Here is a 57,671-nt window from a genome sequence, read left to right on the forward strand (position 1 = left end):
CATACAAAACAGACTTTCTCATCGTTGATGAAAGGGATGGACGAGCTGGCCGAGTCGCACAATCGTTCCCGCGATATTATGCTGTTGCTGGAGAAGGAAGCCTCCGATATCGAGGTAATTACCCAGTCTGTCAAAAACATCGCAGAGGAAACTGGGTTACTTGCCTTGAATGCTTCCATTGAGGCTGCACGAGCTGGCGAAGAGGGTTCTGGTTTTGCAGTCGTGGCGCAGCAGATCCGCAAGCTGGCAGACGAAAGTAAGGAATCGGTACACCGTATTAATGAGCTGATTAGTCGTGTGCAAGAGCGGATCAGGGAGACAGCCCAACTGTCTCATGAGCAGCATGGTCTCGTGGTTAATGAATCGGAGCGGACCGTCTCTGTGGATCAGACGTTGCATGAACTGACAGGTACAGTGGAAGTATTTATGAAGGGTGCACATGATATCGGCTCCAAGATTGCAGAACAGACCGGTCGCGTGGAGCAAACGCACGGTCATGTGAAGAAGATCCAAGGGAAAGCTGGATCGTTCTCGGATGAGGCGAGACGAATTATGGATGCCGCACACGAAGAGACAGCCATCATGGAGGAGATTTCATCCTCGGCTGAAGAACTGAGACAATTAACCGATCGGTTATTGGACAAAACCAAAGCATTCCGGATGCAGCCTTAAGCTGTGTTCGGGATTTTTTTTGTTTTTGGAGCACAGTTTTGGCATGATAATTTGCTTATTCTGGTTAAAGCCGAACGTTCTTTCGTGAAAACGAAAATTTGTAAAGATTATTTTATGAAAGATTAACAAATTCGCAACTTGCAGGCGATAAATGAAGATATAATAGGATTATCACAACAGATAAAGGAGCCCAGTATATTGAAAACTTGGACAGGTATCCTGCTGATGATTATTTTGGCGGTAGCTACGATTAGTACAACTTCGGCTGCCAGAACCATGAATGAATCGCAAAAACAGCTTAACATAGATGATCAATCCAGCCAGACCGAAGTGGTCGAGGCTTCCAATATAGATAAACTGCATGACACAACGAAGACAACACAGGAATCCATTCCTGTGAAAGAGGAATACGTTTCGGTAGCTCCAGAGAATGAGAACGTCAGATTATACCCTATGAAAGTTGAGGGTTCAGGATATATATATAACGGAATGATTTTGGAAGTGGACGGCAAAACGCGAGAATTTAGTGATTGGCAGGGAGAAGGCGGGTCTTACAAACCCGAAGTGCACGAGTTGGATCTGAATGGAGACGGCCAGAAAGAAATTATCGTTTTGTACACGGAAGGTCATGGAACAGGTATTTATTTGGGACAAGCACGTATCATTAATCCAGTAACGCTGGAAGAGATGAAGATGCAATCTCTGGATGAGATTGCGAAACAGCATGTGAAGTCAAAAGTTACGGTTAGATCAGACCGTGTGGATGTTGATGTCGCCGTTGATGGCGTTCAAGCAGAACCTTTACGGATCGAGGAAGATACGAGTGGCGGCGTATATAACGAAGAATTAGGATTCGGTGGAGTAACCTATTACAGTGTAGAGGATGGTCAGCTTGTCGTATCAGCAGCAGGATCTTACGGTGCGGCTTTGTATGCGGGTGATCTGACATTCACTTATGAGTATCAAGATGGCGAGTGGAAGGCCGTAGATTTGAAGTACAGCATGGAAGTGTATGAAGAAGAATATTATGAATCTTTTGATTGATATCATCCTGTTGATATCATAGTGCAGTGGGAATTAAAAGTTCTCGATTGTGGAGTTAAGTGAACAACTGACAAGAATATCTTCCTTTCTCCGTATACGGACAATGGGAAACAGGGCGAGGCTGAAAAAAATGGGGACATACAGCCTCGTTTTGTGCTGCCCGGAAATAGGCAATGTGTACTAAAAATGCAGTAAACAATTGACATTATCACTTTAGTCGTTTAAATGTATAAAGGACAAATCATTTTAACATTCAGGAGGGATTTTGATGAAGAAAAAAGTTGTACTGGGTTTGATGGTAGGCACACTAACGCTTGGGATCGGAACAGGTGCACTCGCAGCAACAGGGTTGGAGCAGATTAAAGCCTATCTAAACAGCAAGATTACGCTAAAAATGGATGGTGCCACGGTGACAGCCAAAGATGCCAATGGTAAAACAGTGTTGCCTATCACTTACAACGGAACGACTTATTTGCCTGTGCGTGCTGTGGGATCTTTGCTTGGGACAGAGATCACTTATGACAGTGCAACTTCATCCGTCCTGATTGGCGGAAAGAATGGATCTGCGCCCGTAACCAACGGAAAAGTAACGCTGAGTGCACTTGGAACATCCGTACTGGGATCTACCGCTTGGCACACCAAAGATCCTAAGGATACCACATATAAAGGCAAGGATTACAAGGATGTTTATCTGCATAATGATCCTACGAAACAGGGGGATGATATCCAGATTAATACGGGTAAAAAGTATTCTTCTCTGCACTTGGAACTTGCCGCGCTGAAAGGAAATCAGGAGATTCATATCTATGATCAGGATCTCGCGACACTCAAAAAGTTCAATATCACTCCAGAAAGCGGTATGATGAGTCTAGATGTGGATGTTAAAGGTACAGATGCTGTCTATGTAGAGATTGTATCTGAAGATCCGGGTTCGGCTCTGTTTGTACCGCTCACAACATCGTATCTGACGAAGTAAAACACAATCTGCAAGTTTGCGACCTTACAGAAGGGGCAAGACAAGCATAAACATAAAAAAACGATGATTCACTAGGCGATTCCTGAACCGTATCCGGTATTCAGAGTTGCCTGGTGAACATCGTTTTTTATTTTCTTTTTGTTACGAATATTAACGAATGACGGTATCCAGCGGTTTAAGATTGGCTTCAATCTCGGCGCGGCGACCTTCAAGGAATGGAGGCAAAGCAAGCGATTCACCCAGATGCTCCAATTCTTCGTCTGTATCAAATCCCGGACCATCGGTTGCAAGTTCGAACAGAATACCGTTTGCTTCACGGAAATATAGGGAGCGGAAGTAGAAGCGATCTACAAAACCGGAGTTAGGGAATTGGAAGTTACGAACCCGTTCCACCCATTGTTTCAGTTCTTCTTCGTTATCTACACGGAACGCAACGTGGTGTACGCTGCCACGTCCAGGACGCTCTTGGGCAAGGTCATTCCGTTCCTCAACATGCACCTCGGAGCCGCTGCCACCTTCACCGGATTCAAAAACGAGTACATCAGGTTGACCTGGAGTAAAGGCAGGGTAACTTCCTTTAGCTCTGAAACCGAGCAGTTCGGTAAGAACCGGAGAGGTAAGGGAAGCATCTTTTACCGTAAGATGGATAGGGCCTAGGCCTACAATGCCATACTCGGCAGGCACAGGGCTCTGATCCCATGGTTTACCACCAGCGACACCTGTATTATTTTCATCCGAGACCAGAATCAGACGTTGTCCTTCAAAGTCTGTGAACGAGAGCGTGGCACGACCACCCCGTTCAACAATCTCTCCATGTGGCACTTCGAATTCGTCAAAACGTTGCTGCCAATAAGTAAGTGCCGCATCACTTGGAACGCGCAGTGACGTTCCGGATATGCTGTTCACCCCTTCACGAGTCTGTCCGGCCATCGGAATCTCGAAGAAGGTAAGTTCGGTACCCGGATTACCTTTTTCATCGCCATAGAAGAGATGGTAGACGGACACGTCGTCCTGGTTGACTGTTTTTTTAATGAGGCGCAGACCCATGATGTTGGTGTAGAAACGATAGTTCTGATCGGCATGTGCTGTTAGAGCGGATACGTGGTGAAGTCCTTTGATTTGCATAAATAATTCCTCCTAGATGAAATGGGATAGTGTAAATGTTCAGTTGAACGTTTGTTAAGTACGGTATATTGTATTTCGATTAAGAAAGTTACTAACTTTTCGTTTGTTTTGGTTCTGAATTTATCTTAACATAAAGATATTTAAATTACAATGCTTATTTAGAATTCCAACTGGACAGTACTTTCATTCAATGGCAAAATGAAAAAGTTAACATTAAAGAGAGATAATGTTGGTGAGATCCTTGTAAAGGAGAGAAGAGATTCATGGCGTATCAACCATGGCTGGACCCGTATGATGCAGAGCCGTTTATCCTGTTCTCCCGTTCACATATCGTTTCGATTAGCGTAATTACAGCATTGATTGTACTGATGTTTTTGCTTCGACACCATCTTCGATCATGGTCAGAGAGGGCACGCCGCATACTGCGAATTGTTCTGGCTTGTATCATGTTTGCCTGTGAAATCGTGCTGCAACTCTGGTATGTGTATGGAGGGATATGGAGCCTGCAGACGTCACTGCCACTCGAACTATGCAGTCTGTCTCTGCTATTATCGGCGTTGTTACTACTGACACGCAGTCGACTGTTACATTCTGCACTGCTGTTTGCAGGTATTGCTGGAGCCCTTATGGCGATCCTGACTCCTAATCTGGGTTATGGTTATGCACATTTTCGATTTATTCAATTTTTCGTTGCTCATGCCTGTATCATTCTGGCTTTACTCTACATGACCTGGGTGGAACAGCTGCGACCTAGCTGGAGATCTGTAGCAGGTTCGATGATATTTGTGAATGTGGTAGCACTAATCGTATACATTGTAGATGTCATGCTTGACGCGAATTACATGTTTTTGAGACACAAGCCGAGTACACCCTCGGTGCTTGATATGTTGGGTCCGTATCCCATGTACATCCTTGGGGAAGAGATACTTGCGCTAGTTTTGTTCTCGCTAATGTACATTTTGCTTTTTGCCATTCCAGATCGGTTGAAGCATCGTGTGAAAAAAGGTAAAAGCTCCGCGGTATAGGGATAATCCTAGTAGTTGCGCCTGCGCCGCATTATAAACTCTTTATAAATTAAAACATCCCGCAGTAACCTGAACGGATCAGATTGCTTACGGGATGTTTTGGCGTTGTCCCTGAAAGGGGCCAACTTGTATTTATATGTTTATCCACGGAGCAGAGATTCCGCACCATCCACATAGATTCGTGTACCTGTAACATGAGAGGCTTCATCGGAAGCGAGGAACAGAACGAGGTTTGCCACTTGCTTCGACGTCCCAGGTTCGCCCTTGAGCGGATGTTCGTGACCCTCAGGGAATTCAACAGGAATCTGTACTTCTTTCAGATCATCCGACGGGTAGGTGTTATCATCAATGTTGGTATCGATGGCACCTGGGCAGACGGCATTTACACGGATCTTATAACGAGCCAGTTCCAGGGCAGCCATCTTCGTAAACGCAGTTTGTCCCGCTTTACTGGAAGCGTATGCAGAGAATCCGATTCCTGAGAAGACCCGGTTACCGTTGATGGAACTGGTGATAATGATGCTGCCGCCATGTTCTTTCAGATGGGGAATAGCATATTTGACGGTTGCGAAGGTTCCGCGCATATTAATCTCCATCGTCTGGTCCCAGTCCTCGATTTCCATCGTTTCGATCGGGGCCATCGTTCCGTTGATGCCAGCATTCGCAAATATGATATCCAGTTTACCCGCTTCAGCCGCAGCCTGATTGATTGCCTTCTGCACATTATCCGGTTTGGAGATATCACATTCGATCACATACGCTTCTCCGCCAGCCTTTTCAATCGTCTGCTTGGTTTCCTCCGCATTTTCGGGTGTGCGATCCAGCATGTACACTTTGGCCCCATGTTCGGCGAATCGAATAGCAGTAGCCTGACCAATACCCGATCCACCTCCGGTTACAATCGCCACTTTGCCTTCCAAACGTTGTTCTGTCATCTCTGATCCCTCCATGAGTTAGATTATCGTTGTACGCTCTACTTCTAACATACCCGGCTCAAGACGCGTGAATCATATGTGTATATATCAAAAAGAACAGGACCGCAACGCGGCCCTGTTCTGGAACAGATCAACTTCATCATCTGTCTGCTGTGAACTTATTTTGGCATGTGAATGGTGGGAAACTCATTCAAGTCATGTCCGATACTTACTTATGTTTCTTCCAGTCCATTGCACTGTTATTGAGCAAATATTCGAAGTCGTTATCCCGGCGCTTCTGCTCCGCTCGGCGAGCTTCTTCTGCCTTCTGACGCTCCTGTTCTTTAAGAGCCGCTTCGGCAGCCTTGGCTTCATCCGCCTGAGCTTTCAGCTTCTCCAGCACATCACTGCTAAGCAGATCCTTCAGTGTTGTGGGTTTATCCTGTGCTACTGCTGTTTTGGGAGCAGGAATGCGTTTTTTGGATTTTGCCATAGGAAAATCTCCTTTCCAAACATGAATCAGGTTCCATTTATCGTACAGTAGTCATAGTATATCAGGTTCCCGTAAAGCATTCCATGAATCTGCGGCACAAAAGAAGGAAAACGAGGGTTGCGTGACGAATGAAATCGGGTATAAAATCATATACTATTACCGATACTGCGACTATTCCCTGGAGAAAGGAGTCGTTGTTCGTGGAAGTAAACCGTGGTTTACTGAAAGGGCTTGCATGGGGCGTTGCCTTTAGCTGCCCGTTATGGATTGCGATTATCGGCTGGTTACGTTTGATGGGATGGATGTATTGAGGATGATGCCGGAAGAGGTCATTTTTTATAAAGTCATAGATGTAACCGCTATCATTAAAATCAAAAAATAAAGCTCTGCCTTGCGAGATACGCGCAGGACAGAGCTTTTGTTTGTTTAGAGTTCCTTACAAGTCATAACCATGTGATTATCATCCATTTGGCAAGGAAGTTAATTAAGGCACTTTTACCGGCTCTGGATACTCCAGACCATGGGTATCTACCGTAACTTTTTTCATAACTTGATCCTTAACGGGTTTGTCACCTTCACCTATTTCCTGAGCTGCAATGTTATCAACAACTTCCATACCTTCGGTCACTTTTCCAAAAGTAGCATAGGCATTATCCAAATGATCCGCGTCAGCTAACATGATGAAGAATTGGGAGCCTGCGGAATCCAGATCTCCATCTTTTCGTGCCATGGAAATAACTCCGCGAGTATGATTCAGGTGGTTTTTGTGACCGTTGGATGTAAATTCGCCCTTAATCGTGTATCCCGGGCCGCCCGAACCGTTACCATTTGGGTCACCACTTTGAACCATAAAGCCCGGAATGACCCGGTGAAAGATCAGGCCGTCATAGAACCCTTTATTCGCAAGGGAGATGAAATTATACACCGTGTTGGGCGCAATCTCGGGATAGAGCTCAATAACGATCTTTTGACCATTCTGCATCTCAATGGTAGCCACCGGGTTTGGACCTTCAGGTGCGGCCGGGACCGGCGCTTGCTCGGCACTGGTTGCAGGGCGTCCGCAACCACTAATGACGATAAGCAGCATCGCAAGAACGAGCGATACTGCGGTTGTTTTTTTCCACCGTAAAGACATGAAAACGTTCCTCCTTGCATCTCTGCATTATATATTTTCTCCAAATCATATTTGGATATTTACCCAACTATCATACCGTTTTTGTGGACAGGATGGCAATGTAATACATGTGTTTGTGGTGAACAAGGGATGGTCTTCGTGGAATGATGGGTGTAAAATAAGGAAAATGCTTCCGCATCGGGACGTACGGGTCTGTTCCGTCCGCTCCAATACACGGCAGTCCCGTCGTCAGTAACGGAAAGGGCGTGCGGGTATATGAACTTCTCGTGGAAGCGCAATCTGGTCATATTGTGGATTGGTGTATTTTTTTGCAGCACCGCGTATTCGATCTCGATTCCATTTCTGCCCCTGTTTCTAAGTGCTGACTTGGGGGTTCGTGATCACCTGGAGTTATGGTCAGGACTGGCATTTGGCATTACGTTTCTTGCGAGTGCACTCGTGTCTCCGTTCTGGGGATCACTGGCTGACAAATACGGACGCAAGCCCATGCTGATCCGGTCGGGATACAGCCTTGCCGTCTTGTATTTAATCAATTATTTCGTGCAGGACCCGTATTCACTGATTGTTGTTCGATTGTTTCAGGGTCTGCTTGCAGGGTTTGTTCCAGCAGCGATTGCTCTGGTAGGTACAAATACACCTGAAGAGAAGACTGGTTATGCACTTGGTATTATGTCCACTGCAGGAGCCACTGGTGGTATTATCGGACCGTTAATTGGTGGCGTGGTGAGTCATTATTATGGCAACCGGAATGCATTTTTGTTTTCGGCTATTGTTGTGTTAGTCTCAGCAATCATCGCAACCTTTTGGGTAAAAGAAGAGAACTTCAACCGGAACAAAGCTCGTTCCCACGTCATGGATGACATTCGTGAAGCGAGAGCGAATCGTTTGTTTATGACGGTGCTTGGCATGATGGGCATATGTACATTCTCCGTCATGATTCTGGAGCCACTATTGACGGTCTATGTGATGGAAATGGGCGTTCAGCCGGATCGTGCCTCACTCAGCTCGGGTATTATTTTCTCAGCGGTGGGGGTAGCAACAGTTATTATGGCGCCGCGGTGGGGCAAGATTGGTTCAAGGATTGGATACGGTAAAGTGTTGATCATTGGACTTGTTGGTGGGGCTGTAGGGAATCTTCTGCAGTTCTTTACAACAGGTTATATCGCATTCGGCATTTTACGATTTGTGTATGGTTTATTCTTTGCCGCTGTATTTCCGGCAATTAACGCCATGATTGTGCAGGCTACCGCATCAAGTTTCCGGGGCAGGGCTTTTAGTCTGAATCAATCCGCTGCCCAGATCGGGACGATGGCGGGACCGATTATTGGTGGTGTACTTGGGGGCTGGCTGCCGATACGCTGGATATTTATTATTAATGGAGTGGCATTGATCATCACTGCGATTGTAGCGAAGTGGTCAGGATTGGATCACAAACTGCCCGTGGCAAGTAAGGTTTCCGCTAAGCGATGATGCTAAATCACCAAGAGAAAGTGAACTTACAGGTAACAAAAACGATGACGCTGTGAAATTACAGACGTCATCTTTTTTAAGTCAACTACGGATCTATATAAGTTAGTCATCCGAAGAGGGCTTACGAGAAGCCTTCTCTTTGGGAATGGCATGCTCGACCGCATCACGTTGATCTTCATCCTCAAGTGCTTCGGGAAAGGAGTCCTCAGTGAACAGTCCGAAGTCCGGGTCAATATCCCGTTCGGTCACGAGATTATCCGGTTCATGCTCATGCTTTTGGCGATCTTCCTTCATCATGTATGCACCTCCTCATTCAGGATGTCATAACAGCTGTTAATGTCGTGGTGGAATGTCGTTCTCTGGTTTGGCATCTGCACCAGCACCATTAAGCAGATCGGTACCATGCAGCGCATCCGGATCGGGTGCAGCAGGATCAACCGGACTGTTCGGTTGCAGAAGATCTGCATCAGGTACAGATTCCAGCGGTGTCTCAGCCAAACGTGAATCCAATTCCGGCTCGTCCACAGCAGTTGCGGCTACGGGTGCCAGATCCGAATCTTCCGTTACAATCCGTCTGCCGGAAACTTCATCAAAGGTATCCATATCGCCTTCGGGGACTTCCGTCTCTGGCGGAATATCGCGGGACCTCTGATAACGGTCATAATAGCGGTCACTCTCTTCGTTACTAATTGGTTTGTCAGACATGAGTAACACTTCCTTTCATTGTCGGTTGTCCTAAGCTTCTTACTCCGTAGTTACCCAAAGGGCTAGTGTTGTAATCTTGCACAGGTTATTATCTCCGGGTGTTCACTACGATATGAATGCCTTAGAATTTGGGGAATACATATTTAACCAAGAAGTATAAGAATCCGAAAAAGATAATGATATATGCGGCATATTTAATAAATGTGGAAGCGACCATACTTGAATCCGATTTATGCTGAACATCCTTATGTTCTACCTCAACCGTACGATGGGGCTCATTCATTGTAATCATCTCCTTAGCGTGTTTGTTTGCTTTGAGAAACCATTACACCCGGAGCAAAGGATTGAATCGCAGCCACCGTTTTTACAGCTTTTCCTGTTTTGCCTATGTTATGATGAAGCTTGAATATGTAAGGGAGGGATTCATGTGGACTGGTATACACTGGGTAATATGATCACACGCATCCGTATCGGGCAAAAGGCGTCCACACCCGGGTTCTCCCGTACCGTCATCCGTCGTCCGGATGGTTTGTTTTGGGTAGGCGGTATATGGTCCGGGCAAGTTGTCCAATTACGGGAATTCCTTTTTTCCGACATATGGACCATCTATGATGATGAGGAGACAGAGCAGTGGCTTGAATTTCGCAGTCAAGTTGAACAGAAAGAACGGGAAATGATAGTGAACCAGTTCGAAGACCTGCGTGATTAATCGAATAACTTTAACAATAAAATGGAAATAAGACTATAAATCGACTTAAATGTGAAATTTCATTTTATCTCAAGAAGGTGACGTGACAAACGGTGGCGAATGATAAATGAGAGAATCTAAGATAGGGAAAATTAGAACTTTGAGGTGCTGTGAATGAAAAATGTGCCCAAAGCTATCGTCATCTTATGGATGAGTGTATTGATTATTCTAGGCATGCCACATGGGATAGTCTTTGCAACTACAGGAGCGGTTCAGCAACCTGTATCCATTACAGGATGGGAAGTAAAATGGGGGAACGTTGACGATCAAGGGTTCATCAGTGAGGTTAAGGGAGCAGACGAAATATGGGAAAAGCAGGGCAGCGATAAGTTAGAGTATAGCAATACGGATCGATCGAATTCTTTGTGGACTCGCCTGACCATCCCTGAGTTGAGTGAGGAAAGTTCAGCCATTCGATTTGAGAACATTAAAGGCAATCATATTGTTGTTTATCTGGAAGACCGCAAGGTCTACGAGAACTACCATTACAATTATGATAATAATGCTGTGTTGCTGCCCTTATCCAGCGAAAATTCAGGTGACACGCTCTATGTATGGTCGCAAAATGAAAAAGGCCGTCTGGGGATACAAGGTACTGTTCAGGTTGGACCTTATGCCGCGTTACAGGAGAAATATATTCATAACGGACTTATTGATGTAATTTTGGGCGCGACCTTTGTTTTCACAGCGATTACGATGCTGAGTTGTACGTTCTTCCTTGGCAAATTCCATAAGGGATTATGGATCTCGCTATGCATCGTGATGGGTTCCATCGGAACGATGATCATCACGTACTCGCAATTTTTGTATACGTTCTATCAGGTATATGGTGACCTGTATTCCGTAGTCTTTGATCTGGCGATGCTGCTGGGTATGCCAGCGCTATGTTATTTTTTTGAACAGATTATCGGGCCAGGACTGCATGGAATCTTCACCAAACTGCGAAAAATACTATTCATATATTCAGTTATCGCAGTATTCTCTCTATTTATCTATGTTACTTCAGGTGGGCAATGGGAGATCCTCTACAATCTGCTCGTACAGCGTGTGGTTGGCATTGTGCTGGTCATTCTGCTGACAATCCTGTTGGTTGGTACCATCGCCAAAGCGCTGCAACGAAATCGGGAAGCTATGCTGCTTGCGACAGGATTTGGTACATTTGCCTTGATCAGTGTGGCTGAACTGTTGTGGTATTATCAGCGGAGTGGGACGTATCATCTGTTATGGTGGAAATGGTCCATGGTTGCATTTGTGATCTCGTTGATTGCCATTCTCGGAAGTCGTTTTGCCGAAAAACATACTAAAGTTCTAGAGTATTCTAAGGAACTGGAGCTGTTCAACAATGAGTTGCAGCGATCCGAAAAGATGGAGATTATTAGTGAATTGGCAGCTTCCGTTGCGCATGAAGTACGTAATCCACTTCAGGTGACAAGAGGATTCTTGCAACTTATGACGGAACAGGAAGACAACAAAAATAAGGGGTATGTGCGAATTGCACTGGAAGAACTTGATCGGGCTTCGGGCATCATAACGGATTTTCTTACCTTTGCCAAACCTGAGTTTGACCATATTATCTCGCTCAATATCTCGGATGAGTTCAATCATATTGAAGGCATTCTTGTACCGATGGCTAACCTGGAAGGTGGAAAAATCACCACCGACATTCCGCCGGATCTATATATTCGAGGCAATTCCTCGAAGTTTAAGCAGGCTTTTATCAATATTATTAAGAACAGTATTGAAGCTCTGCAGGGACAAGGTCAGATTGATATCTGGGCGTATAAGCAGGATGGAATGATTAAGGTGCATGTCAGGGATAACGGAGAAGGAATGGACGAGGAAGCACTCTCCCGGTTAGGTGAGCCTTATTTCTCCAATAAAATCAAAGGCACAGGCCTCGGCATGATGGTGACATTCCGAATTGTTGAAGCGATGCAAGGACAGATCAGCTTTACAAGCACCAAAGGGGTAGGAACAGAAGCGGTTGTATCTTTTGTCGAGTTCGTCGATTGACGAACTCACAGAAGGATACAGCGGCTTTTTTTGTTCCTACCCCTAATTTCTTACACTACAAGATTAGCTCACCCGAATTAACTTCTCCAAGGTCCGCAATTCACATCATAATTTACTTTGGAAGGATTGGGAGGTATGACAAGTACATAGTTATTCTGCTGCTCCTCAACAGTACGTACCTGAATGTGCTCCGGAATTACGATGCCAAACGCTTCACGAAGCGCCTGCTTCGGATTGGAGTGCAATTGTTGTCTGAAGTGCTCGTCAGTCCAAGCCTTTTCAATAATATCCTCATGCAACGTTTTCTCTGATACCATCATCGTCAACATTCCCTTCATATTTAAAATTAAACTGAATCAGCTTAGTCCTTATGCTCAGAATCCCAACTGTTGCTCGCTAATCCAGTGATGAAACCCGCCTTGGAGAAGCTGTTTCTTCCGTTGTGTAATGTCCTGAACAGCTTGTACTAAAGTGCTGCATAAATAAGAATCAAACGCCTCAAGATGCGATATTCCTAAGTTAGACGATGTTAGTGTACGATTATAGTGATAAGCAATGTCTACGTAAGAGTTCATGAGTTGTGTATTGTATACATTGTCATGTATACGTTCGCTTAGAGGTTGAACTGGATAGTTGTGATTCAGTGCTGCGGATATGTGGGAGAGGTAGCTGTTGTAGTTTCCATGCACAGCATCTTGTTGCGTGTCTGTGAAGTCATCGGTCATCTGAAGTGTCATGAGTGTGATGTTGATGGCAGAACACACCGGGATGATCCGGTCGGACTGATTCAGCAGAAGCAGTGCACCAGTAGCTCCAATGAGCAGAGGGGCAGCCTTTTGCGCAATCAACAAGGGGTTCTGTTGGAAATAATCAATGGAATGTTCACCCGTAACACTCAAGGCCCAATCCACTACATATTGTCTGAAATAGACCCAGAACGTGGAGGAAGGATTGAATAATACCGAGTAAGATTGAAGTGCATCCATGTAATATAGATTACCCAGGGATAACTTCAATGTGGCATTCTCCGGTTGTTCATCCATCACGTCGTCCTGATTCAGAAAATATAACATATGGATGAGACAGGCTGTACTTAATTGGTGTGCTTTCTCTGGGGGTAGTTTATCTGAGTGTTGCATCCAAAGTGGAGTGATGTACCCGATGTAGCTGTGTCCCGAATCTCGTAACAGCGGATTAACCGAACGAAGCTGCTCTAATGCATGTCCTGACAAGGGTTCGGGATATTCCCGTACGAGTTGCTCCGCTGAAGAAAACACGACCTCCAGATCGGATCTAAACGGATCTAACCAATCTTTCCGCATTATTACATATCGTCCTTCCTGCGATAAGGTAATCCAGGACTGTTCAACTATATTAGTTGAAAATAATCATTTACACGATAACGGAGAGGACAGAAAAAACCTGAAAAAGCGAAGCGTTCGCCTAAAGCTTTCTGAAAGAAAGCTACATCGGAAGCATATGCTATCACCGGATTTTCCCTTGAAAAAGGGATCAAAAAAATCTGGGGATAACAGCGATTGGAAGGTTGTTCTGTCATCGTAGTGTCAGTGTAAATTATATGTAGTTCAACTGATATAGATCATGAAGTTATACTTAGTATAGCGGAAATAAACTGAAAAAAATAGGATTTTTTGTGATCAATTGTGAGAAAAATGATGACTTTTTGTATTTTATGGCATAAAAAAGTGGATTTTAGGCTCAAACTAGGAAGGCACAGGATTTCGACATCGGAAAGGCGGCAAAAAAATGAATTTGAAATGGAAAACATGGATGGCAGCCGGATTGGTAGCCGTAGTTATAACAGCAGCAACAGGACATGTGGCATTTGCTGATCCAGCCGTTCGTTCTGAGCAACATGACGATGCGTCAAAAGCTTCTTCCTCCGGCAAACCAGGGAAGCCATGCATGCAGGCAGGACACGGTCTGTTTATGATTGGTGAGACGGCAGACTTGCTTGGGATTGGACTTCGGGATCTGAAAGAACAGATGGAACTTGGCAAGACGTTGTCCCAGATTGCGAAAGAGCGTAAGGGACTTAGTGAGGAGCAGTTATTGCAGAAGTTGAAGCCTACATTGGCGCAACGTCTGGATCAAGCTGTAGACGAAGGTTGTCTCACCAAGGAACAAGCTGCAGCGACGAAGGCGGACATGGATACCAAGTTGAAAAAGGTCATTAATACCCCGCTGCGTGACTTGCGGCGTGAATTTGCCCACCATGGCAAACGTTCCATGGTAGATAAAGGCGAAATTGCCCGGTTTATTGGAGTCACCCCTGCTCAACTTCACGAGCAGCTTCAGGGAGGGAAATCTCTGGCTGAGATTGCTCAGGCAAAAGGCATTAGCGAAACGCAGCTGGTGGACAAGCTGAAGGAACAATTAACGGGTGATCTGAAGAGATTTGTGAATCAGAAGGGCAACGTACATCCAGCCCCGGGTCCCCAGGAACCTGTTCCTGGACGATCAACTTCGAGCGAAGTGAAATAAAGAAGAGCGTCTCCGTGAGGGGACGCTCTTCTTTATTTTTAAAACGGCTCACTCGTTCCCGGACTGCGAGTTGGGCCGGGTGACGGAGTTCGCTCAGATGAATTTCTTTTGTCCACAGCAGCTGATGAATTAGGTACAGAACGTGGTTTGCGCATTAACCCTACGGTGAAGCGGGAGCCAGGAAGCTTGGACAGCACCCAACTGATTGCAAGAGCAATACCAACGGTTACAAGGAACGATAGCAACGTTACAGGCAGATGCCACCCACTGAGTTGAAGCGGTCTGGTTACATAAGCGATCGCGTAGATCACCAGGGCATGAACGAGATATCCACCAAATGAATAGCGGCCAATCCAGGATAACAGACGCTGAAACCGTGTATCTTTGCCCTGCATCAGTACGAGGAAACCATACAACATGAGCATCTGAGCCATAATGATGAGGAATGTAGTTGGTTTCAAATAAGTAGAGATATTCAAATTCACAACATCCCCGGACCCACGCAGCACATCGTATCCAAGCCAAATGTACATCCCTATAAACAGACAGATCGTCCATGGCAGTATCTTCGTGCTCCAACTCCTCCAGCTATCCACTGACCAGGCACATACGGCACCCAGTAAAAAGTAGAACCAGTACATCACCCATGAATAGGAGCGATATTGCAGCAACGTTGACCAAGGCTCAGACATGGATTCTGTCCAGCCCCCCATATTATAGTAGGACCATTGCATAAGCAGGGCATATAGTGCTGCTGCAAAGAGAATTAGTCCGATAATGACTTGCATGGGTGTGAAGCGTGAGGTGTTCTGGATACGTCTCTGAATGGTTTTTGCTCCTGTCCAGAACAGGGGGAACAGAATATAGAACTGAAACACCATAATGACAAACCAGAGATGATATCCCGTCTGTGGGACAAACAGTTCACGAATCAGACTGCGAAAATCAGGTATGCCTGCAAGCCAGAACGCGGGGATGAAGATACGGACAGAAAGCCAGTAGATCAGTGTCCATACGACAAACGGCATATAGATATCGCCAAATCGCTTTCGAATGAAGCGAGGATAGTCCGGTTTGGTGTTACGATGATGGTAAAACAACATTACACCCGATAAAAATACAAACGTTGGCGTACCAAATCGGGTCAGATGATAAATCATGGTCAACATAATGGAATCCGGTTGTTCAATATCAGCGCGATAGATATATTCAGCTATACTATGCTGCATGACGATTGCCAGAAAGGCAATGCCCCGCAGTTCGGTCCATTCCGTTATTCGCGGTTTTTTCACATTGTAATCCTCCCTCCAGGAACCGGAGTTCATCATATAAGGGTACCTGTTAAACATTAAGACTGCATTAAATGGAGAAAATAGGTACTAAAAAAGACGGCTTTGGCCGTCTTTTCTGTTGATATATCTCATGCTTGTTTTAGTTCTGTTCCTCTGATGATGGAGTCTCTGAGGATGCGGCATCTTCTTCAAACAGTTTCTGAATGTAGGACTGGAGTTTGCTCACATCAACACCCAGTACCTGAGCTGAGCCGACCAGTTCATTGGTGAGCAATTTGTTCGGTGGAATCTGCTGCTGATCGATATCGTTCACATGGATATCGAAGCCGAGTGATGCGAGTTTTAACATCTGGGTTGGACTAAGATCCGTCTCAATGTAGGGAGCGATGGCTTCCAGGATATCCGGGATTTTGAAAAGTGACGTGGTGCTCTGCATTTTCTTGGCCAGCTCGGTCATGAAGATCCGCTGCCGTTCGGTACGGGTAAAATCCGAGGTGGCATCATGCCGGAACCGAACATATTGCAGGGCGGTTTTGCCGTCCATATGCTGCAATCCTTTTTTTAAGTCAATGTCGTACATATGTTTATCTGCTTTACTGGTGTAATACATGTCTTTCTCCACATCGATCTCAATGCCGCCTACCGCATCAACAAGTGCCATGAAACCTGTAAAGTCTGTGTAGACATAATGCTGAATGGGAATACCGAGCAGATCACTGACGGTTTGTTTGGTCAGCTCCGCACCCCCGTAGGAAAAGGCTGCATTAAGTCTGTTTTTGCCATGCCCGGGAATGGCTACATAGGTATCACGCAGTACGGAGAATAGATGGGCTTTCTTGGTGACCGGATCAATGGAAGCGACCATGACCGAGTCCGAGCGTCCTGCATCGTCGCCTCTTGAGTCTCCACCAAGGAGCAGAATGTTCACCCGTTCCTGGCCCTCCCATCGGGGAATCGTTGTCGTTGGTGTGTCTGAATCGTTGTCTGTGCCGGAAGAGGACGAGTTGGATGAAGTCCCGGAAGCCGTGGAGATGCTATTGGCAAAATGAACAATCGAATATCCGTAATATACAACGACACCTGTAATCGCAAGTGCCAGGGTCAGGGCTGTACCCCATAACCATTTTTTAAGCATAATCTTCACCTTTCTATGATTGAACTGATATGTAACCCAAACTAGTTTAACAAAAAGAAAGCAAAAAGTCCTCTTTGATTTCGTAACTTCGGTCAATTTGAGGATTGTTTGACAAATAGTTAGTGTATATTTAATATGTAAAAAATAATCATGTTTTGTGTAATGGGGGGATTAAAAGCCAGTTATGAATCAATCACTATTTAATTGGATTAATCAGTTTGCAGACCAAATACCGTTTCTGGACTGGTTTATGATCACATCATCCGAGTATGCGGTTTGGGTCATGATTGCACTGCTCGTTATCGTATGGTTTCTCGGCGATCCATCGAAACAGCGAATTGTTTTTTATGCCTGTGTGGCTTCCATTGTAGCGCTAGTTCTGGCCAAATGGGGGATATCACCAGCGGTCGGTCATCCAAGACCTTTTGTGGAAGGGACTGTGCATCAGCTGGTTGCCCATGTACCTGATCCTTCTTTTCCAAGTAAACATGCTTCCTTTGTATTTGCTCTAGCGGCTGCTTCATTTTTTATTGGACGTCGCTTCGGGTCATGGATGATGTTACTCGCTGTGTTGACAGGGGTGTCGCGTGTATATGTTGGTGTGCATTATCCAGGAGATATTCTGGGAGGATTCATTCTCGGAAGTCTGCTTAGTGTGGTTCTGATTACAACCCGCAATTATACCAAGCCGATTCCCGACTTCTTCATTAACATACACCGACGTGTTTTCCGATAGCGCTAATCGCAATGTCTAGTGAAGTTTTGGTAGTTTCGTTTAATGAAAGAAGTCTCTTATCTCTGGTTCTGCCAAAGATGGGAGACTTCTTTTGTGTTATGTTCGAAGTTACATGAAATTTATAGAAATTGAATTCTAACATCTACAATTCACGGCGATAGGTGACGATATATTATAAATATGTATTATTTTGAGGAGTGGGACACATGGAAGACACGCGGGGGAATAAGTTGGGGATATTGAAGTTAACGATTCGAGGCAAGTTACTGACTGGTTTTTTAATCGTCGTGGCTCTGCTGGTTTTTGTAAGCGTTTATGCGTTAATTCAGATCCATCAAATGTCAAACAAAGCTAATGATGTAGACCAGACCTGGATGCCGAGTGTAAGCCTGCTAGGTATGATGAATGGTGATGTTTCGGATGTAGAGCGGTTGGCGTTGGCGATTATCGTTGAACAAGACGAAGAAGAAAACGTCAAGGTGAATGAAGCGTTAAAGTTGCTCCTCACGAAGATTGAAGATGAGCGTAAACAGCTGCTAACGTTCATTGAGAGCAATGATGAAGCAATGAAGCTCTACAATGATTTCAGTACGAATTATGATGCTTATGTGGAGAAAATGCCTGCATTCATAGAATTCGGTATTGCAAATAACTATGAAGAAGCAAGTAGACTGCACACTGAAGCCTATCCATTGTGGTATACAGCTAACGACACGATTGCCAAGCTGATCGAATCTGGGAATAAAGGATCGGATGCAGCAACGAATGATTCTGTCGAGTTGGCTGAGAATACATTTAATGTGATTTTGGCAGTGACGATTTTTGCATTCCTGCTAGCTGTGTTCATTGCCTTCTTCATTGCAAGCATCATCTCACGTCCAATCAAAAAGATGAATGAAGCGGCCATGGCTATTGCCAATGGTGATCTGACGGGTGAGACGATTGTACTTAAGAACAAAGACGAATTGGGAACGCTCGCGGCTTCCTTCAATACCATGAGTGGTAATTTGCGCTCCATGATTGAATCGGTATCGATGACTTCTGAACAGGTAGCGGCTTCATCGGAAGAGCTTCTTGCAAGTGCAGAGCAAAATACTCAAGCCTCGGAACAGATTTCCGAAACCGTTGAGGAACTGGCCGTGGGCACGTCAGATCAAGTTGATATTGTGAAGCGCTCTTCACAGGCGATGAATGAGATGGCTCTCGGATCAGAGCAGATTGCCGAGCTTGCTCAGAGTGTATCCGTATCTGCTGTAGATGCGGCGAATCAATCTTCCGAAGGAAATATGATTATTCAGCAAGCGGTTGAACAGATGGGTTCTGTTCGGAATTCCATTGCTTCGCTGACTGAATTGGTTACAGGGCTGGGGGAACGTTCAGCAGAGATTGGAACCATTACCGAGGTAATCAACAACATTGCCCGGCAGACCAATCTGCTTGCACTGAATGCAGCCATTGAAGCCGCACGAGCAGGAGAGCACGGACGTGGTTTCGCCGTAGTTGCGGGAGAAGTGCGTAAGTTGGCTGAGGAATCTTCTACATCTGCGCAAAGAATTACGGATCTCGTTCAATTGATCCAGAAAGATACGGATCATGCTGTTCAGGCAGTGAAAGTGAACAGCAGTGAGACAGAAGCAGGAATCGAGATGGTTACTGCGGCAGGACAAGCGTTCGAGCAGATCTCGGATGCGGTCAACAAAGTAGCGGGTGAAATCCAGGAAGTATCTGCAGGTTCAGAGGAAATGTCGGCGAGTACAACTGAGGTTGTAGGATATGTAAGTCAAATCTCCAACATTGCTGGAGAGGCAGCGGGCGGGGTTCATAATGTATCTGCCGCAACTCAGCAGCAGTTGGCTTCGATGGAAGAGATTGCATCATCCGCGGGTTCATTATCCAAAATGGCCGAAGAACTGCAGGAGCAGATTAACAAGTTCAAAGTGTAACCAATGAGATGTTCTGATACCTAAGGTGTAGAGAAACATACTGACAGGATGGTCAGAATGCCATTCGATTTGTACTGTTGATGATAACAAGGGCGAGAAGCTGTTTCTCTAACGCGCATATGCGTTAGAGAAACAGCTTTTTTTGTCACATGACGCAGAGCAGGTCACAACAATGTTATTTCAGAAGTCACCAACGCTTATATAGCTGGTGAAACAAACGGTTATAATGGTAATTAATGGTGGAACTTACACTGAAATACACCATGGGGAGGAGCGATATAAACTTGCAGTCCAGAGTAATGCATACGGAATATTGATGAAGAGGAGATGAATAGTTGAACATGAAGGGGAGCTGGTGGAGACGAGTCGCTATGATCGCGTTATCGGCAGGACTACTGGCAGGGAGTTTATCGATGGGCACAGGAATTCGTAAGGCGGATGCGGCCGCCGGAAATCAAAACTATGCTGAAGCACTGCAAAAGGCCATTTACTTCTATGAGGCACAGCGTTCGGGTCCGTTGCCAGCCAGTAATCGGGTCGAATGGCGTGGTAATTCGGGCATGCAGGATGGAGCTGATGTAGGCGTTGATCTGACCGGAGGATGGTATGATGCCGGAGATCACGTAAAGTTTGGTTTTCCGATGGCTGCTTCCGCAACGATGCTCGCCTGGTCTGTCGTGGAATACGGCGACGGATATGAACAGGCCGGACAACTGGAGGAGATCAAGGATAATATCCGATGGGCGACCGACTACTTTATGAAAGCGCATACGAAACCAAATGAATTATGGGGACAAGTGGGGGCAGGCAATACCGACCATGCTTGGTGGGGTCCTGCAGAAGTCATGCAGATGAACCGTCCTTCGTTCAAGATAGATGCTTCATGCCCGGGCAGTGATCTGGCGGCAGAAACGGCTGCAGCGCTGGCAGCGTCATCGATTGTATTTGCAGATGATGATCCGGCATATTCGGCAAGACTGCTCCAACATGCGAAAGAGCTGTACAACTTCGCAGATACATATCGGGGGGAATACACCGATTGTATCACTGATGCTGCAGCGTTTTATAATTCGTGGACAGGATACGAAGACGAGCTGGCATGGGGTGGCGCATGGCTTTATTTAGCTACTAATGATAGCGCTTACTTGTCCAAAGCCATTGCAGCTACGGACCGGTGGTCTTCTAGCGGAGGCTCAGCCAATTGGCCCTATACCTGGACACAAGGTTGGGACAGTAAACATTATGGTGCCCAGATCCTGCTTGCCCGAATTACGTCCAGTTTGAACATGCCGGAGGCGACGAGATTTATTCAGTCGACTGAGCGCAATCTGGATTATTGGACGGTTGGAGTCAATGGGACACGAGTCAAGTATACGCCAGGAGGTCTGGCGTGGCTGGATCAGTGGGGATCGCTCCGATATGCAGCGAATGCATCCTTTATTTCTTTTGTATACTCCGACTGGGTCAGTGATCCTGTGAAAAAGTCAAGATATCAGGATTTTGCTGTCTCACAGATGAATTATATTCTGGGCGATAATCCGCGTCAGAGCAGTTATGTGGTCGGATATGGGCAAAATGCACCTCAACATCCGCATCATCGGACCGCTCACGGTTCATGGCTGAATAACGAAGATATCCCGGCTAACCATCGCCACATTCTGTATGGTGCCATGGTCGGTGGCCCGGATGCATCGGATGGATATACCGATGATATCGGGGATTACGTGAGTAATGAGGTCGCAACCGATTACAATGCTGGTTTTACCGGCGCACTGGCAAAGATGAATTTGCTATTTGGTCAGAATCATCAGCCCCTGGCGAACTTCCCTGCACCTGAGGTGAAGGGAGATGAGTTCTTTGTGGAGGCTGCGATCAAATCATCAGGTGCCAATTATACGGAAATCAGAGCACAGCTTAATAATCGTTCCGCTTGGCCTGCCCGAATGGGAGATCAACTTTCTTTTAAGTATTTCCTGGATTTGAGTGAAATGTATGCTGCCGGACGTACGGTATCGGACGTGCAAGTGACAACCTCCTATACGGAGGGGGCGACGGTATCCCAACCAGTTGTGGTGAATGCAGCCCAGCATATCTATGCCATTACGGCGAACTTCGGTAATACCAAGATCTATCCAGGTGGGGAAGGAAATTATCGTAAAGAAGTACAGTTCCGCATTACAGGCCCACAGGGTGCATGGAATGCCAGCAATGATCATTCGTTCCAGACGCTGACCACAGGCACTCCTGTGAAGAGCATATACCTTCCAGTCTATGATGCAGGGGTGAAGGTGTATGGACAGGAGCCTGGTGTTACACCAGTCACGGTTCCAGGCGCACCTGCTGGCGTGCAGGCTGTAGCGGGAAGCAGTCAGGTTAACCTGACTTGGGCCGCTGTATCCGGGGCCGAATCGTATACGGTGAAGCGTTCCGAGGTGAGTGGAGGACCATATACAACTGTTGCGACAGGGGTTAATGGATTGACCTACACAAACACGGGACTGACCAACGGGACGGCTTATTATTATGTAGTGACTGCTGTGAATTCAGCAGGGGAATCATCGGGTTCTGTACAGGTGTCGGCTACCCCGCAAGCAGCTTCGACGGTGCCGGGAGCACTGACTTTAAGTGGGACAGCTGGTAATGCGCAGTCGGTCCTGACCTGGACAGCAGCCTCGGGCGCGTCTAGCTATAAGGTACAACGTTCGGTGGCAGGCGGGACATATGCAGATGTGGCAACCGGATTGTCCGTGTTGACTTACACCGATACAACAGCGCTGAATGGCACCACGTACAATTACCGGGTTGCAGCTGTGAATGCGAACGGACAGACACTGTCCAATGTCCTGGCACTGACGCCTTCTGCACCTCCGGTGACGACCGGTACACTCGAAGTGCAGTACCGCAGCGGAGGGTCCGGGAATTCAAGTAATGCGGTGACTCCGCAGTTCAACGTGAAGAATACCGGAACACAGGCGATTGATCTCAGTACCGTGAAGATCCGATATTATTTCACCAAGGATGGTGCGGATCAAATGACCTTCTGGTGTGATTATGCCGAGATGGGCACGGCCAATGTTGAAGGTACATTTGTCGCAGTGAATCCGGCGAAGGGTACCGCAGATACGTATCTGGAGATTAGCTTTAAGCCTGGAGCAGGCAGTTTGGCCGCTGGAGCAGAGACCGGCGTGATTCAAGCACGCTTTTCCAAAAATAACTGGAGCAATTTCGATCTAAGTAATGATTATTCCTATGATGCTTCCAAGACGGCTTTTGCCGCATGGAACAAGGTAACCGGGTATCAGGGAAACACCAAAGTATGGGGCTTGGAGCCGTAACTAGCTCAAGATCATTGGCCGAATAGCAGCATGGGCAGACCAACAGCGTTTATATTCAATTTCCACTATTCCAGGGAGGTATATATTAATGTTGAAATCAGCTGCGAAAAAAAGTTTAACAGCCATGCTGGCGGGAACCGTCATGTTGACCGGATACACCGGACTCTGGGCAGGGCCGCAAACAGCACATGCCGCAGATCAGGCCATCGAGATTCAGACAGACAGCATTAATGAAGTTCGGTTTTTGCAATTATATGATCAGTTGAAAGATCCGGCGAACGGATATTTTTCGCCAGAGGGTCTGCCGTATCATTCCATTGAGACCCTGCTGAGTGAGGCACCGGATTATGGTCATATGACGACGTCCGAGGCATACAGTTACTGGCTGTGGTTGGAAACCATGTATGGCCACTACACGGGAGACTGGTCCCAACTGGAAGCAGCTTGGGACAGTATGGAGAAATACATTATCCCGGTCAATGAAGGTGACGGCAAGGAAGAGCAGCCTACGATGAGCTCATACAACCCGAACAGCCCTGCTACGTATGCAGCGGAAAAACCTTTTCCTGATCAATATCCATCGCAACTTAATGGTCAATATGCAGCGGGTAAAGACCCGATTGATGCCGAACTTAAGGCGACCTATGGTGACAATCAGACCTATCTCATGCACTGGCTGGTCGATGTGGATAACTGGTATGGATATGGCAACCTGTTGAATCCATCACATACAGCTACCTATGTGAATACGTTCCAACGTGGGGAGCAGGAGTCTGTGTGGGAAGCCATTCCGCATCCATCCCAGGATGATAAATCTTTTGGTAAGGCAAACGAAGGTTTCATGAGCTTGTTCACAAAGGAAAATCAGGTACCGTCAGCACAATGGCGTTACACAAATGCAACGGATGCCGATGCACGTGCTGTACAGGTGCTGTATTGGGCAAAGGAGATGGGATACAACAATCCGGAATATCTGGATAAAGCGAAGAAGATGGGGGACTATCTGCGCTATGGCATGTATGATAAATACTTCCAGAAAATTGGAAGTGCAAAGAGCGGTACACCAACTCCGGGTACAGGTAAGGATTCCAACATGTATCTCATGGCTTGGTATACGTCTTGGGGCGGTGGCTTGGGTCAAGGTGGGGATTGGGCTTGGCGCATTGGAGCGAGCCATACCCATCAGGCTTATCAAAACCCGGTTGCAGCGTATGCTTTGTCTGATCCGGCTGGCGGCTTGATTCCGGAATCAGCAACAGCGAAGGCAGATTGGAATGCTACGCTGAAACGTCAGTTGGAATTCTACACTTGGCTACAATCCCATGAAGGAGCTATCGGCGGGGGAGCAACGAACAGTCTGGATGGTTCATACAAAGCCTATCCGGCAGGCGTAAGCACATTCTATGACATGGCCTATCAAGAAGCACCAGTGTATCGTGATCCGGATTCCAACACCTGGTTTGGATTCCAGGCATGGCCGCTGGAGCGTGTAGCCGAGATGTACTATATTCTTGCGGAGAGCGGTGATTTGACCTCTGAGAACTTCCAGATGGCCAAGAAGGTAATCACGAAGTGGATCGACTGGAGTAAGGATTATGTATTTGTAGGTGAGCGTCCGGTGACGGATGCGCAAGGCTATTATCTGAATGCGGCTGGACAGCGCATTTTGGGTGGAACTAATGTTCAGGTAGCTACAACGCCGGCTCCGGGAGAATTCTGGATTCCGGGTGGTCAGGAATGGCAGGGTCAACCGGACAAATGGAATGGATTCAGTTCGTTTACGGAAAATCCGAACTTCCGTGTAACGACCAAAGATCCAGTGCAGGACACAGGAGTTCTGGGAAGTTACGTTAAAGCTCTGACCTTCTTCGCAGCCGGAACACAGGCAGAGAACGGTACATTTAGCGCGGAAGGCCAAGAAGCCAAGGATTTGGCTGAGGCTTTGCTGGATACAGCTTGGGATTACAATGATGGTGTGGGGATTGTTACGGAAGAAGAGCGTAAAGACTACTTCCGCTTCTTTGCCAAAGAGATCTATATCCCGGCGAACTGGTCTGGAACCTTTGGTCAAGGCAATACGATTCCAGGTACAGCAGGTGTACCTTCCGATCCGGCGAAAGGTGGCAATGGCGTATACATTGGATACTCCGATCTGCGTCCGGCCATCAAGCAAGATCCGGCATGGGCTTACCTGGATAATCTGTACAAAACGTCATATAACACAACCACGAAGCAGTGGGAAAACGGTGCACCTACCTTTACGTATCACCGGTTCTGGTCACAGGTGGATATGGCTACAGCGTATGGCGAGTATGATCGTCTCCTCGGAGATTCCGATAGTCCGGAAGTGGAAGTACCCGCTGCTCCTGCTGGCGTAACAGCAACTGGAGGAAGTGAGCAAGTGGTTCTGAATTGGAACGCAGCCGCTGGTGCAGCCTCGTATAACGTGAAACGTGCAGAAGTGAATGGTGGTCCTTATACGTCTGTAGCGACAGGGGTCACAGGATCGACATTCACGGATACAGGCTTGACCAACGGCACAACGTATTATTATGTCATCACTGCGGTGAATGCCGTAGGTGAGTCTGCACCGTCGACACAGGCATCTGCAACACCACTCGCAGGTACCGTTGTGCCAGGCGTTTTCAACCTTACTGGAACGGCTGGCAATGCCCAGGCGGTACTGACATGGACTGCATCAACTGGAGCAGCGAGTTATAAGGTACAACGTTCGGTAGGCAGCGGGGCATATGCTGATCTGGCAACAGGTTTGACCGCACTGACGTATACCGACGCTACAGCGGTGAATGGTACGGCTTATAATTATAGAGTCGTAGCCATTAATACGAGTGGTCAGACGAATTCAAATGTATTGGTGTTGACCCCATTGGTACCTCCAGTTACAACGGGAACGCTTGAAGTACAATACCGTAATGGTAGTTCAGGGGCTTCGGTCAATGCGATTACTCCGCAGTTCAATGTGAAGAATACAGGTACAACTGCTGTGGACTTGAGCAAAGTGAAGGTCCGGTATTATTTCACCAAGGATAGTGCCGCTGATCTGAGTTTCTGGTGTGATTATGCGCAGATTGGCAGTGGTAACGTGGAAGGGCATTTTGTTTCGATAGATCCGGCCAAGGGCACGGCAGATACGTATCTGGAGATTGGATTCAAAGCGGGTGCCGGCAGTTTGGCCGCGGGTGCTGAAACCGGAATCATCCAGGGACGTTTCTCGAAAAACAACTGGACGAATTTTGATCAAACGAATGATTATTCCTTTGATTCTACCCAATCGGCCTTCAGTGCCTGGACAAAAGTGACGGCTTATCAGGATGGCGCCAAGGTATGGGGAATTGAACCTTAAATGAGTTGATCGACCAATTGTAGAGTGATGTTACTCATCATACAGGTTAAGCCGGGGAGAAATCCCTGGCTTTTCTTTTTTTATGGAAAGCATAAATGAAATACAAAATAATCAAACGGACACTGCTGATAAATCGATCCGTATTGGGGCTGGAGGCAAAAATGTGAATTCGGTGAACGGTAATCGGCAAATGAATCATAGTAATGTTTACCATATTTGCGATTTTAAACATTAAAATCTAGGTCATATGGCATATGCCCTGAATGAGAAACGACCTAACTCTTTTATCGCGGTAAAATGAAGTATATCAAATAGTTACAATAATTTAACCTTTCAAAAAGAAGGGATCAGCAGTGAATTTTTCCAGTAGATTATGGACGCACCCTGATACTTAGTGCTCAAGTTCGCCTATATCAATACAGGACTTTCGACTGATGAACGTTATGGAGAGCCCGTTTACAATGGGGCAAGCCCGGGAGAACCAAGCCAGGTTAAAATTCTGTAACATCAGGGGGAACTCGACATCATGAACTGGAAAAAAACGATTATTACGGCAAGTGTCACAGCAACGATGCTGATGGGAAGTCTGACGACAGGAGCACTAACGGCACAGGTATCGGCAGCTGCTGTTAACAATTCACAAGTAAAAGTAATTTGGGGCGTAAACCTACGCACAACACCTTCTTCTTCTGCGAAGATTGTTCGCTTGGTCGCTAAAGGGGAAACGGTAACGGTGCTTCAGCAATCCGGTTCGGATTGGTATAAGATTAAGGATTCTGCTAACCGGACAGGTTACATATCTTCTTCATCCAAATACACACAAGCGATTAGTGGCGGCACAAGCGGATCGGGTTCGAATAGTGGTACATCGGTGACCGGCAATGCATCTGTAGAAAAAGTGATTGCAGCCGGAATGAAATATTTGGGAACACCTTATGAGTTCGGAGCCAGTCGTAACAGCACAGCTACTTTTGACTGTTCCAGCTTTGTACGCCAGGCCTTCATTGATGCACTGGGCATCAAGCTTCCAGCGGATTCCCGCAAACAGGGAGACTATGTAAAAGCCAAGGGTACAGTTCAGACGAACTGGAAAAACCTGAAACGCGGCGATCTGATGTATTTCATGTCGTATAAAGGCAGCTCTGCATCATCGTATTCGGGCGTGAATAAATCTAGCGCAACCATTACGCACACAGGAATTTACCTGGGCAACGGCAAGGTATTACATACGTATTCCAACGCTGGCGGTGGTGTAACAACTAGTGATATCTCCGGCAAACACTGGGAGTATCGCTTCCTGTTTGGTGGCAGTGCGCTGTAAGTTAGAACAAGAACTTTCTTAAATAATCTACGCATGTTCATATGCATACAAAACACCTCCCATTCTGCCTTTGACAGGCGACTGGGAGGTGTTTTGGTGTTATTTATTATTTTGAAGAACTCAATCGTGATAGTACAGCCGGAACAGGATATCCTGATTGTAGTTGCCGAATCCCTCGCCATATAAGGTAAGCCCGCCCACATGCTGAGCATCTTCCTCCACCGAAAGACGAAGAGTCCATTGGTTGCGTTCGACCGGGATATCTGCGAGTGTAATGTCGGATAGATGTTGTCCATCAATAAACGTACCTTCATTGGTAATTCGCAGTACCTTGAGCATGCCGTACTGATTGACACTGTCACTCCACCATTCAGGGGTGAACATGCCACGTCCGTTGCCTGAATCTCCAGGACTGGTCCATTCCCCCAATCGGATGCCATTCAGCATGAATGTAATATCCGAGGGCCAATTCGGATTCACCGAAGGTGCTTCTGATCCGATCTCAAGGGACAATTCAATCGCATTGATCTGTTGTCCGGATAAAATATAGTTTGGAATTTTGTACTCCACAAATCCACGGCCAAACCACAGAATATGCGCATGCATCCGCTCGGGGTCGAGAAAATAACGAGGGTCATCATACTGTCCGATAACATGATTGGATGTAGCCAGACCACATGTCGGATAGACGTCAAAGTGGGTGTAGTGTCCCACAGGGACGGAAACCTCGTGAAGCTTGCGGGCTGTCCCGCTTTCCTGCGGCATGGAGATGCCAATCCAGTCTACAGCAAGGCTGTTCATTTTATGTGTGCCGCCGTCTTTGCGTATCATTTTGGACTGAATAATGCCAACATCCTGAAGTTTGCGGACATGCATGGTCACGATGGCACTACTCAGACCCAGTGAAGCAGCAAGGTCTTTCACATTCATCGGAGTCTCTGCAACAAGGCGGATGATCTGTAGACGGACTTCACTGGCAAGTGCTTCATATAGGGGTAGCCATTCGGCATCGGTATTTGCTCTGATCACAGTTGTTCCTCCATTTTATCTGTATAGAATTAAGTTAAACATAAATTCAGTAAAAAGAATAACATTTTGCAAAATTCAGGTTGAAATTAAGGCTATAATCGATTTTAATATAAATATGAACGTTGATCCATAGAATATCAATTAATTTTTATATTAATCTTAAGGAGTTGAAATTCATTATGGAAAAAGCAAAAATGACGGTAGATAAAGATTTTACTATTGGTGTAGTGGATAAGCGCTTGTACGGATCATTTATTGAGCATTTGGGACGTGCCGTCTATGGCGGGATTTACGAGCCAGGGCATCCATCAGCGAACGAACAGGGTTTCCGCACGGATGTGCTGGAGATGGTCAAGGAGTTGAATGTACCGATTGTACGTTATCCTGGAGGTAATTTTGTATCCGGTTACAATTGGGAAGATTCGGTTGGACCTGTGTCAGAACGCAAACGCAGACTGGAACTGGCCTGGAGAACGATTGAGACCAATGAATTTGGCTTCAACGAATTCGTGGACTGGGCAAAACAGGCTAATTCTGAAGTGATGATGGCGGTCAATCTGGGAACACGGGGTACGGATGCAGCTCGCAACATTGTAGAGTACAGCAACCATCCGGAAGGTTCGTACTATAGTGATCTTCGCATCAAGCATGGATACAAGCAGCCACATGCGATCAAAACATGGTGTCTGGGCAACGAGATGGATGGTCCTTGGCAGATTGGTCACAAAACGGCAGATGAGTATGGACGGTTAGCCGTTGAAGCGGCAAAAGTCATGAAGTGGACGGATCCGACGATTGAGCTGGTAGCCTGCGGAAGTTCGAATCTGAATATGCCATCGTTCCCGGAATGGGAAGCAACGGTGCTGGATCATACGTATGATCACGTGGAGTATCTGTCCTTGCATCAATACTACGGCAATCAAGAGCAAGATACGCCAACGTTCCTGGCACGCTCGCTTGAAATGGATCGTTTTATCGATACCGTGAAGGCAACTTGTGATTATATCAAAGCGAAGAAACGTAGCAAAAAGACGATGTATCTGTCCTTTGATGAGTGGAATGTATGGTATCACTCCAATGAAAATGATTCGAAGATGGACCCTTGGCAGATTGCTCCGCCACAGCTGGAGGATATCTACAATCATGAGGATGCGCTGCTTGTTGGTTGTATGTTGATCAGTATGCTCAAACATGCGGATCGGGTTAAAATGGCTTGTCTGGCACAACTCGTTAACGTAATTGCACCGATCATGACAGATACGGGTGGTGGTTCATGGAGACAGACAATCTTCTATCCATTTATGCATACGTCCCTCTTCGGACGCGGAACAGCATTGGTGCCATTGATTCAGTCTCCAAAATACGATACAAAACAAATTACAGATGTTCCTTATCTGGAAGCTATTGCGGTGCATAACGAAGAGCAGGGTGAAGTGACTGTATTCGCAGTTAACCGTCATCTGGAAGAATCCCTTCCGCTCGAGGTGGATCTGCGCAGCTTCGGGAAGTGTACCGTGATCGAGCATATCGTGCTGGAGAGTGATGATCTCAAAGCATCTAATACGGCAGCACAACCAAACCGCGTTGCTCCTCATAATCGCGGGGATGCAGTTGTATCTGATACTCTGATTACGGCGAGCTTGGCAAAAGCATCATGGAACGTAATCCGTTTGAAAGTTCAGTAATGGATTAGCATAAAGGGATAGGACACGTTGGAGCGCAATGGCAGGCTTGATGCCTGAGAGGGAAGCCAGCGAACAGCGGATTAGCGTGTTCTTTCAATCAAAAAAGCTGGATGCGAGTTCATCGCATCCAGCTTTTTTCGTTGTGTTTTTTAAAATTCAAAACTTTCACCGTCACGTGGGATGAGCACCTGACCATCCATCTGCTCGGATGCCAGATAAGTCGCAAGATCCGTACGAGACATCACACAATGGTTAATCGCATCCATGTGCACAGCGATGACATGAGCAGACGGCGCATGGCGCTTCACGGCGACAACGTCAGGCCCGTCCATCGTAATGGGATCACCCTCCACGAAGCGTGCACCTCCGGCATTCACGACAATGACTTCAGGCGTATATTGGCGAATGGCCTCAGCAGGTTCTTCACACCAGATCGTATCCCCCGCAATATAGGTGACAGGTTCTCCATCTGCTTCAAGTACGAAACCGGACACGTTGCCCATACGTTCACCGATTTCACCTGTGCCATGATGCCCGGATGTACGGGCGAATCGGACAGAGTGATGCTCATGTTTTTCATCTACAGCTGTTACATTCGTGAATCCGGCACCCAGAAATACATTCTCGTCCCCAGGCTGGCAGATCAGGGGAATGTCTTTGCCAAGTTGTTTCGCCGCGGCTTCATCCCAGTGATCCACATGGGTGTGTGTCACAATCAACAGATCCGGATTCAGATAATCCGTTTCGGTTTCGGGCAGACCGACTCTCGGATTACGTAGCTCATTCGGTGTGTTCGGGAATGCAGGCATGACTTCGGCGTCCATCAGCATCGGATCAACGAGAATGTTCAGCCCTCCGTATTCCAGCCACAGTGTAGCATTGCGAATCAGTTGAATTTTCATTATATTTGCACTCCTTCGAGTTGTTTAATAGTATTACCCTATATGGTATACAACCCGTTTAACGGCGTACATAACATGATGAATGGAATTAGGCCACGCTAATTTCACCGTGAAAGGATTGCTGAAGCAACATGAATGAAATGATAGATGACACGGATATACGTATTTTGCAGATTCTGATTCAGAATGCCAAACGTTCTCACAAAGAGATCGGTGAAGAGGTTCATCTTACGGGACAGGCCGTTGGTGCAAGAGTGCGCAAGCTGCAAGATCTGGGTGTGATTGAAGGGTATACGGTAAAATGGAACCCGGAACGCCTTGGCCTCGGCCTACAGGCCTTTGTCACAGTTTTCTTGAACTCCGGCGACAGACATGCCGCCTTTCGTACATTCATTGCTGAACGTGAGGACATCGTTGAAGTCCATCGCGTCAGCGGAGAAGGCTGTTATCTGATGAGAGTGCAGACAGGCACCACAGAGCAGCTTGGCCAACTGCTTGAAGCATTACTGCCCTACGGCAATTACAAAGTCAGCCTGTCCATAGGTGTAGAGAAATCACAGTGATGAGTGGGGAGCTTGTCCTCATCCATCCCGGTACTCAACGATCCTGCTGCTGTTCCTGCAAAGTCTCCTGAAGCAAAGTCACAGCCTGGTTCAGCTCTTTTTTGCTCAGCAGATGATCTGTCTGAATATGAGACCGTGTGCCGTCCTTTAAGTACAGGACAAACATGGGAGAAGCGGACAGGAGCCACTTGCTGCGGGCAGGTGAGGCGAGTTCGACTTTGCGAATCTGGCTCCAAGCAATCTTACGTTTGCCCGTGCTTAACGCATCATCATCCCAGGATAACAACACGGCAGGGGTTTTGGTTAGTCGTGACACAAACATGAAGAATAGCGGTCCGATCAACCACATACCCAGCACGGCTGCAATGGAATAGTATATGGTCTCCAGTCTTTCGGCTTGTCCGTCCACGATGATCCATAACAGGCTCACGCACAAGAGAAGGAAAAGGAAGCATAAACTTCCCTTCCATAGAGCTGTGCTGCGTTGGTAACGAATCTGCTGATGGTCACGCTTGGGTGTTTCGGGTTGTTGCATGGATGTTCCTCCTAATCAACAATGCTGATCGATATGCCAAACGTGCCGCCTGCATAAGCAGAGCGGCATGTTCAACGTTCTGTATTTACTATAACTCAGTTTCATTACCCTGATATAGCTGAATTTTTACCTGCATCACGCGCATGGGTGTACAAGTCTGCATATACACCTTTGGCTGCGATTAGTTCTTGGTGTGGTCCTTCCTCCACAATCTCGCCATTCTCCATCACCAGAATTCGATCGGCATGCATCACTGTGGACAGGCGATGAGCAATGACAATGGTGGTGCGTCCCTGGGATACCGATTCCAGCGCCTGCTGCACAAGCTGTTCCGTGTGTGAGTCCAGATTGGCGGTTGCCTCATCCAGGATGAGCACTCGGGGCTGGAACACCACGATCCGGGCAAATGAAATCAACTGCCGCTCCCCAGCGGATAGTCCGCTTCCGCGTTCGGATAGATGTGTATCATATCCTTGTGGCAAACGTGAAATCATCGCATGTGCCCCGACAAACCGGCAGGCCTCAATCGCCTGCTCTCGCGTAATATCCTCACGAAACATCCTCACATTATCAATAATGGAACCGGAGAACAGGAAGGGTTCCTGTTGAATCAGACCCACGATCCGATGAAGCTTAGCCTGCGGCAGATGCCGGATATCGGTACCGTCAATCTCGATACTGCCCTTGTCTACATCATAGAAACGATTGAGCAGGGAGATCAGTGTACTTTTACCAGCGCCTGTTGTTCCCACGATACCTACCATTTCACCGGGAAAGAGGTGCAGGTTCATCTGTTGGATCAAGGGCCGGTCTGCCCGATAACCAAACGACACATCATTAAAATCAATCTGGCCCATCACATTTTGTGGTTCCAGCGAGGAGGCCATCCCGGGTTTGGGATCAGCAACTTCGGGCCGTGTATTCAGAATGTTCCAGATGCGATCCATCGAAACGGTAGTAGACTGGAACGTATTCCATTGCATCGTAATCTGGTTAATCGGTTGAAAGAACTGACGAATATAGCTGATAAACGCATATAATACCCCGACTTGCAGGGATTCACCAAGAACGGCGCGACCTCCAAGCCAGACCATCATGACCAGTGCTGCATTGCCAAGGATATCAAACGTTCGGTTGAAGATGACATTGGAGCGGGCTTGCGCAATATTGGCTTTCAGATGAAGCGCATTCTGTTCCGAGAAACGTTTCTTCTGTTCTTCTTCCTGGTGAAAAGCCTGAATCAAGAACATACCGGACAGGTTCTCCGCCGTAAATGCGATCAAACGGGAAAGCCGGGTACGAGCATTTTGATAAGCTTTCCGCAGTCGACTACGGAATAATACCGCAACTACCGCAATGACAGGCAGAACGATCAGGGAGTATGTCGCCAGCACAGGATCAAGTTGGAACATAAAGACGATAATGAGCACCAGCATCATACCATCCCGAATCAGACTGAGCAGTACTTGAGTGAAAAAGCTGCTGATGGTCTCCGTATCACTGGATACGTTCGTGACCAGACTGCCGATATGAAAACGGTCAAAGAAGGACATGGACATTTTGGAGATATGCTTGAACAGGTCCTTTCTGATCCGGGATACAATGTTCTGACCCACATGCTGCAACAGATTATTCTGGATATAGGTAAAAATAAAACTGATGACAGCCAGCCCAAGAAAGATGGCTGCGAGCTGAACGAGAAAGCCCACACTGGTCTGGCCCACGGCCAGATGATCATCGATGGCGATCTTCACCAGATAGGGTTGCAGCAGATCTGCCGATATGCCAAGCAGTGAGCAGAAGAAGATACCGGCAAAAGCCCATTTATGCGGTTTGGCGTATGCCATCATGGCCTTAAACGAAGTTCGTTTACTCTGATCGTCTTCTGCGTCTTTTTGAAGTTCAGGGTTAGCGTTAGACATGATGTAATCCCTCCTCCTGCAAACGGTAGGTGGCCGCATATAACCCCTTGGCAGCCATCAACTGCGCATGTGTTCCCTGTTCAGCGACTCGCCCTTCATCCAGAACGATAATATCGTCCGCATGACGGACCGCGCTGATGCGATGAGAGATGATTAATGTAGTCTTGCCCTTGCCGATCTCGCGCAAACTGCGCAGAATACCACTCTCGGTGACAGCATCAACCGCACTCATGCTGTCATCCAGAATAAGTAACTGTGCTTGTTTGATCAGTCCTCTTGCAAGGCTGGTTCGCTGACGTTGTCCACCAGACAAGGTGAGTCCACGTTCGCCAAGCAGTGTATCGAAGCGATCAGGGAAACGGACAATATTATCATAGATCATGGCTTGCCGTGCACTATGTTCCACTGTATCCAGCGATACTTCCCGGTCGCTAAATGCGATGTTATCTCGGATGGTGGTACTAAACAGGAATCCATCCTGAGGGACATAGGCGATGCGCGATCTTAGACTTTCCAGCGACAGCTGCCGAATATCGGTACTATTGATGCGAATCGTTCCTTCAGGTGGTTCATATGTACGCAGCAATAGCTTAACGAGGGTGCTTTTACCTGAGCCGGTCTTGCCTACAATACCGACCGTTCGCCCGGCACGGATATTGAGTTGAATGTTTTTGAGAGCAGGAGATGAACTGCCAGGATAGGAGAAGGTTAGATTCTCCATGGTGATATCTTGTACGGTTTGGAGAGCTGTCGCTTCAGGAAGTTCACGTACATCCGCTACTTCGCTGAGCAGGTCATTCACCCGCTCCAGTGATGCGCCTGAGCGCTGAACGGTATTAATAACATTGCCGATCTGTTGAAGCGGTCCCATAATAATGCGCAGATATAAGGTTAAGGCGACAAAACTCCCGAGTGTAATAGAATTCTGCATGGTCATAATACCTCCGACAAGCAGAGAAACGACCAATGAGATAGCTCCCAGCAGCGGGAGCAAAGCCTGAAACAACGAAGACAGACGAACCAGACGAAGCTGTTTGCTCTTGATTGCATCGACGGTAGTTCCAAAGCGTGCACGAGCACTGTCTTCGATGGCAAATGTCTTGGTTACGCGAATGCCACCCAGCTGCTCTTCCGCCGATTCCGTCATGGTTGCAAGAGCTTCCTGCACGTCGCGAGAGCGCTTGCGAATCCGCGGACCAAAAAACACGACCAGAAATGGAATCGCCAGCAATGGAACAACACTGATTAGAATGAGTGTCAACGGAATCCCGCTAAGCAGCATCATGACAATGCAGGATAACAGCAGGAAGGTGGCATTGGTCATGAGCGTCACGCCATTGGAGATCGCTTCACGTACGGAAGTAACGTCATTCATGACATAACTGAGCAGTTTTCCGTTCCCCTGTTTGGAGAAATAATGTTCGCTAAGTTCGGAAAACTTACTGAATATACGCTCACGCGTCATGAATTCAAAGCGTCGACCGAGCTTCATAATCATGAATTGCCCAGTACCGAACAGCAGATTATACCCGATGGCAATAGCCAGAAGGGACAGGCTGTACCTTACGACCGTCTGCATCTGAAGAGAGTTCTGCATCAACTGATCCGTGAAGCTGCCGAGTATGCGGGGCAGGGATGCTTGCCCGACATTGGAGGCAATAATCAGAAGAACAGCAACCAGATAAACAGGCCAGTTCGACACAACATAACCGCGAAGTAATCCTTTCTTGGACATAAGCGTTGTTCTCCTTTTGTTATAGGTGAAGTCAGTTCAGGCAGGTCGAGTCAAGAAAAGGGCCGACACCTGTTATTAGCGCGTCGTGCCCTCTTACTGTATGCGATCCAGTTCGTTGTTTATCCGTCATCCGATAGATTTCTCTATTCTTATTTTTGCGCTAATCCGATGGGATGTCAACGAAGCCAGTTAGCAAAAAGCAGGTGATCGGATTATCGACGTCGGAAAGGAGCTCTATGCAGTGTTCTCGTGTTGTATTCACCAGATGTCGAAATTACTGAAACATTTTCTAGGGATGCCCCGTCTGTAGGAATGAAGAGGTAAAAAATAGGCTTTACTAATCATATGGAGGTGCCAGGAAATGAAACATAAAAAGGGATTGGCTGCAACACTTGCGCTCTGCGTTTCTTTGACAGCAGGAGGTGCATCGGTATTTGCTTTCACAGATGTGAAGGATGAAGGTCAGAAGTCGGTTGTGGATTCATTGAAATCAAAAGGCATTGTTAACGGAGTAACAGCGGATCTGTTCCGTCCAGATCTTGCATTGTCCGAGCCACAGGGTGTTCAACTGATTGTAAATGCATTTGGTCTGAAAAATGAATTTGCGGAAGCATCCGCTCAGAATAAAATCAGTCCGGATACGTGGTATGCCGATGCGGTGCAGGCCGCTACTCAGAATGGACTGTCCATTCCGGTTGAAGTGAACCCGCAGGGCAAGATGACACGTGAACTGTTTGTCATTTTGCTGAATGAAGGGATTAACACAACCGGGAATTATCCGGTCATCATGAAGTATAATCTTGTTAAGGACGAAAATAAAATCGGTAAGGACGCCATATCTGCAGTCCAGAACCTGCTGAACATGAACATCATTGAACTGGATAAGGACGGTAACTTCCGTCCAGATCAGTCGCTTACCCGTATGGAGGCTGCAAGCATGATTTTCAATGCACTTGAATTTGTGGATAAACACGGCAATGGCGGCTCAGCAGAGCCAACTCCAACCAATCCAGGTGAAGGCCAACAAGCGATTGTACCTGAAGTAACAACGACGAAGGTTGATGACAAAACAACCAAAGTTAAACTCAGTGCTGAAATGCCGCATCCTGGTTATGGATTGAAGATTGATGATGTGAAATTGGAGAAGGATGGACGCGCTATCGTGCTCTATTCCATTATTCAACCTGATCCAGACATGATGTATCCAATGGTTATCACCAATGTGACTGCAGAAACGGATATCCCAACAGGGTATACAGCAGAAGCTCAACCTTCTGGTAAGTAAATTCACTGCAAACCTACAAACTGAACATGGTTAAAACGGATGTGTATCTTCCAAACCACTCTCCATACATGTATGGAGAGTGGTTTTTTATTTGAGTTGAAACTGTACACAGGTTTTTATATGATTATTTATATTACATGTAGTGTAATTAATCCTGTCGCTTTTTTATAAAAAAATGGATATCTACTTAGGATGTAAAGCCAGTTCGTGTTAGCGGAATGGCTTTTTTTAATGGTCTTTTCCGAAATATCTACTGTTTTCAGATTCCACACCTTGTGCAAAATCTACATACTATGATTCCATATTTCCAGTGTTTATAAGCGTTTATGTATCCTGGAGGCAAAGATAAAAACAACATATATACGAAAGAGGGAGGAGAAATATAGAATAAAGGCAAGCCATTACAGGCTTGTAGTGTGCGAGAGATGTATGATAGATAATATTACATTGTATCACATCGGTAAAAACTTGAAACCTGCAAACCTTAGAATTCAGTATGATGGCTGTAGACATCAATACCATGTCCCATGCGTATATGTGGGTTTTGACTTTAAGGTCTGTTTTCTAACCTAAGTTCGGATCTGACATCTTTCAAGTTCATGTGATGAAACTCTCAATGACAACTACAGGAGGGAAATAGGTCAAATTCTACATGTTTTATACCCCCGAAATGACAATGACAAGCTGGCAATAAAAGTGTAAACCCCTGTTGTAACAGTATATTCCGTGATTTTAGAAGTGAAGATTGAAATGGCATATTTACGGATTCGAAAATGATCCATAAACTCAGTGTGTAAGCGTTACCAATTAAGAGGGGGAACAGAGCCGCTCGTTATGGAGACGCGGTTCGGAACTCCTTCTTATATTAAAACAGGAGTGCTTCGCTCTTCCTCACAAACGGCCGGATTTTCATTAGAAAAGGAGGAAACAACTGATGCAGCTAAATGGGGAGTCTCCCTCGACGCAAAACTTATCGGTATACACCAATCCGAGCAGTAAGAAAAATAAATTATGGAGAAGGACGATTCGGAACTGGGAGTTGTATCTGTTTATTGCGCCAGCCTTTTTATACTTTCTGATATTCCATTATGGTCCGATGTACGGCATACAAATTGCATTTAAAAACTTTATCCCAACGCTTGGTGTCACAGGAAGTCCATGGGTCGGATTCGATCATTTCATCCGTTTCTTCAATTCGTATTATTTCTGGGATTTATTATGGAATACCCTTAGCATCAGCTTGTATGAGCTGGCTATAGGTTTTCCACTGCCGATTATTCTTGCGTTAGCGTTCAATGAAGTGAAAGATTCCTTTTTCAAGCGTACTGTGCAGACCGTCACGTATGCACCGCATTTCATTTCGGTCGTGGTGATGTCGGGGATGATCATTACCTTTTTATCACCCTCGTCAGGCATGATTGTCAATTTGGTACAGGCCCTTGGATTCCAGGCACCTCAATTCCTGACGGACCCTGCGTGGTTCAAGACAGTGTATGTACTGTCAGGAGTCTGGCAAAGTGCAGGCTGGGGCACCATTATATACCTTGCCGCTCTATCGGGTGTGGACCCGCAACTGCATGAAGCGGCTGTGGTGGATGGAGCGAGCCGGTTTAAACGGATTTTACATATTAACATCCCAGCGATTATTCCTACGATCACCATCTTGTTAATTCTCAATATGGGCAGTATTCTGGGCGTCGGATTCGAGAAAATCCTGCTGCTGCAAAATCCGCTGAACATGGGCTCGTCCGATGTCATCTCAACATTTGTCTATCGATCCGGTCTGGTCGATGCGCAGTACAGTTTCTCTACGGCGGTGGGATTGTTCAACTCCGTAGTGAATGCGATTCTGCTTATTACCGTGAATCAGATTGCACGCCGCACCAGTGAAAACAGCCTGTGGTAAAAGGAGGGAATACACATGTCATCCGCTGTGAAAGAAAGCAGAAGTGATAAATTGTTCTTATTGTGCAATTACATCTATCTGACGGTAGCGCTCGTCATTGTGCTGTATCCGCTGTTATACATCATCAGTGCTTCAATCAGTGATCCCAAATATGTAGCTTCCGGTGAGATGTGGCTACTTCCAAAAGGGATTACGTTTGAAGGTTACGCCCGGGTGTTTGAGAACACCAACATCTGGATTGGGTACAAAAATACGATCATCTATACCGTTGTAGGCACCGTCGTTAACCTGATTGTTACACTACCGGCAGCCTATGCGCTCAGCCGCTCGGACTTTGTGGGACGTGGATTCTTCATGGCGATGTTTATGGTAACGATGTTCTTCGGCGGAGGGCTTGTCCCAAGTTACCTGCTGGTTAAGGATCTTGGTATGGTGAACAGCATGTGGGCACTTATTCTGCCCGGGGCTGCATCCATCTGGAATATTATCGTATGCCGGACGTTCTTCCAATCGACCATTCCCAAGGAGTTACAGGAAGCGGCGCATATTGATGGGTGTACCAACACCCGGTTGTTCATCAAGATTGTGCTCCCGCTTTCGATGCCAATCATTGCAGTGATGGCGCTCTTCTATGGAGTCGGACACTGGAACAGCTATTTTAGTGCCATGATCTATCTGAATGATTCCTCCAAGTACCCGCTTCAGCTCTTTCTGCGCCAGATTCTGGTGCTTCAAGAAATGGCGGCTCAAGGGGGAGGCGCTATCGATACGTCTTCAGCCACGGCGATGAATACCAAAGCGGAGATCGCTGCGCTGGTTAAATATGCCGTCATTATTGTTGCTACCCTTCCGGTTATTGCAGTCTATCCATTCCTTCAGCGTTACTTTGTACAGGGTGTTATGATCGGTTCCGTTAAGGGATGATCTTAATCCATATACCACATTAAACAAGGGGAGTTGTTGTTATGAAAAAGCTTCGCAAGGCTTCATCCATTACACTCTGTCTCACCTTATTCGCAACATTGCTTGCAGCTTGTGGTTCAACCAATGAAGACGGAAGCACGACCTCCAAAGTAGAGGGGGTCAAAAAGGAAGGTTTCCCCATTGTAGACAAAACGCTAACGTTAAAGGTCATGTCCCAGGATGCGGGCGTAGCCGACTGGAGCACCATGCCTGTGCTGCAAGAAATGGAGAAACTGTCGGGCATCAAGCTGGAATACCAGCTCTCACCAATCGACAGCTTTGAAACGAAGAAAAATCTGGTTTTCGCGAGCGGAGACTTGCCGGATATGTTCTATGCTGCGGACCTCAAGCCAGCCGAACAGGTGACTTATGGCAGCCAGGGCATACTGATCCCATTGGAAAAATACATTGACGAAGGTTACGCCCCAAATATCAAAAAGATTCTCGACGAGAACCCGGATGTCCGCAAATCATTTACAACACCTGATGGGCATATGTATGCACTCCCATTCATTGATAAAGCGGCCGTGTGGTATAGAGGCCCAATGTGGTACAACGGGGAATTCTTGAAGGCACTTAACGTAGAAGAGCCCAAGACTACGGAAGAATTGTATACGTATCTCAAGCGTGTAAAAGAAGAAGATCCTAATGGCAATGGCCAGCAAGATGAAATTCCGCTTACTTCTGTAAAACTGGATGATCTTCGCATGTTTTTCTTCGGCTTCTGGGGAATGTACAACGAAGGCATCTATTCCGATAAAGACGGAAAGGTTCACTATCCTTATCAAGAAGAAGGATACAAAGGTTATCTGACGTTCATGAACCGCTTGTGGAAGGAAGACTTGCTGGATCATGAGACCTTCTCTCAAACAGGTGATCAGAAAAAAGCAAAAGGTGAAAGCAACAAACTTGCACTGTTCAACGATTACCATCCATACTTCACACTCGGCGGTGAGCCTAGCACGGATCATCCGCTAATGACACCCGTGAAGAGCGAGGTGGCAGACTCTCCGGTATACGGCAAGCATCCGGGCATGTCGGCTCGCGGTACCTTTGCTATTACAAGCAGCAACCCGTCACCCGAGGCAACGATGCGATGGATCGATTACTTATACAGTTATGACGGTGCGACACTGTTCAATCAAGGTCCGGAAGGTGTGCTGTGGAAATTCAAAGACAAGGAAAATCACGTGAAAGAGTGGCTCCCCGTTCCTGGCGGCGGGGATCGTGAGGAATACCGGGGTAAAATCACGCCGAACTTTGGTATCTTGACACCGGGTATTAATGATCCGGATGTAGCGAAGGGTCTTCGCACCGAATTTGATGAGTGGATTGACAAGCAAAATCAAGAGAAGTTGGTACCTATCGGAAAAGCACCATTTCCTAACGTTTATTTGACGAATGAAGAGCAAAGCGAAGCAACCGCTCTATTGTCTGACCTGGATACGTACGTTAAACAGATGGAAGCGAAGTTTGTGACCGGCCAGGAACCACTTGAGAACTGGGATAAGTACATTGCACAGATGAAAAAAATGGGCAGTGACCGTATCATCGAACTGTATCAGGGGGCATATGACCGCTGGAATTCGGGGCAATAAAGCCTATCGAGTTACATCCCATGCAGAAAGACAGCAATTAGCTTCAATATTGTTAACTGCATTAAATTTTTCGCATATAAGAATTCTCGGGGGAGATGTGGACCGTTATGCAGAAATGGTTTGAAGAAGCCAAACTGGGGATATTCATCCACTATGGCATCTATGCGGTGGAAGGGGTTGCGGAATCCTGGTCCTTCTATAATGGCAGGATATCCTATGAAGAATATATGAAACAGTTGGATGGTTTTACGGCATCGGAATTCAATGCGGAGAAGTGGGCGGACTTGATTGAGAAGTCTGGTGCCCGGTATGCCGTATTAACAACGAAGCATCATGACGGCGTTGCTCTATGGGATACGCAATATAGTGATCTCAATGTTGTCAAACAGACACCAGCGAATCGGGACATTGTGAAGGAATATGCGGAAGCGATTCGGGAAAAGGGCATTCATCTAGGGATGTATTACTCACTCATTGATTGGTCACACCCGGATTATCCTAGCGTGTATGAAGGTGGAAAAGTGCCTGAGGATCTCAGCAGTGTCAACCGGCACTCAAGTCCTGTGGACGGCGTTCAAGTTCAGGAAAAGTGGCAGAAGTTCCTGCAATTTAATAACCATCAACTGGAAGAGATTTTAACAAATTACGGAAAGGTGGATCTGCTGTGGTTTGATGGGGACTGGGAACGGAGTGCCGAGCAGTGGAATCTGCCGGAGTTCAAGCATTATCTGCAATCTTTTAACCCGGATATCATCATCAACTCCCGCCTTCAAGGTAATGGGGATTACAAAACGCCTGAGCAAGGCATTCCGATCACAAGACCGGAGGGACCCTGGGAATTCTGCACCACGATCAATAGATCTTGGGGTTATGTGCCAACCGATCATAAATATAAATCCCTAAATCAGATCATTCGAATGTTCTGTGACTGCATTTCGATGGGCGGTAATATGTTGCTGGATATCGGTCCGCGTGAAGATGGCACCATCGATCAGAGGCAGGAGGATATTCTGCTTGGGCTGGGAGCATGGATCCGAACCCATGAAGAGGCCGTCTTCGGTACGGGTGAAGGCATTATGCCTCGCTATTATCTGGGGGGAAGCACCGTATCCGAGGATCGAAAGACGCTGTACCTGTTTGTGTATGACGATCCAAAAGAGAATGTGTGCATCAAAGGTCTCTGCAATCCGATCAAGAAAATTACCGTGCTCCATTCGGGCAAAGAGCTTAATCATGAGATTCATGGGGGCGTGCCTTGGTTCAATATCCCGGGGACAACGTGGATCAAGATGACCCCGGAGGACACGCATGAACAGGTGACCGTTCTTAAGCTTGAATTTGATGAGGAGCTGGAAATGTACGGCGGCTCTGGAGCCGTTGTCACCCATAACTAACCATTACGGGGAGGGTATGTGCTGGTAGATGCATGCCCTCCCTTACGAATTGGAGAGAGTGACATGAACAGAAGTGGAGTGCCAGAACCCAGGATTGAGTATGCTCCCAAACATTATATATGCAAACGTGCGCAGGAACCGTTGGTGTTAGACGGTCGTGTGGATAAGGCATTTTGGAATGCGGCTCATTGGACGGAGGATTTCGTTGATATCGAAGGGGATCTTCGTCCGAAGCCAGGGAAACAGACACGGGTAAAAATGCTGTGGTATGACGACTATTTCTACTTTGCTGCCGAGCTGGTTGAAGATCAGATCTGGGCTACGTTGACCGAGCGTGATTCCGTTATTTTCTATGACAATGACTTTGAGATTTTTATCGATCCCGACGGGGATTCGCATCAATATTATGAGTTCGAGATCAATGCGCTCAATACGGTATGGGACCTGTTATTAGTGAAGCCTTATCGGGATGGTGGGCCTCCGGTTAACGGTTGGGATATCAGCGGTCTCAAGACGGCCGTATATATCGATGGGGAACTGAACAGACCTGGTGCAGAGAACCGGAAATGGAGCGTGGAAGTCGCGATTCCCTGGGCCAGTCTAAAGGAATGTGCCGAAGGAAACCGTCCACCTGCGCCGGGTGAGTTCTGGCGTGTCAACTTCTCGCGTGTGGAGTGGCAAACCGAGGTACAGGACGGTGAGTACCGCAAGGTGCTGAATCCAGATACGGGTAAATCTTATCCGGAGGACAACTGGGTTTGGTCACCTATGGGTATTATCAACATGCATTACCCGGAGTTATGGGGTTATGTTGTATTCTCGGATGGTGACGGAACGGGTCAGTCGTTTGAGTTGCCGGAAGACGAACGAATCAAATGGGAGCTTCGCAGGCTCTACTACCGTGAACGTAATTATTATGAAACCCATGGTGAATTTACACAGGATGTGAAGCTGCTTATGGGTGAGGAATTGTTGAGCTGTAATCCTGTTATTGAAACGACTCGCAGCCTGTTCCAGATTACTGCGCCTTCTTCGGATGGCACGGCCTTGATCTGTATTCGGGAAGACGGAAAACTGTGGAAGGAGTGAGAACGCTATGACCAGCCAAACCTTGGTATTTTCCCTTGATGCACAGTCATTGGAGAGGATCGAGCAGAAGTTCCGGGAGAAGGTACGTTTTGCAGAGGCCCGCAAATCGGAGTTGTTTCATATTTTTCAGCAGGAGCTAACGCAAGAAGAGACATGGGCATTAAAGTATATATATGCCTATATGCCAGTAAACGACCTGGCTGATTATAACGGGGACTTGTTCTTGAGTCATGTGCGCCGGGCTTTGGACACCCGCAAACGTGTGCCTTGGGGAGAACGCGTTCCTGATCATTTGTTCCTTCATTTTGTACTGCCTTATCGCATAAATACGGAAAATATTGAAGATTTCCGCGGTTTGATGTATGACGAATTAGCCGAGCGGACAGCAAAGTTATCCATGGCGGATGCCATTTTGGAGACCAATTACTGGTGTCATGAGAAAGCGACCTATATTGGCAGCGATCTGCGTACGATATCACCGCTGACGATGATCCGGAATGCTCGTGGTCGATGCGGCGAAGAATCCACGCTGGCGGTAGCCGCTCTTCGCAGCATCGGTATACCTGCCCGCCAGGTCTACACACCGCGCTGGGCTCACTGTGACAGTAACCATGCTTGGGTAGAAGCCTGGGCAGATGGTCAATGGTATTACATCGGGGCATGCGAGCCTGAAGCCCGTCTGAACCAAGGGTGGTTCAGTCCGCCAGCCCGCAGGGCCATGCTGATTAATACGAGGATCTATGCCGACTATCCCGGACCAGAGGATATTACGCTCTCCGAAAAGGGATTTACGGAAATTAATTTACTTGAGAACTATGCGCCCACACGTAACATCTATGTGAAGGTGAAAAATGGACAGGGAGAGCCCGTACCCGGCGCGAGTGTCCGCTTTGAGTTGTACAATACGGCTGAATTCTATCCGATTGCCGAGATTAGGACGGATGCACAAGGGGAAGCGATCTTTAAGACTGGCTGTGGTGACCTTTTGATTCGTGCCGTTAGCGGTGGTAAGTGGAGTGAGATCCTATTCAAGGCTCAGGAAAATAAGGATGTAGAGCTTGTGCTGAACTCATCAGAGCAGCCTACAGAGATTGTAGATTTCGATATGGTTCCTCCTCCGGAAAGGGAGGGAGAGGTCGTGGTTGCATTACCGGAAGAGAAGATTGAGATTCATAATCGTCGTCTGGAGGAAGGAGCGCAGACCCGGAGCGAGTATGAGGACATGTTCCTGAGTGAGGAGGAAGCTGTCTCGCTGGCTAAAAAGGTTGGACTGCCCTCGGTACGTGTGTGGGATGTTCTCCGCAAGGCACGGGGGAACAGCCGGGAAATTGCAACTTTCCTAGAGGAACGTTCCAATCCATACGATGAGTGGCCGCTCCGGTTGCTGGAGTCGATGAATGAAAAAGATTTAATTGATACTTTTCGCCAGACGCTGGATGATCATCTGATTGGTGCGCTCTCGCAGCAAGGATCTTGGGCGGAGGATACGTTTGTGAGATACATCCTGTGTCCGCGGATCTCCTATGAGATGCTGGTCCCATATCGAGGTGTATTCCAGAATGCCTTTTCGGCAGATGAGGCGGCAACTTTCAGGGAGAACCCCTCGACAATTGCCCAAATGCTGGAACAGCAATATGAATACTATGAAGATCTTCCTAATCTAAAAGGCAAAGGGAATCCAATAGGGACGTTTAGTCTAATGAAGGGAGACTCTCAGTCGCTGGATATTTTGTTTGTGGCTGTATGTCGCAGTTTGGGTATTCCGGCCCGATTACATCCCAGCGCACAGAAACCACAGTATCTAAGTGATAGAGGCTGGGAGGATGCAGTGTTTAGTCTCACCTCACCTCTAACTCAGGAGAGCACAAGCTGGGGGATGCTCCAACTTCATAGGGATATAAAAGTTCCGCAGGATACACCTGAAGCATCTTATTTCGAGAACTTTACGTTTGCCCGTCTGGAAGATGGCGTCTACAAGACGTTGATTTATCCTTATGGCAGTACGGATGTCTATAGTGAGCCATATGAGGTTGAGGCAGGAGCTTATCGCTTAACGACAGGCGTTAGGCTGAACGATGGAACGGCAAAAGTACGATTCGTTTACTTTACCGTGAGCGCTGGAGATACCACTGAGGTTGTCTTGTCTTATCGCGAGACTGAGGTTGAGATTCCTGTACTGGGTAAACTGGCACCAGGAAGTATACTGACCCGTCTTGATGGTTCAGAGGTAGAACTAGAGGAACTTCTGGGATCGGAGGGTGCCATTGCTTCCTGGATTGAACCGGAGCGGGAACCGACCAAACATCTGATTCGTGAACTGTGCGAGCTGGCAGAGCCGCTGGATAAGGTGGGTATACCAATCGTACTCATAATCGGAGATGCAGAATGGAACGCTTCCTTTGATCCTGTTGGTTATCCGAAGCTGCCTGTGCGCACGGTTTTTGTACGAGATTCCAGTTATGCTTCCTTGTCCGGCTTCATTTCGAAGCCTGCGGCTTATGAAGCGGGTTATCCACATCTGTTCGTGATGGATACTCAGCATCAAGTTCGTTATTCGGCTTCCGGGTACAAGATTGGTACTGGGAAGGAAGCCTTGCAGATTGCTGCTGCGATATCTCAATCATCGAACAGATCGGAGTGAAGAGAGTGACGAAATATATTGCTGCCGGTTATGCTGTTGATTCAGTTCTCCCCGACATGACACATGAGGATCTCTTGAAGTTAACACATCTGAACGTAGCCTTCGGACATGTCAAGAATGATGCAATAACAACCGAGCATCTAAAAAACGGTCATGTGATCCAGAACATCAAGCGGGAGCTTCCAAATCTTACAGTGCTGTTGTCTGTAGGCGGATGGAGCGCTGGCGGTTTTTCCGAAGCCGCCTCAACCCAGGCGGGGAGGGAAAGCATGGCTGAATCAGCGGTTAAGGCGCTGGAGGAATATCCTTTTGACGGGATCGATCTGGACTGGGAATATCCTTGTTACGGTGAAGCTGGTATCGCATCCAGCCCAGATGATAAACGGAATTTCACTTTACTTCTCAAGACGATGCGGGAGGCACTGAGTGCCAAGGGAGAAGAGGATGGCCGTCATTATCTGCTCACCATTGCAGCAGGGGCTGATCAATACTACGTTGATGGTACAGAGATGGCTGAGGTGCAGCAGTACCTGGACTACGTGCAGTTGATGACCTATGATATGCGTGGTGGTTTTCAGGTTCTGACCGGACATCATACGAATCTGTACACGCCAACAGGAGATCTGTTTCGAATCAGTACGGATGCTTCCGTGAACCTGTTTATTTGCGCAGGCGTTCCGAAGGAGAAAATTGTGATTGGAGCTGCCTTCTATTCCCGGATCTGGACTGAGGTTCCTGACCGAAACCACGGACTCCATCAAATGGCCGGCAGCACAGGCGGCTACGGTCCGTCATTTGCCGAGCTGGAAGCGAAGTACATTAACAAGAATGGTTACACTCGTTATTGGGATGAAGAAGCCTGTGCACCATTTCTGTTTAATGGGTCTAGTTTCATATCTTATGATGATGAAGAATCGATCCAATGCAAATGTGATTACGTAAAGGATCAAGGTCTGGCCGGAATCATGTTCTGGGAGTACGGCTGTGATCCAACTCACCGTTTGCTGAGTGCAGTGCATCAAGGGCTGAAGGATCTTTCGGCTGGGAAAATCGGATAAGGTCGCTGGCCGCGACGAATCAGATTATGTCTACGGACTAAAAACATACGAAGGGGCCGTCCTATACGTCATGAGCATGACGTATAGGACGGCCCCTTGTTTGCGTTATTTTGGTCTAATGAATCAGGCACATGTTAGACGATGTCTCCCTTTATCCAATACATTCCTCGTCATCATCATCAGGAGAATCGGCGGAGCCATTGGGACGGTGCATTTTACGGTATTGCCCTGGGGTATAACCCGTCTCTTTTTTGAATTTGCGGATGAAGTTTGGTGTATCCAGGTAACCGACACGCGTGATGATATCTTTTAACGGATCGGTAGTATGCAGCAGTAGTCGAATGACCTCATCCATCCGTTTCTGCCAGATATATTGGGTAAAGTTCATGCCGATCTTTTCTTTGAAAGAACGACTGAAATAGGATGAAGAGATCGTGAATTTCGATGAAATCGTACCTAAACTGAGATCATAATCAGAGAAATTAGCATCGATATAAGCAACAATTTCATCCATAAGAGAGCTTTCTTCCGTCTCACTCTTCGCTTCGACATGGGCGCAGATTTCGGCGGCAAGGCCTGTCAGTTTTTTCTCCAAATCCTCTAACGAGTCGTAGGAAGTGATCCTTGGAAGTTGATCAACCACATGATGGATTCCAAGCTCCGAAGCGGTTTTGAGCATTGTATTCAGAATATCAAAGCAGATGCAACGCAGCAGCGGTACAGATGGCATTTCGGATTTCAGGGTATTCAACGCAGTTGACACCATCTGAACCGCCACATCATAGCTGCCTTGTTTTAAGCTCTGAACCAGCTTTAATAACACATCCTTAGGGACCCAGAAGGAGGAATCCTGTACATCGGAACCAGAGAGGTCGTTAAAGTATGTACTCCTGCCCTGTCCATGTAGCATCGATGCTTCCAGAGCGGTCGAGGCCTCAATGTAGGACTGATTCAGCTGTTTCGGATAAGTGTACCGATTGCCTATCCCGATTGCGGGCGCGACCCCGGTGTGTTCTGTCACCATCCATTGCAGTTTTTCAACGATAGGCTCCATACGGATATTCAGGCTACCTTCATGCCCAATTTCGGCATCGAATCCCACGATAAGGGCCAATTGGTCTGCCTGTGGCAGCTCTACGCCGTAAGCATATGCAGACAACTCCGGCAGGTCCACATCGTTCATCAGTTGCATGACAGTAGGTTGCTCGGGGTTATCACCGATAGGAAAAGCATGCATTTCCCAGCCCATGATCATGACAAAATAATGGGACCGGTTAAAGCGTATGCCAAGCTTATCCGTAAACTCAGAGGGAAAATCTCCGGTGTGACCGTGCTTCAGCAACATGAGCAAAATATGATTGCGAGCATAGGGCTCCTGAAGATCTACGCGCTGACTATAATCATGCAGTGTTTTCTTGATCCATTCCAGCTCGTTGGTGGTGGAGGATGGAGCAGGATCATTTTTCAACCGAATGAACTCCATTAAGTCTGAAATCGGATGGTACTGTCTTCGGGCCAACATAATGGCGAAGAATGTGCCCATCACCACCATGAAGGAGAAAACGAGAACAACAAAGGTGCGAATATGAACGATTCGGCTAAAAAATTGGTTGCTGGGCATAGCGGTTACATAAGTCCAACCCGCATCCGATTTAACGGATACAACCGAATGTGGTTCTTGATTTAAGGAGATGCTGTGCGTGCCGGATTCAAGAGCAAACAGAGCGTTAACTTCCTGTTCGGATATGATTTCTCCCTTGTAATTGGCTGCCAGGACTTGCCCGAAATTATCGAAAATATAAGTCATCCCGTGATAGTCGCTGAGGATGGAATCAATTAAGCCCGTCAGATTGGACTCGTGTATCAAGTACATGACGGTTCCATGGGCGGGCGTATTGTTAGGTGCAATCGGTACAAGGTATGCCAGCATGGAATTGGGTATTCTGGTTCCTTGGACGACCTGCTCCGCTGGACGTATTGTGGGGGACTGTACGTTATTCAAATCCCGGATCATGTCTGTTTTGTTCCACGTAGTAAATTTGTAGCGGCCAGTGAATACATCCAGGTTCTCAGAACCTTGAGAAGAATAGATGTTATCATCTTCACGGAAGAACAGGAATAACTCATCGATAATGGAACTGGTGGCTTTGTATTTGACCAATGCGCCGATGGATTCCCGGCTATAGTACGGATGGTGGGTCCAATACCGCGTTAACTGCTCATCGTAGGCGATGCGAAAAGCGATGTCTTGGAGTTCCTTCATGCGATCATCAATGACAGTTTTGGCTTGAGTGAGCTGATTGACATTGGTCTGTTCAATCTCTGAACGGAGCGTGTCCACAGCGTTGTGATAAATAATGATGGTTAAAATAACAAGAGGGATAAGAAAAATGGAGATATAGGATAGGGTGTACTTAAACAGAAGCTTGGACTTGAAGTGATTCCATTTCATATCTGCAACCTCCCGTTTTTCTTTCGTGCTGCAGCGATAGCGCTCTCATATGGGCAGTGAAGTTATTGCCAAGATGGGAGCTGCTGGGGTGTTCCTTCTAAAAATACTAGGAGAACTTCTCTAATAAAGCAATGGTTCTTTTATAAATTCCAGTGCAATCCGTAAGAAAGATATAGCTATAGCAAAATCCCCTCAAAGTTCACTCATTTCCTTATGCTACCACACAAGGCTTTTCAAAGAGTAACTACTTTAAGGGGATAATTCTAGCTGATCATATATTATATTTTCTATTACTGAATATAGGAGTTACAACGATTATTCGTCCAGAGGTTCATAGTCAAACCAATCGAAACTTGCGGGTGTAAACTCCCCCGATGGAGCATAAGCGTACATGGCGATCATCACACCTGTGAAACCACTTGCCACTTCGGTAGATAACAGATGTGTTTCTCCTGAACCCACTTCGATGGCATCGGATGAACCTTGCTGATAGAGGAACGTGAAGTGATTACGGTCAGCCTTGATTTGTAATACAACCGGCCCCGTGTCACAGTCAAGCACCTGTTCGGTTCGCAGAGAGCCGACGGTTCGCCGCAATACGATTTTCTTCTGACCGTCGATCTGTGTTACAGCCAAGTCGTAATGATATTTATCATTCATAAATAAGGTTAATCCGGCTTCCTCACCGCTCGCAAATGGCTCATAACACAGCTCGGTGGCCATATTGCATAAGAAATGGCTCAATCGACGCCCAACAAAGGCTGGATTTTGTCCATCATCGAGTGAAACCGGCTGACCCCGCAGGATGAGTTGCCCGGGATTTTCTGTGAGTGTCCAACTATTCGGAGCCGGGTTCCGTAAGAAGATCCAGTTCATGTCCAAAGTTGGTTCGTCAAAATGATCCCGTATAGCCCGAGGTGACCAAGGATGCTCAGGCAATGAAGGTCCGGTCATCTCTGGTTCAATATGTCCGTCCACACCGATTATCGGCCAACCAGTGTCCGTCCACGTGACAGGGGCCAGGAACGTTTCACGTCCCAGATGGTGTCGCATAGGGTAACCAGCTGGACGAATACCAAGAGATACGGCCCACCAGCTTCCATCCTGGATCTGGACAAGGTCTGCATGACCGGTTGCGTGAATGCTGGATTTCATGCTCCGATTGGACAGAATCGGATTATGAGGACACGGATCAAATGGTCCGTATGGCTCTGTGCTCCGAGCGATGGTCTCCATATGACCATACTCGGTTCCACCTTCGGCGATCATCAGATAATAGAGGCCGTTTATTTTATACATGTGGGGAGCTTCGGGGGCTGCTCCTCCGGTTCCAGTCCAGATCAATCGACTATCGGTTAGTCTGGCTCCGGTCGTGGTGTCTATCTCGCACTGATAGATGCCTTCGCCTTCATCGCCGTTACAGGCCGTTTGAAAATACACATGTCCATCATCATCAAAGAGAAAAGAGGGATCAATGCCGCCCTGATCAACAAAAATTGGAGCAGACCATGGTCCCTCAGGTTGGATGCTACGTACATAAAAATTTCCGCCGCCGCTGACATTGGTTGTTGTCATATAGAACCAGCCATCATGGTGCCGGAGTGTTGGGGCAAAAATACCGCCAGAGCTGCCTGCGTTCGCTAAAGGGAGTTGCTCAGTTGTTGTGAGGACATGGCCGATCTGTCGCCAGTTCACAAGGTCTTTGCTGTGGAAGATGGGCACACCAGGGAAATATTCAAAGGTACTGGTTACCAGATAATAGTCTTCATCTACACGGCAGATACTTGGATCTGGATAAAACCCCGGAATGACCGGATTGGTATATTTCATCATTTATGCTCCTATTCATTTCGAGAGTTTAGTATGAATCTGGACACATTGAAAATCCCTGCTACAAGGCGAATTATAACGCTTATAAGTATATGGAACCTTGATTTTTCGGTCTTGGAATAGCATGATATAGACATTCAACCCAACTATGTTCGCGGAGGGGAATGCTTTTGAGTAATGCATATTTGAGATGGTTTACCTCGGACCATCAACAATTTCCGTTTTTTATCCAGTACGGTGGACATGTTGAGGACATGGAGCTTCATAATCATATGGATTTTACGGAACTTGTGATTGTTCTGAATGGTCATGCAACCCATGTGGTGAACACCGAGGAATTTTTTATTAAAAAAGGGAACGCATTTGTGATTAATGGCGACACCCATCATGCGTATAAAGACCCTCATGATTTTAGGATCTGTAACATTATGTTCAGTCCCGAGATGCTTGCTTCGGCTGGGCCCGATCTGAGAAAATCTAACGGCTTCCAGGCGCTGTTTGTTTTGGAACCGTTTTATCGTAATATTCACTCCTTTCCGAGTAAATTGGCGTTATCCATTTCCAGTCTGGAGTATGTAGAATCACTGATATCGTTCATGATTGAGGAGTATCAGAGTAAACAGCAAGGGTATCAGACGATGTTGATCTCACGTCTTACGGAGATGGTTGTTTATTTGTCGAGGCAATATGATACACAGGAGAAAGGGATCGAAGGTAATAATCTGATGCATCTGGCAAATGCCATTTCATTTATTGAAGATCATTATCTGGAGCCACTGTCGCTAGAGGATATTGCGGGGAAGTCGAATATCTCAATAAGGCATCTGAACCGGATTTTTCGATCCTATTATCAGATGACCCCGATCTCTTATCTGCAAAAGTTGCGTCTGGAGAAGGCGTGTCATTTGTTGAAAAACGGGAATCTGTCCATCACGGAAATTTCGTATGAATGTGGATTTAACGACAGTAATTATTTCACCCGCCAGTTTAAGAAAGCCTTTGGCAAGTCTCCCAAAACATACAGGCAGACTCATTAATACATGACCGAATATAAAACACCAAAACAGGGCCTCCTCATATGGAGGTCCTGTCTGCTGTCTCAGGGAAAAGGGGGAGTTCAATAGTTCAAGAGCCGTCCGTTGTCATGCCACTGACCGTACATTTTATTTTCCTTTGTGTGGGTTATGAACTTATCCAATCTGCTCTGGAATAATGCTGGCTGATTCTTAACACTTTGGATCGTATCGATCCGAACGTTTTGGTACAGGGTAGGGAAGGCCATGAAATTTGCATAAACCTGATGATCTTCTTTCAGCCTTTGTTCGATCACACCATCAATAATGAAAGCACTCGGGTCCATAACAGGAAGAACCTTTCTCCCCTCGTCATGCATGAAGCCCAACTTTTCAAGACGACGGACACGTTCCTTGTTCAATTCAGTCCATGAGCTACGTTTCCTTCTAGGCGATAATCGCTGTGCTAATTGAGTCTCGGATATTTTCTTTTTGACTCCATCGATCCAGCCAAAGCACAGCGACTCCTCAACCACGTCCAAATACAGCAGGGTATTTGGCACGGGTTTTATGCTTATCATTACCCAGCAAGATTTCTCGACTTTTCCATGCGTCTGCAACCAATTTCTCAATTCATCCCTCGACGTCACGGGGATACAATGTACATTTTCCATCCGATTGTCAACTATACTTGAGCCGGTTCCTGATACCAGAAGAGAGAATAGTCATTCATGATGGAGGCGTGCCCCAATTGACGCAGCATGGTAGAAACATTGCCACGATGATAGGTTCCGTGGTTAACCACATGGATTACGATGTCCGATAAGCTGGTTTCGCGAACTCCTGCAAATGGATTATCGAGTAGAATGGTTTGCTCCAAATCAGCTTGGCCTCGTAACCACTCACTGTATTGTGCCGACAGGTCGGTAAAACATTGGATGTACTCATCCACAGAACCGTGAATTTCACTATTGAGTGGTATGCATGCTTGCAGTGCCTCGGGCATACCGGTGCCAGTTAACACCAGGTACCACATCTTATCCACTGTATAGATATGGCTGAGTGCATGAGCAATGGTTGGATATGAACTGTTCACTTCCTGACTCAGGACAGAGGAGGGCAGTTCCTTGATTCTGCCCAGGATTGTTTGGTTGGCCCATGTGTGGTAGTTATACATTTGTTCCGGATGATTCATTGATGATCGTCTCCTTTAATTTGGCTATAGATTAGGTTAACTTACTGAGATGATTATAAAAAAAGAAGTATGACAACAGCGTGTCATACTTCTTCATAGAGCTTAAGTGCGTTTCGAAGTTGTTCTTTCAGAATGCCTCGTAATTCAATCGGTTCAAGCACCTCGGCGCCACTTCCCAAACTAAGTAGAAACGACCATAACCACTTGGCTTGTAACGGTTGATGAACCGGGATACGCATCGTCATACTTCCATCCTCGTGAAATTGCTTATCTGCCTGTTGAAAATGATCCATGGCTTCCGCGAGCGCTTCCGGGTTCACCCGAAATACCACATCACTTACCTGATCTTGCCATGACGGATCTGAGACAACCGTCTCTTGGGGAAGCTCAAGGTGGGGTTGGAAGTGTTCCGATGTCAGTTGCACGTTCATCATCCGGGACAGTCGGAACTCGCGATAATCCTGCCGTGTCTGGCAAAATCCATGTACATACCAATTACGATATTTAAAATGAAGTCTTACCGGTTCCAGATGGCGGGGTGTATGTTCATTCTTTGTATTGATGTAGTCAAAACGGACAACCTGATGATCCGTAATACCTTTACGCAGATGAGGAAGGGCATCAGGTTCTGTTCGGCGAGTCTCCAGATCCACCGATAGACTTGAGGTTTGATGCTCCGGTCCAATCGTTTGCAGACGTTCAATCGTGCCTTGTGCACGTGCATCTTCGAATACTGTGGATAGACTGCTCAGGACAGTTATCAGGGAATCCACATCATAAGAACCGAGCAAGCTTTTATCCATCTTGTATCCGTCCATCATGCCGTAGCCGCCTTTGAGTCCCTGATGGGAGACGACCGGGAAGCCGGCGGCACAGATCACATCAATATCCCGATAGATCGTTCTTGGGGACACCTGAAACTCTTCAGCCAAGGTGGAAGCAGACAATACTTCGTGGTTCAGCAGTTTGTATATGATTGAGATTAATCGCTCCAATTTCAAAAGGTATCCCCGCCCGTTATTCCATTTTGTCATTACAGGCCATTATTATATCACGCCAGGGTAAACAACATGGAGGATTACAGAGGGTCTATAGAAGTCATACCATCCAGTATGTTTTGTTCCAACATAATTGGACAAGTTCTTCGGTGAGAGGAAACAAAAAAGAGTGCTGGATAGCACCCTTTCGAAGAAACATGATTGTTGTTGTGTTGAACAGTTACGTTAGCAGATCGGTCGAACTTCATATCGAGTGAATAGTCAGAGCCGGCTCTACTCTTCTTGCACGTTATAGAGAACCCGAGCGAGCAGATTCTGTCCATAGTTTCCGAAATTTTTACCAAAGATCGTTAAGCCCCGTTTGTTCAAAGGTTCGTCCGTAACCGCAATGCGGAAGTGAATATCGCTTTTGTAATCCAGCCCAATCTGGTCCAGCGTTACGTCCGAGATGCGGCATCCGTCGATATAGCTGCCTTCCTGTGTAATCCGGATCAGCTTCAGCATGCCGTACTGATTCAAGTGCGGAGGCCACCATTCCGGATTAAAGGTACCGCGTGTATTGCCAAAATCCCCCGGACTTGTCCAGCAGCCAATCTCAATCCCATTGACATAGAAGTAAATATCCGAAGGGTAATTATCACAAAAGCCAGGGGCCTCCGATCCCAGTTCCATCGACAACTGAATTTCGCTAAAGGACTGATTGGGTTTGAGATAGTTGGGAATCCGATATTCCAGATAACCTTCAGCCAGCCAGATCATCTCCGCATCAATTCGCAGTGGATCAGCAAAGTACCGCGGATCATCGAACTCTCCAACAATGCTGTCCCGGGTAGCGAGACCACATGTAGGTGCGGCCTGATAATCGCTGTAATGACCGACCTGAATTTCCACCTCATAACGGTTGTTAATCTCCTGTGAACGCAGATCAACCATCAATTTTTCCTCATTGAGATAACATATCTTCTGAATTCCATGTTTGCCAACGGCGGTGTTGATCTCGATCAATCCGCTCTCTTCAAGCTTCTTGATATGCATCGTGATAGCGCCATTGCTCAGTCCCAGCTTGGTTGCGAGATCATTGAGATTAAGGCTTTGGTTCTTGGCCAGCAGCTCGATGATCTGAATCCGGATTTCCGAACTGAGCGCTTTGAAGATATTCACACCCGACATCAGATCTTTAATATAAATCATAGGTGGATTTCCTTTCCCCGTTCTGAACAAAGTCTTCGACACAGACATTTGCACATTTATATGTTTTATTTCAGATAATTATAAATCATTCCCTCATGGAAGGGAAGGGTGGAGAAATAGAAGCCAAAACCCTTGTATATAGCGCAAATACGAAAATATAATCTATATTTTGTCCACTATTCCGGTTAAAATAAGTGTTAATCAGTTCACATATATTTGAAATATACCATTGAAATGTAATGTAACCGCTTTTATAATCCTATTATACCTAAATTGATTCAATACTTCATGAACCTAATTAACCATTTGAACAGGAAAGGTGGAGTTTGGTTTGGAAAAGTTAAGCAATGTGAAGAGGTTTAAGTGGAAACGGTTGGCGTTACCGGCATTACTTGTGATGGTATTACTGCTAGCAGGTCAGTCAAAAGCTTTGGCGGCATTCTGGAATCTGACCGGAGATACCGCTGTTCATGATCCATCGATTATCAAAGAGGGCAGTTCCTGGTACACCTTTTCAACCGGCCCGGGTATTCAAGTATTGAAATCCGATAATGGTTCGTCCTGGTATCGTGTTCCACAAATCTTCTTAAGTAAGCCATCCTGGTGGGCTTCTGCCGTTCCGGGACAAAGCGGATTGGATGTATGGGCACCGGATGTAGAGCAGTATAACGGAAAAGTATGGCTCTATTATTCGATCTCCACCTTTGGCTCCAATCGGTCTGCGATTGGTCTTGCT

At 46.7% G+C, this 57,671-nt stretch carries 47 protein-coding genes (2 of these 47 running past the window's edge); 25 read left to right on the forward strand and 22 right to left on the reverse strand.

All coding sequences use genetic code 11. The features are described from left to right. The 3 genes from EL84_RS12185 to EL84_RS12195 all read left to right on the forward strand — a co-directional run. A protein-coding gene (locus EL84_RS12185) for a methyl-accepting chemotaxis protein (protein ID WP_036672371.1) crosses the window boundary here: on the forward strand, positions 1 to 672 show its 3' portion. 606 nt of this gene lie to the left of the window's left edge; only the last 672 of its 1,278 coding nucleotides appear in the window; its start codon lies beyond the left edge, outside the window; the stop codon is at positions 670 to 672. Between the two features lie 198 nt (positions 673 to 870). After that, a complete protein-coding gene (locus tag EL84_RS12190; RefSeq protein WP_053061463.1) occupies positions 871 to 1,716 on the forward strand; it encodes a hypothetical protein in 846 nt (281 codons plus the stop codon). A 268-nt stretch (positions 1,717 to 1,984) separates the two neighbouring features. Continuing rightward, on the forward strand, positions 1,985 to 2,692 hold the full coding sequence (locus tag EL84_RS12195) for a stalk domain-containing protein (RefSeq protein ID WP_036672368.1): 708 nt from the start codon (positions 1,985 to 1,987) through the stop codon (positions 2,690 to 2,692). A gap of 150 nt (positions 2,693 to 2,842) precedes the next feature. Here the strand turns inward: EL84_RS12195 and EL84_RS12200 are convergent, their stop codons facing one another. Continuing rightward, entirely contained in the window at positions 2,843 to 3,817 is a 975-nt protein-coding gene (locus EL84_RS12200) for a ring-cleaving dioxygenase (protein WP_047841891.1), read from the reverse strand. 263 nt (positions 3,818 to 4,080) lie between these two features. On the opposite strand from EL84_RS12200, the gene EL84_RS12205 reads away from it, so the two are divergent. Beyond that, complete coding sequence (locus tag EL84_RS12205; protein WP_047841892.1) at positions 4,081 to 4,842, forward strand: TIGR02206 family membrane protein; 762 nt, start codon at positions 4,081 to 4,083, stop codon at positions 4,840 to 4,842. Positions 4,843 to 4,982: 140 nt separating this feature from the next. Here the strand turns inward: EL84_RS12205 and EL84_RS12210 are convergent, their stop codons facing one another. The 3 genes from EL84_RS12210 to EL84_RS12220 all read right to left on the reverse strand — a co-directional run bounded on the left by EL84_RS12210 (position 4,983) and on the right by EL84_RS12220 (position 7,384). Continuing rightward, a complete protein-coding gene (locus EL84_RS12210; RefSeq protein WP_036612094.1) occupies positions 4,983 to 5,777 on the reverse strand; it encodes an SDR family oxidoreductase in 795 nt (264 codons plus the stop codon). Positions 5,778 to 5,985: 208 nt separating this feature from the next. Then, positions 5,986 to 6,249 (reverse strand): YqkE family protein, encoded by a 264-nt coding sequence (locus EL84_RS12215; protein ID WP_047841893.1) that lies wholly within the window; start codon positions 6,247 to 6,249, stop codon positions 5,986 to 5,988. Positions 6,250 to 6,733: 484 nt separating this feature from the next. Beyond that, entirely contained in the window at positions 6,734 to 7,384 is a 651-nt protein-coding gene (locus EL84_RS12220) for a peptidylprolyl isomerase (protein WP_047841894.1), read from the reverse strand. Between the two features lie 255 nt (positions 7,385 to 7,639). Here EL84_RS12220 and EL84_RS12225 point away from each other — a divergent pair, with 255 nt between their 5' ends. Beyond that, positions 7,640 to 8,854 (forward strand): MFS transporter, encoded by a 1,215-nt coding sequence (locus EL84_RS12225; protein WP_047841895.1) that lies wholly within the window; start codon positions 7,640 to 7,642, stop codon positions 8,852 to 8,854. A 102-nt stretch (positions 8,855 to 8,956) separates the two neighbouring features. Here the strand turns inward: EL84_RS12225 and EL84_RS12230 are convergent, their stop codons facing one another. The 3 genes from EL84_RS12230 to EL84_RS32255 form a co-directional block, all read right to left on the reverse strand. Beyond that, positions 8,957 to 9,151, reverse strand: coding sequence for a hypothetical protein (locus EL84_RS12230; protein WP_047841896.1), 195 nt, complete (start codon positions 9,149 to 9,151; stop codon positions 8,957 to 8,959). Between the two features lie 36 nt (positions 9,152 to 9,187). Beyond that, entirely contained in the window at positions 9,188 to 9,559 is a 372-nt protein-coding gene (locus tag EL84_RS32140; RefSeq protein ID WP_036611534.1) for a hypothetical protein, read from the reverse strand. 121 nt (positions 9,560 to 9,680) lie between these two features. Beyond that, entirely contained in the window at positions 9,681 to 9,842 is a 162-nt protein-coding gene (locus EL84_RS32255; protein WP_017690239.1) for a hypothetical protein, read from the reverse strand. Positions 9,843 to 9,986: 144 nt separating this feature from the next. Here EL84_RS32255 and EL84_RS12240 point away from each other — a divergent pair, with 144 nt between their 5' ends. Next, positions 9,987 to 10,268 (forward strand): hypothetical protein, encoded by a 282-nt coding sequence (locus EL84_RS12240; RefSeq protein ID WP_047841897.1) that lies wholly within the window; start codon positions 9,987 to 9,989, stop codon positions 10,266 to 10,268. A gap of 153 nt (positions 10,269 to 10,421) precedes the next feature. After that, positions 10,422 to 12,320 (forward strand): sensor histidine kinase, encoded by a 1,899-nt coding sequence (locus EL84_RS12245; RefSeq protein WP_036668747.1) that lies wholly within the window; start codon positions 10,422 to 10,424, stop codon positions 12,318 to 12,320. Between the two features lie 77 nt (positions 12,321 to 12,397). Here EL84_RS12245 and EL84_RS12250 read toward each other — a convergent pair whose 3' ends face one another. Both EL84_RS12250 and EL84_RS12255 read right to left on the reverse strand, forming a co-directional pair. After that, positions 12,398 to 12,640: an NHLP leader peptide family RiPP precursor gene (locus EL84_RS12250; RefSeq protein ID WP_143781073.1), complete on the reverse strand. Its 243-nt coding sequence runs from the start codon at positions 12,638 to 12,640 to the stop codon at positions 12,398 to 12,400. Between the two features lie 54 nt (positions 12,641 to 12,694). Further along, positions 12,695 to 13,642, reverse strand: a complete 948-nt coding sequence (locus tag EL84_RS12255) for a hypothetical protein (protein WP_053061464.1) — start codon at positions 13,640 to 13,642, stop codon at positions 12,695 to 12,697. Between the two features lie 445 nt (positions 13,643 to 14,087). Here EL84_RS12255 and EL84_RS12260 point away from each other — a divergent pair, with 445 nt between their 5' ends. Further along, a complete protein-coding gene (locus tag EL84_RS12260) occupies positions 14,088 to 14,825 on the forward strand; it encodes a hypothetical protein (protein WP_047841898.1) in 738 nt (245 codons plus the stop codon). 38 nt (positions 14,826 to 14,863) lie between these two features. On the opposite strand, the gene EL84_RS12265 is transcribed toward EL84_RS12260, so the two are convergent. Together EL84_RS12265 and EL84_RS12270 are read right to left on the reverse strand one after the other, a co-directional pair. After that, positions 14,864 to 16,117: an acyltransferase gene (locus EL84_RS12265; RefSeq protein WP_047841899.1), complete on the reverse strand. Its 1,254-nt coding sequence runs from the start codon at positions 16,115 to 16,117 to the stop codon at positions 14,864 to 14,866. Between the two features lie 139 nt (positions 16,118 to 16,256). After that, the gene (locus EL84_RS12270; RefSeq protein WP_047841900.1) at positions 16,257 to 17,252 is read right to left on the reverse strand and encodes an LCP family protein; all 996 of its coding nucleotides are present in this window, start codon (positions 17,250 to 17,252) and stop codon (positions 16,257 to 16,259) included. Positions 17,253 to 17,436: 184 nt separating this feature from the next. On the opposite strand from EL84_RS12270, the gene EL84_RS12275 reads away from it, so the two are divergent. The 5 genes from EL84_RS12275 to EL84_RS12295 all read left to right on the forward strand — a co-directional run bounded on the left by EL84_RS12275 (position 17,437) and on the right by EL84_RS12295 (position 27,951). After that, the gene (locus tag EL84_RS12275) at positions 17,437 to 17,988 is read left to right on the forward strand and encodes an undecaprenyl-diphosphatase (RefSeq protein WP_053061465.1); all 552 of its coding nucleotides are present in this window, start codon (positions 17,437 to 17,439) and stop codon (positions 17,986 to 17,988) included. A 206-nt stretch (positions 17,989 to 18,194) separates the two neighbouring features. Further along, positions 18,195 to 19,931 (forward strand): methyl-accepting chemotaxis protein, encoded by a 1,737-nt coding sequence (locus EL84_RS12280; RefSeq protein WP_082218992.1) that lies wholly within the window; start codon positions 18,195 to 18,197, stop codon positions 19,929 to 19,931. Between the two features lie 341 nt (positions 19,932 to 20,272). Beyond that, a complete protein-coding gene (locus tag EL84_RS12285; RefSeq protein ID WP_047844138.1) occupies positions 20,273 to 23,266 on the forward strand; it encodes a glycoside hydrolase family 9 protein in 2,994 nt (997 codons plus the stop codon). An 88-nt stretch (positions 23,267 to 23,354) separates the two neighbouring features. Further along, complete coding sequence (locus EL84_RS12290) at positions 23,355 to 26,630, forward strand: glycoside hydrolase family 48 protein (RefSeq protein ID WP_053061466.1); 3,276 nt, start codon at positions 23,355 to 23,357, stop codon at positions 26,628 to 26,630. Positions 26,631 to 27,156: 526 nt separating this feature from the next. Next, positions 27,157 to 27,951 (forward strand): C40 family peptidase, encoded by a 795-nt coding sequence (locus EL84_RS12295; protein ID WP_047841902.1) that lies wholly within the window; start codon positions 27,157 to 27,159, stop codon positions 27,949 to 27,951. A 120-nt stretch (positions 27,952 to 28,071) separates the two neighbouring features. On the opposite strand, the gene EL84_RS12300 is transcribed toward EL84_RS12295, so the two are convergent. Beyond that, the gene (locus EL84_RS12300) at positions 28,072 to 28,977 is read right to left on the reverse strand and encodes an ArsR/SmtB family transcription factor (protein WP_047844139.1); all 906 of its coding nucleotides are present in this window, start codon (positions 28,975 to 28,977) and stop codon (positions 28,072 to 28,074) included. A 182-nt stretch (positions 28,978 to 29,159) separates the two neighbouring features. On the opposite strand from EL84_RS12300, the gene EL84_RS12305 reads away from it, so the two are divergent. Beyond that, positions 29,160 to 30,665 (forward strand): alpha-N-arabinofuranosidase, encoded by a 1,506-nt coding sequence (locus EL84_RS12305; protein ID WP_047841903.1) that lies wholly within the window; start codon positions 29,160 to 29,162, stop codon positions 30,663 to 30,665. Positions 30,666 to 30,814: 149 nt separating this feature from the next. Here the strand turns inward: EL84_RS12305 and EL84_RS12310 are convergent, their stop codons facing one another. Next, positions 30,815 to 31,567 carry an MBL fold metallo-hydrolase gene (locus EL84_RS12310; RefSeq protein WP_047841904.1) on the reverse strand — a complete coding sequence of 251 codons (753 nt, stop codon included), beginning with the start codon at positions 31,565 to 31,567 and terminating at the stop codon, positions 30,815 to 30,817. Positions 31,568 to 31,698: 131 nt separating this feature from the next. On the opposite strand from EL84_RS12310, the gene EL84_RS12315 reads away from it, so the two are divergent. Continuing rightward, complete coding sequence (locus EL84_RS12315; protein WP_047841905.1) at positions 31,699 to 32,130, forward strand: Lrp/AsnC family transcriptional regulator; 432 nt, start codon at positions 31,699 to 31,701, stop codon at positions 32,128 to 32,130. A 34-nt stretch (positions 32,131 to 32,164) separates the two neighbouring features. Here EL84_RS12315 and EL84_RS12320 read toward each other — a convergent pair whose 3' ends face one another. The 3 genes from EL84_RS12320 to EL84_RS12330 all read right to left on the reverse strand — a co-directional run bounded on the left by EL84_RS12320 (position 32,165) and on the right by EL84_RS12330 (position 36,322). Then, positions 32,165 to 32,665 carry a hypothetical protein gene (locus EL84_RS12320; protein ID WP_047841906.1) on the reverse strand — a complete coding sequence of 167 codons (501 nt, stop codon included), beginning with the start codon at positions 32,663 to 32,665 and terminating at the stop codon, positions 32,165 to 32,167. 104 nt (positions 32,666 to 32,769) lie between these two features. After that, entirely contained in the window at positions 32,770 to 34,587 is a 1,818-nt protein-coding gene (locus EL84_RS12325) for an ABC transporter ATP-binding protein (RefSeq protein WP_047841907.1), read from the reverse strand. Continuing rightward, positions 34,580 to 36,322, reverse strand: coding sequence for an ABC transporter ATP-binding protein (locus tag EL84_RS12330; RefSeq protein ID WP_047841908.1), 1,743 nt, complete (start codon positions 36,320 to 36,322; stop codon positions 34,580 to 34,582). Before EL84_RS12330 ends, EL84_RS12325 begins: the two co-directional genes overlap by 8 nt. A 361-nt stretch (positions 36,323 to 36,683) precedes the next feature. Between EL84_RS12330 and EL84_RS12335 the strand changes: the two genes are divergently transcribed. From EL84_RS12335 to EL84_RS12370, 8 genes are all read left to right on the forward strand, one after another. Beyond that, positions 36,684 to 37,607, forward strand: coding sequence for an S-layer homology domain-containing protein (locus tag EL84_RS12335; protein ID WP_047841909.1), 924 nt, complete (start codon positions 36,684 to 36,686; stop codon positions 37,605 to 37,607). 934 nt (positions 37,608 to 38,541) lie between these two features. Further along, a complete protein-coding gene (locus tag EL84_RS12340; protein WP_047841910.1) occupies positions 38,542 to 39,513 on the forward strand; it encodes an ABC transporter permease in 972 nt (323 codons plus the stop codon). 15 nt (positions 39,514 to 39,528) lie between these two features. Beyond that, complete coding sequence (locus tag EL84_RS12345) at positions 39,529 to 40,437, forward strand: carbohydrate ABC transporter permease (protein WP_047841911.1); 909 nt, start codon at positions 39,529 to 39,531, stop codon at positions 40,435 to 40,437. A 41-nt stretch (positions 40,438 to 40,478) separates the two neighbouring features. Beyond that, entirely contained in the window at positions 40,479 to 42,074 is a 1,596-nt protein-coding gene (locus EL84_RS12350) for an extracellular solute-binding protein (protein WP_047841912.1), read from the forward strand. A 107-nt stretch (positions 42,075 to 42,181) separates the two neighbouring features. After that, positions 42,182 to 43,468, forward strand: a complete 1,287-nt coding sequence (locus EL84_RS12355) for an alpha-L-fucosidase (protein WP_047841913.1) — start codon at positions 42,182 to 42,184, stop codon at positions 43,466 to 43,468. A gap of 63 nt (positions 43,469 to 43,531) precedes the next feature. Beyond that, positions 43,532 to 44,557, forward strand: a complete 1,026-nt coding sequence (locus tag EL84_RS12360) for a carbohydrate-binding family 9-like protein (protein WP_047841914.1) — start codon at positions 43,532 to 43,534, stop codon at positions 44,555 to 44,557. A 7-nt stretch (positions 44,558 to 44,564) separates the two neighbouring features. Next, entirely contained in the window at positions 44,565 to 47,198 is a 2,634-nt protein-coding gene (locus EL84_RS12365; protein WP_047841915.1) for a transglutaminase domain-containing protein, read from the forward strand. A gap of 5 nt (positions 47,199 to 47,203) precedes the next feature. Then, entirely contained in the window at positions 47,204 to 48,256 is a 1,053-nt protein-coding gene (locus tag EL84_RS12370; protein ID WP_047841916.1) for a glycoside hydrolase family 18 protein, read from the forward strand. Positions 48,257 to 48,407: 151 nt separating this feature from the next. Here EL84_RS12370 and EL84_RS12375 read toward each other — a convergent pair whose 3' ends face one another. Further along, a complete protein-coding gene (locus EL84_RS12375; protein ID WP_036668778.1) occupies positions 48,408 to 50,708 on the reverse strand; it encodes a helix-turn-helix domain-containing protein in 2,301 nt (766 codons plus the stop codon). Positions 50,709 to 51,023: 315 nt separating this feature from the next. After that, entirely contained in the window at positions 51,024 to 52,538 is a 1,515-nt protein-coding gene (locus EL84_RS12380) for a glycoside hydrolase family 43 protein (RefSeq protein ID WP_036668780.1), read from the reverse strand. Between the two features lie 164 nt (positions 52,539 to 52,702). Here EL84_RS12380 and EL84_RS12385 point away from each other — a divergent pair, with 164 nt between their 5' ends. Beyond that, positions 52,703 to 53,575 carry a helix-turn-helix domain-containing protein gene (locus EL84_RS12385; protein WP_405158697.1) on the forward strand — a complete coding sequence of 291 codons (873 nt, stop codon included), beginning with the start codon at positions 52,703 to 52,705 and terminating at the stop codon, positions 53,573 to 53,575. An 80-nt stretch (positions 53,576 to 53,655) separates the two neighbouring features. On the opposite strand, the gene EL84_RS12390 is transcribed toward EL84_RS12385, so the two are convergent. The 4 genes from EL84_RS12390 to EL84_RS12405 all read right to left on the reverse strand — a co-directional run bounded on the left by EL84_RS12390 (position 53,656) and on the right by EL84_RS12405 (position 56,935). After that, entirely contained in the window at positions 53,656 to 54,225 is a 570-nt protein-coding gene (locus EL84_RS12390; RefSeq protein ID WP_047841917.1) for a YdeI/OmpD-associated family protein, read from the reverse strand. Positions 54,226 to 54,236: 11 nt separating this feature from the next. Then, positions 54,237 to 54,746 carry a DinB family protein gene (locus tag EL84_RS12395; RefSeq protein ID WP_047841918.1) on the reverse strand — a complete coding sequence of 170 codons (510 nt, stop codon included), beginning with the start codon at positions 54,744 to 54,746 and terminating at the stop codon, positions 54,237 to 54,239. An 83-nt stretch (positions 54,747 to 54,829) separates the two neighbouring features. Continuing rightward, entirely contained in the window at positions 54,830 to 55,747 is a 918-nt protein-coding gene (locus EL84_RS12400) for a helix-turn-helix transcriptional regulator (protein ID WP_047841919.1), read from the reverse strand. Positions 55,748 to 56,017: 270 nt separating this feature from the next. Beyond that, positions 56,018 to 56,935, reverse strand: coding sequence for an ArsR/SmtB family transcription factor (locus EL84_RS12405; RefSeq protein WP_036668788.1), 918 nt, complete (start codon positions 56,933 to 56,935; stop codon positions 56,018 to 56,020). A gap of 397 nt (positions 56,936 to 57,332) precedes the next feature. Here EL84_RS12405 and EL84_RS12410 point away from each other — a divergent pair, with 397 nt between their 5' ends. After that, positions 57,333 to 57,671: the 5' end (the start) of a glycoside hydrolase family 43 protein gene (locus EL84_RS12410; protein ID WP_053061664.1), read on the forward strand. It continues 573 nt past the right edge of the window; 339 of the gene's 912 nt are visible here — the first part of the coding sequence; the start codon lies at positions 57,333 to 57,335; the stop codon falls past the right edge of the window.

Source organism: Paenibacillus sp. VT-400 (assembly GCF_001029205.1).
GTDB classification, from domain to species: domain Bacteria; phylum Bacillota; class Bacilli; order Paenibacillales; family Paenibacillaceae; genus Paenibacillus; species Paenibacillus amylolyticus.

What these genes read in the sequence shown, in the direction of transcription:
- EL84_RS12195 (WP_036672368.1), top strand. Translation starts at nt 1,985, where the DNA reads ATGAAGAAAAAAGTTGTACTGGGTTTGATGGTAGGCACACTAACGCTT.
- EL84_RS12200 (WP_047841891.1), bottom strand. Translation starts at nt 3,817, where the DNA reads ATGCAAATCAAAGGACTTCACCACGTATCCGCTCTAACAGCACATGCC.
- EL84_RS12205 (WP_047841892.1), top strand. Translation starts at nt 4,081, where the DNA reads ATGGCGTATCAACCATGGCTGGACCCGTATGATGCAGAGCCGTTTATC.
- EL84_RS12210 (WP_036612094.1), bottom strand. Translation starts at nt 5,777, where the DNA reads ATGACAGAACAACGTTTGGAAGGCAAAGTGGCGATTGTAACCGGAGGT.
- EL84_RS12215 (WP_047841893.1), bottom strand. Translation starts at nt 6,249, where the DNA reads ATGGCAAAATCCAAAAAACGCATTCCTGCTCCCAAAACAGCAGTAGCA.
- EL84_RS12220 (WP_047841894.1), bottom strand. Translation starts at nt 7,384, where the DNA reads ATGTCTTTACGGTGGAAAAAAACAACCGCAGTATCGCTCGTTCTTGCG.
- EL84_RS12225 (WP_047841895.1), top strand. Translation starts at nt 7,640, where the DNA reads ATGAACTTCTCGTGGAAGCGCAATCTGGTCATATTGTGGATTGGTGTA.
- EL84_RS12230 (WP_047841896.1), bottom strand. Translation starts at nt 9,151, where the DNA reads ATGATGAAGGAAGATCGCCAAAAGCATGAGCATGAACCGGATAATCTC.
- EL84_RS32140 (WP_036611534.1), bottom strand. Translation starts at nt 9,559, where the DNA reads ATGTCTGACAAACCAATTAGTAACGAAGAGAGTGACCGCTATTATGAC.
- EL84_RS32255 (WP_017690239.1), bottom strand. Translation starts at nt 9,842, where the DNA reads ATGAATGAGCCCCATCGTACGGTTGAGGTAGAACATAAGGATGTTCAG.
- EL84_RS12245 (WP_036668747.1), top strand. Translation starts at nt 10,422, where the DNA reads ATGAAAAATGTGCCCAAAGCTATCGTCATCTTATGGATGAGTGTATTG.
- EL84_RS12250 (WP_143781073.1), bottom strand. Translation starts at nt 12,640, where the DNA reads ATGATGGTATCAGAGAAAACGTTGCATGAGGATATTATTGAAAAGGCT.
- EL84_RS12255 (WP_053061464.1), bottom strand. Translation starts at nt 13,642, where the DNA reads ATGCGGAAAGATTGGTTAGATCCGTTTAGATCCGATCTGGAGGTCGTG.
- EL84_RS12260 (WP_047841898.1), top strand. Translation starts at nt 14,088, where the DNA reads ATGAATTTGAAATGGAAAACATGGATGGCAGCCGGATTGGTAGCCGTA.
- EL84_RS12270 (WP_047841900.1), bottom strand. Translation starts at nt 17,252, where the DNA reads ATGCTTAAAAAATGGTTATGGGGTACAGCCCTGACCCTGGCACTTGCG.
- EL84_RS12275 (WP_053061465.1), top strand. Translation starts at nt 17,437, where the DNA reads ATGAATCAATCACTATTTAATTGGATTAATCAGTTTGCAGACCAAATA.
- EL84_RS12280 (WP_082218992.1), top strand. Translation starts at nt 18,195, where the DNA reads ATGGAAGACACGCGGGGGAATAAGTTGGGGATATTGAAGTTAACGATT.
- EL84_RS12285 (WP_047844138.1), top strand. Translation starts at nt 20,273, where the DNA reads ATGAAGGGGAGCTGGTGGAGACGAGTCGCTATGATCGCGTTATCGGCA.
- EL84_RS12290 (WP_053061466.1), top strand. Translation starts at nt 23,355, where the DNA reads ATGTTGAAATCAGCTGCGAAAAAAAGTTTAACAGCCATGCTGGCGGGA.
- EL84_RS12295 (WP_047841902.1), top strand. Translation starts at nt 27,157, where the DNA reads ATGAACTGGAAAAAAACGATTATTACGGCAAGTGTCACAGCAACGATG.
- EL84_RS12305 (WP_047841903.1), top strand. Translation starts at nt 29,160, where the DNA reads ATGGAAAAAGCAAAAATGACGGTAGATAAAGATTTTACTATTGGTGTA.
- EL84_RS12310 (WP_047841904.1), bottom strand. Translation starts at nt 31,567, where the DNA reads ATGAAAATTCAACTGATTCGCAATGCTACACTGTGGCTGGAATACGGA.
- EL84_RS12315 (WP_047841905.1), top strand. Translation starts at nt 31,699, where the DNA reads ATGAATGAAATGATAGATGACACGGATATACGTATTTTGCAGATTCTG.
- EL84_RS12320 (WP_047841906.1), bottom strand. Translation starts at nt 32,665, where the DNA reads ATGCAACAACCCGAAACACCCAAGCGTGACCATCAGCAGATTCGTTAC.
- EL84_RS12325 (WP_047841907.1), bottom strand. Translation starts at nt 34,587, where the DNA reads ATGTCTAACGCTAACCCTGAACTTCAAAAAGACGCAGAAGACGATCAG.
- EL84_RS12330 (WP_047841908.1), bottom strand. Translation starts at nt 36,322, where the DNA reads ATGTCCAAGAAAGGATTACTTCGCGGTTATGTTGTGTCGAACTGGCCT.
- EL84_RS12335 (WP_047841909.1), top strand. Translation starts at nt 36,684, where the DNA reads ATGAAACATAAAAAGGGATTGGCTGCAACACTTGCGCTCTGCGTTTCT.
- EL84_RS12340 (WP_047841910.1), top strand. Translation starts at nt 38,542, where the DNA reads ATGCAGCTAAATGGGGAGTCTCCCTCGACGCAAAACTTATCGGTATAC.
- EL84_RS12345 (WP_047841911.1), top strand. Translation starts at nt 39,529, where the DNA reads ATGTCATCCGCTGTGAAAGAAAGCAGAAGTGATAAATTGTTCTTATTG.
- EL84_RS12350 (WP_047841912.1), top strand. Translation starts at nt 40,479, where the DNA reads ATGAAAAAGCTTCGCAAGGCTTCATCCATTACACTCTGTCTCACCTTA.
- EL84_RS12355 (WP_047841913.1), top strand. Translation starts at nt 42,182, where the DNA reads ATGCAGAAATGGTTTGAAGAAGCCAAACTGGGGATATTCATCCACTAT.
- EL84_RS12360 (WP_047841914.1), top strand. Translation starts at nt 43,532, where the DNA reads ATGAACAGAAGTGGAGTGCCAGAACCCAGGATTGAGTATGCTCCCAAA.
- EL84_RS12365 (WP_047841915.1), top strand. Translation starts at nt 44,565, where the DNA reads ATGACCAGCCAAACCTTGGTATTTTCCCTTGATGCACAGTCATTGGAG.
- EL84_RS12375 (WP_036668778.1), bottom strand. Translation starts at nt 50,708, where the DNA reads ATGAAATGGAATCACTTCAAGTCCAAGCTTCTGTTTAAGTACACCCTA.
- EL84_RS12380 (WP_036668780.1), bottom strand. Translation starts at nt 52,538, where the DNA reads ATGAAATATACCAATCCGGTCATTCCGGGGTTTTATCCAGATCCAAGT.
- EL84_RS12385 (WP_405158697.1), top strand. Translation starts at nt 52,703, where the DNA reads ATGCTTTTGAGTAATGCATATTTGAGATGGTTTACCTCGGACCATCAA.
- EL84_RS12390 (WP_047841917.1), bottom strand. Translation starts at nt 54,225, where the DNA reads ATGGAAAATGTACATTGTATCCCCGTGACGTCGAGGGATGAATTGAGA.
- EL84_RS12395 (WP_047841918.1), bottom strand. Translation starts at nt 54,746, where the DNA reads ATGAATCATCCGGAACAAATGTATAACTACCACACATGGGCCAACCAA.
- EL84_RS12405 (WP_036668788.1), bottom strand. Translation starts at nt 56,935, where the DNA reads ATGATTTATATTAAAGATCTGATGTCGGGTGTGAATATCTTCAAAGCG.